At 66.4% G+C, this 55,444-nt stretch carries 61 protein-coding genes, 1 tRNA gene and 1 riboswitch (1 of these 63 cut by a window edge); of the genes, 28 read left to right on the top strand and 34 right to left on the bottom strand.

The window, feature by feature from the left end:
* A protein-coding gene (locus tag CEX88_RS19170) for a M18 family aminopeptidase (protein ID WP_094294687.1) crosses the window boundary here: on the bottom strand, window positions 1-218 show its 5' portion. 1,054 nt of this gene lie to the left of the window's left edge; 218 of the gene's 1,272 nt are visible here — the first part of the coding sequence; it begins with the start codon at window positions 216-218; its stop codon lies off the left edge, out of view.
* Between the two features lie 49 nt (window positions 219-267).
* Between CEX88_RS19170 and CEX88_RS19165 the strand changes: the two genes are divergently transcribed.
* Both CEX88_RS19165 and CEX88_RS19160 read left to right on the top strand, forming a co-directional pair.
* The gene (locus CEX88_RS19165; protein ID WP_094294686.1) at window positions 268-1,302 is read left to right on the top strand and encodes a Dyp-type peroxidase; all 1,035 of its coding nucleotides are present in this window, start codon (window positions 268-270) and stop codon (window positions 1,300-1,302) included.
* Window positions 1,302-2,099 (top strand): family 1 encapsulin nanocompartment shell protein, encoded by a 798-nt coding sequence (locus CEX88_RS19160; protein WP_094294685.1) that lies wholly within the window; start codon window positions 1,302-1,304, stop codon window positions 2,097-2,099. The genes CEX88_RS19165 and CEX88_RS19160 overlap by 1 nt, the downstream gene beginning before the upstream one ends.
* Window positions 2,100-2,116: 17 nt before the next feature.
* On the opposite strand, the gene purQ is transcribed toward CEX88_RS19160, so the two are convergent.
* From purQ to CEX88_RS19145, 3 genes are read right to left on the bottom strand one after another with little or no spacing between them, the layout of a single operon-like run.
* Window positions 2,117-2,791 (bottom strand): phosphoribosylformylglycinamidine synthase subunit PurQ, encoded by a 675-nt coding sequence (gene purQ / locus CEX88_RS19155; protein ID WP_068198534.1) that lies wholly within the window; start codon window positions 2,789-2,791, stop codon window positions 2,117-2,119.
* Entirely contained in the window at window positions 2,788-3,027 is a 240-nt protein-coding gene (gene purS / locus CEX88_RS19150; protein ID WP_064348053.1) for a phosphoribosylformylglycinamidine synthase subunit PurS, read from the bottom strand. Before purS ends, purQ begins: the two co-directional genes overlap by 4 nt.
* Before the next feature lie 35 nt (window positions 3,028-3,062).
* Window positions 3,063-3,740: an ATPase gene (locus CEX88_RS19145; RefSeq protein WP_094294684.1), complete on the bottom strand. Its 678-nt coding sequence runs from the start codon at window positions 3,738-3,740 to the stop codon at window positions 3,063-3,065.
* A 46-nt stretch (window positions 3,741-3,786) separates the two neighbouring features.
* On the opposite strand from CEX88_RS19145, the gene CEX88_RS19140 reads away from it, so the two are divergent.
* The gene (locus CEX88_RS19140) at window positions 3,787-4,440 is read left to right on the top strand and encodes an MBL fold metallo-hydrolase (protein ID WP_094294683.1); all 654 of its coding nucleotides are present in this window, start codon (window positions 3,787-3,789) and stop codon (window positions 4,438-4,440) included.
* Between the two features lie 17 nt (window positions 4,441-4,457).
* Here the strand turns inward: CEX88_RS19140 and CEX88_RS19135 are convergent, their stop codons facing one another.
* The 4 genes from CEX88_RS19135 to CEX88_RS19120 form a co-directional block, all read right to left on the bottom strand.
* The gene (locus CEX88_RS19135; protein WP_066844493.1) at window positions 4,458-6,095 is read right to left on the bottom strand and encodes an FAD-binding dehydrogenase; all 1,638 of its coding nucleotides are present in this window, start codon (window positions 6,093-6,095) and stop codon (window positions 4,458-4,460) included.
* Window positions 6,096-6,119: 24 nt separating this feature from the next.
* On the bottom strand, window positions 6,120-6,824 hold the full coding sequence (locus CEX88_RS19130; RefSeq protein WP_094294682.1) for a DUF2334 domain-containing protein: 705 nt from the start codon (window positions 6,822-6,824) through the stop codon (window positions 6,120-6,122).
* Between the two features lie 69 nt (window positions 6,825-6,893).
* The gene (locus CEX88_RS19125; protein ID WP_094294681.1) at window positions 6,894-7,391 is read right to left on the bottom strand and encodes a glutathione peroxidase; all 498 of its coding nucleotides are present in this window, start codon (window positions 7,389-7,391) and stop codon (window positions 6,894-6,896) included.
* 9 nt (window positions 7,392-7,400) lie between these two features.
* Window positions 7,401-7,958, bottom strand: a complete 558-nt coding sequence (locus tag CEX88_RS19120) for a TetR/AcrR family transcriptional regulator (RefSeq protein ID WP_094294680.1) — start codon at window positions 7,956-7,958, stop codon at window positions 7,401-7,403.
* A gap of 83 nt (window positions 7,959-8,041) precedes the next feature.
* Here CEX88_RS19120 and CEX88_RS19115 point away from each other — a divergent pair, with 83 nt between their 5' ends.
* A complete protein-coding gene (locus CEX88_RS19115; RefSeq protein WP_094294679.1) occupies window positions 8,042-8,491 on the top strand; it encodes a DoxX family protein in 450 nt (149 codons plus the stop codon).
* On the opposite strand, the gene CEX88_RS19110 is transcribed toward CEX88_RS19115, so the two are convergent.
* Together CEX88_RS19110 and CEX88_RS19105 are read right to left on the bottom strand one after the other, a co-directional pair.
* Window positions 8,450-10,555 (bottom strand): S9 family peptidase, encoded by a 2,106-nt coding sequence (locus CEX88_RS19110; RefSeq protein WP_094294725.1) that lies wholly within the window; start codon window positions 10,553-10,555, stop codon window positions 8,450-8,452. The genes CEX88_RS19115 and CEX88_RS19110 overlap by 42 nt on opposite strands.
* A 29-nt stretch (window positions 10,556-10,584) precedes the next feature.
* Window positions 10,585-11,484 (bottom strand): phosphoribosylaminoimidazolesuccinocarboxamide synthase, encoded by a 900-nt coding sequence (locus tag CEX88_RS19105; protein ID WP_094294678.1) that lies wholly within the window; start codon window positions 11,482-11,484, stop codon window positions 10,585-10,587.
* Between the two features lie 31 nt (window positions 11,485-11,515).
* Here CEX88_RS19105 and CEX88_RS19100 point away from each other — a divergent pair, with 31 nt between their 5' ends.
* Window positions 11,516-12,133 carry a hypothetical protein gene (locus tag CEX88_RS19100; protein ID WP_094294677.1) on the top strand — a complete coding sequence of 206 codons (618 nt, stop codon included), beginning with the start codon at window positions 11,516-11,518 and terminating at the stop codon, window positions 12,131-12,133.
* 110 nt (window positions 12,134-12,243) lie between these two features.
* Window positions 12,244-13,125, top strand: a complete 882-nt coding sequence (locus CEX88_RS19095) for a type IV toxin-antitoxin system AbiEi family antitoxin domain-containing protein (protein ID WP_094294676.1) — start codon at window positions 12,244-12,246, stop codon at window positions 13,123-13,125.
* On the opposite strand, the gene CEX88_RS19090 is transcribed toward CEX88_RS19095, so the two are convergent.
* From CEX88_RS19090 to purB, 4 genes are read right to left on the bottom strand one after another with little or no spacing between them, the layout of a single operon-like run.
* Complete coding sequence (locus tag CEX88_RS19090; protein ID WP_064428244.1) at window positions 13,105-13,680, bottom strand: DUF1707 SHOCT-like domain-containing protein; 576 nt, start codon at window positions 13,678-13,680, stop codon at window positions 13,105-13,107. The two genes, CEX88_RS19095 and CEX88_RS19090, sit on opposite strands and share 21 nt — an antisense overlap.
* Window positions 13,667-14,629, bottom strand: a complete 963-nt coding sequence (locus CEX88_RS19085; protein ID WP_318284621.1) for a tellurite resistance/C4-dicarboxylate transporter family protein — start codon at window positions 14,627-14,629, stop codon at window positions 13,667-13,669. Before CEX88_RS19085 ends, CEX88_RS19090 begins: the two co-directional genes overlap by 14 nt.
* Window positions 14,630-14,639: 10 nt before the next feature.
* Window positions 14,640-15,869 (bottom strand): cytochrome P450, encoded by a 1,230-nt coding sequence (locus CEX88_RS19080; RefSeq protein ID WP_202931571.1) that lies wholly within the window; start codon window positions 15,867-15,869, stop codon window positions 14,640-14,642.
* The gene (gene purB, locus CEX88_RS19075) at window positions 15,866-17,284 is read right to left on the bottom strand and encodes an adenylosuccinate lyase (RefSeq protein ID WP_094294674.1); all 1,419 of its coding nucleotides are present in this window, start codon (window positions 17,282-17,284) and stop codon (window positions 15,866-15,868) included. The genes CEX88_RS19080 and purB overlap by 4 nt, the downstream gene beginning before the upstream one ends.
* Before the next feature lie 40 nt (window positions 17,285-17,324).
* Between purB and CEX88_RS19070 the strand changes: the two genes are divergently transcribed.
* On the top strand, window positions 17,325-18,188 hold the full coding sequence (locus CEX88_RS19070) for a DUF429 domain-containing protein (RefSeq protein ID WP_094294673.1): 864 nt from the start codon (window positions 17,325-17,327) through the stop codon (window positions 18,186-18,188).
* On the opposite strand, the gene CEX88_RS19065 is transcribed toward CEX88_RS19070, so the two are convergent.
* The gene (locus CEX88_RS19065) at window positions 18,185-19,603 is read right to left on the bottom strand and encodes an APC family permease (RefSeq protein WP_094294672.1); all 1,419 of its coding nucleotides are present in this window, start codon (window positions 19,601-19,603) and stop codon (window positions 18,185-18,187) included. The genes CEX88_RS19070 and CEX88_RS19065 overlap by 4 nt on opposite strands.
* A gap of 15 nt (window positions 19,604-19,618) precedes the next feature.
* The gene (locus CEX88_RS19060) at window positions 19,619-20,248 is read right to left on the bottom strand and encodes a TetR/AcrR family transcriptional regulator (RefSeq protein ID WP_064395196.1); all 630 of its coding nucleotides are present in this window, start codon (window positions 20,246-20,248) and stop codon (window positions 19,619-19,621) included.
* A 127-nt stretch (window positions 20,249-20,375) separates the two neighbouring features.
* On the opposite strand from CEX88_RS19060, the gene CEX88_RS19055 reads away from it, so the two are divergent.
* On the top strand, window positions 20,376-21,200 hold the full coding sequence (locus tag CEX88_RS19055) for an alpha/beta hydrolase (protein WP_202931576.1): 825 nt from the start codon (window positions 20,376-20,378) through the stop codon (window positions 21,198-21,200).
* On the opposite strand, the gene purD is transcribed toward CEX88_RS19055, so the two are convergent.
* Window positions 21,197-22,465 carry a phosphoribosylamine--glycine ligase gene (gene purD / locus CEX88_RS19050; RefSeq protein ID WP_094294670.1) on the bottom strand — a complete coding sequence of 423 codons (1,269 nt, stop codon included), beginning with the start codon at window positions 22,463-22,465 and terminating at the stop codon, window positions 21,197-21,199. The two genes, CEX88_RS19055 and purD, sit on opposite strands and share 4 nt — an antisense overlap.
* Before the next feature lie 91 nt (window positions 22,466-22,556).
* On the opposite strand from purD, the gene CEX88_RS19045 reads away from it, so the two are divergent.
* From CEX88_RS19045 to CEX88_RS19035, 3 genes are read left to right on the top strand one after another with little or no spacing between them, the layout of a single operon-like run.
* The gene (locus tag CEX88_RS19045) at window positions 22,557-23,786 is read left to right on the top strand and encodes a cytochrome P450 (protein ID WP_094294723.1); all 1,230 of its coding nucleotides are present in this window, start codon (window positions 22,557-22,559) and stop codon (window positions 23,784-23,786) included.
* A 27-nt stretch (window positions 23,787-23,813) separates the two neighbouring features.
* On the top strand, window positions 23,814-24,422 hold the full coding sequence (locus tag CEX88_RS19040) for a TetR/AcrR family transcriptional regulator (protein WP_094294669.1): 609 nt from the start codon (window positions 23,814-23,816) through the stop codon (window positions 24,420-24,422).
* A gap of 52 nt (window positions 24,423-24,474) precedes the next feature.
* Window positions 24,475-24,975: an EspA/EspE family type VII secretion system effector gene (locus CEX88_RS19035; RefSeq protein ID WP_066844502.1), complete on the top strand. Its 501-nt coding sequence runs from the start codon at window positions 24,475-24,477 to the stop codon at window positions 24,973-24,975.
* A gap of 31 nt (window positions 24,976-25,006) precedes the next feature.
* Here the strand turns inward: CEX88_RS19035 and CEX88_RS19030 are convergent, their stop codons facing one another.
* From CEX88_RS19030 to CEX88_RS19010, 5 genes are all read right to left on the bottom strand, one after another.
* Window positions 25,007-26,233, bottom strand: a complete 1,227-nt coding sequence (locus CEX88_RS19030; RefSeq protein ID WP_094294668.1) for a hypothetical protein — start codon at window positions 26,231-26,233, stop codon at window positions 25,007-25,009.
* Window positions 26,223-26,654, bottom strand: coding sequence for a carboxymuconolactone decarboxylase family protein (locus CEX88_RS19025; protein ID WP_066844384.1), 432 nt, complete (start codon window positions 26,652-26,654; stop codon window positions 26,223-26,225). The genes CEX88_RS19030 and CEX88_RS19025 overlap by 11 nt, the downstream gene beginning before the upstream one ends.
* A 2-nt stretch (window positions 26,655-26,656) precedes the next feature.
* Window positions 26,657-27,508 carry an NAD(P)-dependent oxidoreductase gene (locus tag CEX88_RS19020; protein WP_094294667.1) on the bottom strand — a complete coding sequence of 284 codons (852 nt, stop codon included), beginning with the start codon at window positions 27,506-27,508 and terminating at the stop codon, window positions 26,657-26,659.
* The gene (locus tag CEX88_RS19015; RefSeq protein ID WP_094294666.1) at window positions 27,505-28,266 is read right to left on the bottom strand and encodes an SDR family oxidoreductase; all 762 of its coding nucleotides are present in this window, start codon (window positions 28,264-28,266) and stop codon (window positions 27,505-27,507) included. The genes CEX88_RS19020 and CEX88_RS19015 overlap by 4 nt, the downstream gene beginning before the upstream one ends.
* Before the next feature lie 85 nt (window positions 28,267-28,351).
* The gene (locus CEX88_RS19010; protein WP_064395188.1) at window positions 28,352-29,818 is read right to left on the bottom strand and encodes an aldehyde dehydrogenase; all 1,467 of its coding nucleotides are present in this window, start codon (window positions 29,816-29,818) and stop codon (window positions 28,352-28,354) included.
* A 139-nt stretch (window positions 29,819-29,957) separates the two neighbouring features.
* Between CEX88_RS19010 and CEX88_RS19005 the strand changes: the two genes are divergently transcribed.
* From CEX88_RS19005 to CEX88_RS18960, 10 genes are all read left to right on the top strand, one after another.
* Window positions 29,958-30,566, top strand: coding sequence for a TetR/AcrR family transcriptional regulator (locus CEX88_RS19005; protein ID WP_068198602.1), 609 nt, complete (start codon window positions 29,958-29,960; stop codon window positions 30,564-30,566).
* A complete protein-coding gene (locus tag CEX88_RS19000) occupies window positions 30,563-31,771 on the top strand; it encodes a cytochrome P450 (protein WP_066844393.1) in 1,209 nt (402 codons plus the stop codon). The genes CEX88_RS19005 and CEX88_RS19000 overlap by 4 nt, the downstream gene beginning before the upstream one ends.
* Complete coding sequence (locus CEX88_RS18995; protein WP_064395185.1) at window positions 31,771-32,598, top strand: SDR family oxidoreductase; 828 nt, start codon at window positions 31,771-31,773, stop codon at window positions 32,596-32,598. Before CEX88_RS19000 ends, CEX88_RS18995 begins: the two co-directional genes overlap by 1 nt.
* Entirely contained in the window at window positions 32,595-33,947 is a 1,353-nt protein-coding gene (locus CEX88_RS18990; protein WP_094294665.1) for a cytochrome P450, read from the top strand. Before CEX88_RS18995 ends, CEX88_RS18990 begins: the two co-directional genes overlap by 4 nt.
* Before the next feature lie 9 nt (window positions 33,948-33,956).
* A complete protein-coding gene (locus tag CEX88_RS18985) occupies window positions 33,957-34,166 on the top strand; it encodes a ferredoxin (RefSeq protein WP_068198604.1) in 210 nt (69 codons plus the stop codon).
* Window positions 34,167-34,168: 2 nt separating this feature from the next.
* On the top strand, window positions 34,169-34,714 hold the full coding sequence (locus CEX88_RS18980; RefSeq protein WP_094294664.1) for a nuclear transport factor 2-like protein: 546 nt from the start codon (window positions 34,169-34,171) through the stop codon (window positions 34,712-34,714).
* Between the two features lie 91 nt (window positions 34,715-34,805).
* Complete coding sequence (locus tag CEX88_RS18975) at window positions 34,806-35,933, top strand: NDMA-dependent alcohol dehydrogenase (protein ID WP_094294663.1); 1,128 nt, start codon at window positions 34,806-34,808, stop codon at window positions 35,931-35,933.
* Window positions 35,934-35,938: 5 nt separating this feature from the next.
* Window positions 35,939-36,385 carry a nuclear transport factor 2 family protein gene (locus tag CEX88_RS18970; RefSeq protein WP_094294662.1) on the top strand — a complete coding sequence of 149 codons (447 nt, stop codon included), beginning with the start codon at window positions 35,939-35,941 and terminating at the stop codon, window positions 36,383-36,385.
* Window positions 36,375-37,253 (top strand): SDR family NAD(P)-dependent oxidoreductase, encoded by an 879-nt coding sequence (locus tag CEX88_RS18965; RefSeq protein ID WP_094294661.1) that lies wholly within the window; start codon window positions 36,375-36,377, stop codon window positions 37,251-37,253. The genes CEX88_RS18970 and CEX88_RS18965 overlap by 11 nt, the downstream gene beginning before the upstream one ends.
* 59 nt (window positions 37,254-37,312) lie before the next feature.
* Window positions 37,313-37,717, top strand: coding sequence for an HIT family protein (locus CEX88_RS18960; RefSeq protein ID WP_202931570.1), 405 nt, complete (start codon window positions 37,313-37,315; stop codon window positions 37,715-37,717).
* Here CEX88_RS18960 and CEX88_RS18955 read toward each other — a convergent pair.
* Window positions 37,705-39,123, bottom strand: coding sequence for a sensor histidine kinase (locus CEX88_RS18955; protein ID WP_094294659.1), 1,419 nt, complete (start codon window positions 39,121-39,123; stop codon window positions 37,705-37,707). The two genes, CEX88_RS18960 and CEX88_RS18955, sit on opposite strands and share 13 nt — an antisense overlap.
* Before the next feature lie 127 nt (window positions 39,124-39,250).
* On the bottom strand, window positions 39,251-39,964 hold the full coding sequence (locus CEX88_RS18950) for a response regulator transcription factor (protein WP_202931575.1): 714 nt from the start codon (window positions 39,962-39,964) through the stop codon (window positions 39,251-39,253).
* Window positions 39,965-40,064: 100 nt separating this feature from the next.
* Between CEX88_RS18950 and CEX88_RS18945 the strand changes: the two genes are divergently transcribed.
* A complete protein-coding gene (locus CEX88_RS18945; protein ID WP_094294657.1) occupies window positions 40,065-40,886 on the top strand; it encodes a hypothetical protein in 822 nt (273 codons plus the stop codon).
* A gap of 2 nt (window positions 40,887-40,888) precedes the next feature.
* Here the strand turns inward: CEX88_RS18945 and CEX88_RS18940 are convergent, their stop codons facing one another.
* Window positions 40,889-41,215: a hypothetical protein gene (locus CEX88_RS18940; RefSeq protein ID WP_094294656.1), complete on the bottom strand. Its 327-nt coding sequence runs from the start codon at window positions 41,213-41,215 to the stop codon at window positions 40,889-40,891.
* A 50-nt stretch (window positions 41,216-41,265) separates the two neighbouring features.
* Here CEX88_RS18940 and CEX88_RS18935 point away from each other — a divergent pair.
* A tRNA-Thr gene (locus CEX88_RS18935) sits at window positions 41,266-41,340 on the top strand.
* Between the two features lie 136 nt (window positions 41,341-41,476).
* Window positions 41,477-43,432 (top strand): serine/threonine-protein kinase, encoded by a 1,956-nt coding sequence (locus CEX88_RS18930; RefSeq protein ID WP_094294655.1) that lies wholly within the window; start codon window positions 41,477-41,479, stop codon window positions 43,430-43,432.
* Window positions 43,433-43,469: 37 nt separating this feature from the next.
* Here the strand turns inward: CEX88_RS18930 and CEX88_RS18925 are convergent, their stop codons facing one another.
* Window positions 43,470-44,255, bottom strand: a complete 786-nt coding sequence (locus CEX88_RS18925) for a SigB/SigF/SigG family RNA polymerase sigma factor (protein ID WP_094294654.1) — start codon at window positions 44,253-44,255, stop codon at window positions 43,470-43,472.
* Window positions 44,256-44,404: 149 nt separating this feature from the next.
* Here CEX88_RS18925 and CEX88_RS18920 point away from each other — a divergent pair, with 149 nt between their 5' ends.
* Window positions 44,405-45,205 (top strand): alpha/beta fold hydrolase, encoded by an 801-nt coding sequence (locus CEX88_RS18920; RefSeq protein WP_094294653.1) that lies wholly within the window; start codon window positions 44,405-44,407, stop codon window positions 45,203-45,205.
* Window positions 45,202-46,362, top strand: a complete 1,161-nt coding sequence (locus CEX88_RS18915) for a SpoIIE family protein phosphatase (protein ID WP_094294652.1) — start codon at window positions 45,202-45,204, stop codon at window positions 46,360-46,362. The genes CEX88_RS18920 and CEX88_RS18915 overlap by 4 nt, the downstream gene beginning before the upstream one ends.
* Here the strand turns inward: CEX88_RS18915 and CEX88_RS26105 are convergent, their stop codons facing one another.
* Window positions 46,363-46,518 (bottom strand): hypothetical protein, encoded by a 156-nt coding sequence (locus CEX88_RS26105; protein ID WP_165595971.1) that lies wholly within the window; start codon window positions 46,516-46,518, stop codon window positions 46,363-46,365.
* 91 nt (window positions 46,519-46,609) lie between these two features.
* On the opposite strand from CEX88_RS26105, the gene CEX88_RS18910 reads away from it, so the two are divergent.
* Together CEX88_RS18910 and CEX88_RS18905 are read left to right on the top strand one after the other, a co-directional pair.
* A complete protein-coding gene (locus CEX88_RS18910) occupies window positions 46,610-47,110 on the top strand; it encodes a MarR family winged helix-turn-helix transcriptional regulator (RefSeq protein WP_068198637.1) in 501 nt (166 codons plus the stop codon).
* Window positions 47,111-47,127: 17 nt separating this feature from the next.
* Window positions 47,128-47,544 carry a DUF5313 domain-containing protein gene (locus tag CEX88_RS18905; RefSeq protein WP_064348016.1) on the top strand — a complete coding sequence of 139 codons (417 nt, stop codon included), beginning with the start codon at window positions 47,128-47,130 and terminating at the stop codon, window positions 47,542-47,544.
* Window positions 47,545-47,584: 40 nt separating this feature from the next.
* Here CEX88_RS18905 and metE read toward each other — a convergent pair whose 3' ends face one another.
* From metE to CEX88_RS18870, 7 genes are all read right to left on the bottom strand, one after another.
* Window positions 47,585-49,852, bottom strand: a complete 2,268-nt coding sequence (metE, locus tag CEX88_RS18900) for a 5-methyltetrahydropteroyltriglutamate--homocysteine S-methyltransferase (protein WP_202931569.1) — start codon at window positions 49,850-49,852, stop codon at window positions 47,585-47,587.
* Window positions 49,853-49,986: 134 nt separating this feature from the next.
* Window positions 49,987-50,172: riboswitch (cobalamin riboswitch) on the bottom strand.
* 169 nt (window positions 50,173-50,341) lie between these two features.
* Window positions 50,342-51,553, bottom strand: coding sequence for a Dyp-type peroxidase (locus CEX88_RS18895; RefSeq protein WP_094294651.1), 1,212 nt, complete (start codon window positions 51,551-51,553; stop codon window positions 50,342-50,344).
* Window positions 51,546-52,067: a copper chaperone PCu(A)C gene (locus CEX88_RS18890; protein WP_094294650.1), complete on the bottom strand. Its 522-nt coding sequence runs from the start codon at window positions 52,065-52,067 to the stop codon at window positions 51,546-51,548. Before CEX88_RS18890 ends, CEX88_RS18895 begins: the two co-directional genes overlap by 8 nt.
* Complete coding sequence (locus CEX88_RS18885; RefSeq protein ID WP_094294720.1) at window positions 52,060-53,475, bottom strand: PepSY-associated TM helix domain-containing protein; 1,416 nt, start codon at window positions 53,473-53,475, stop codon at window positions 52,060-52,062. Before CEX88_RS18885 ends, CEX88_RS18890 begins: the two co-directional genes overlap by 8 nt.
* Window positions 53,476-53,593: 118 nt before the next feature.
* Window positions 53,594-54,142, bottom strand: coding sequence for a hypothetical protein (locus CEX88_RS18880; RefSeq protein WP_066844465.1), 549 nt, complete (start codon window positions 54,140-54,142; stop codon window positions 53,594-53,596).
* A 30-nt stretch (window positions 54,143-54,172) separates the two neighbouring features.
* A complete protein-coding gene (locus CEX88_RS18875; protein WP_094294649.1) occupies window positions 54,173-55,048 on the bottom strand; it encodes an NAD(P)-dependent oxidoreductase in 876 nt (291 codons plus the stop codon).
* 8 nt (window positions 55,049-55,056) lie between these two features.
* Window positions 55,057-55,440: a carboxymuconolactone decarboxylase family protein gene (locus CEX88_RS18870; RefSeq protein ID WP_202931574.1), complete on the bottom strand. Its 384-nt coding sequence runs from the start codon at window positions 55,438-55,440 to the stop codon at window positions 55,057-55,059.
* Between the last annotated feature and the right edge of the window lie 4 nt (window positions 55,441-55,444).

Here is a 55,444-nt window from a genome sequence, read left to right as displayed (position 1 = left end):
ATCCGAAACGGGGAGTTACGGCTACCCCCGTCGGTCCGCCAGGCGATCAGCGATCCGGCCCGCACGACGAAGAAGTCGCCGTGGGTGGGCCAGGCGTCGGCTTCGGACAGTTCGCGAAAGCCGGCCTCGCGCAGGCGCGACGCAGCCGTCTCGCAGACGTGGTACGGCGACGGCGACGCGTCGATGAACTCGCAGAGGCTCTGGGGGCTAGCTGCCATTCCTTCATCTTTACCGGTGAATCAAGATCAATGACGCTAGGGTCCAGATGTGCCCGAGATCCAGCCCCAACCGGTGCTCGAACCGTTGACGCCTGCGGCCGTCTTCCTGGTGGCGACGATCGTCGACGGTGGGGAGGCAACCGTGCACGACACGTTGCCCGATATCTCGGGGCTGGTGCGGGCCATAGGTTTCCGCGACCCGGCCAAGCGGCTATCGGCGGTCACCTCGATCGGCTCGAAGGCCTGGGACCGGCTGTTCACCGGCCCTCGACCGGCCGAACTGCACCCCTTCACCGAGATCCGCGGCGACCGCCACCACGCCCCGGCCACCGAGGGCGACGTGTTGTTCCATATCCGGGCGGAGTCGATGGACGTCTGCTTCGAGCTGGCCACCAAGCTGGTCGATGCCATGGACGGTGCGATCGCGATCGTCGACGAAACGCACGGCTTCAGGTTCTTCGACAACCGCGACCTGATGGGTTTCGTCGACGGCACCGAGAACCCCGACGGTCCGCTCGCGCGCTCGGCCACCCAGATCGGCGACGAGGACCCCGATTTCGCGCGCGGCTGTTATGTGCACGTGCAGAAGTACGTGCACGACATGGCCGCGTGGAACTCGCTGTCGGTGGAGGACCAGGAGCGGGTGATCGGGCGCACCAAGCTCGACGACATCGAACTCGACGATGCGGTCAAACCGACCGATTCCCATGTCGCGCTCAACGTGATCATCGACGACGACGGCAACGAACTGAAGATCGTGCGGCACAACATGCCGTTCGGACAGGTCGGCAAGGGCGAGTTCGGCACCTACTTCATCGGGTATTCGCGGACGCCGGTCGTCACCGAGCAGATGCTCGACAACATGTTCCTCGGCGACCCGCCCGGCAACACCGATCGCATCCTGGACTTCTCGACCGCGTTGACGGGCGGCTTGTTCTTCACCCCGAGCCTCGACTTCCTCGACGATCCTCCCCCACTGCCCAATTCGGTCGGCGCCGATCAGGACGAACCGGCGCCGCCCGTGGCCACCTCCGCCGAATACGAGGGCTCGCTGGCCATCGGCAGCCTGAAAGGAACCCGCTGATGAACAACCTGTACCGCGACCTTGCGCCGGTCACCGAGGAGGCCTGGGCCGAGATCGAGCTCGAGGCGACACGAACATTCAAGCGCCACATCGCCGGTCGTCGTGTGGTGGACGTCAGCGAGCCGGGTGGGCCCGTCAAGGCAGCGATCAGCACCGGCCACCTGCGTGACGTGACGCCTCCGGGCGACGGCGTGGTCGCGCACCTGCGGGAGGCCAAACCGCTGGTGCGACTGCGCGTGCCGTTCACGGTGTCGCGCGCCGCGATCGACGATGTCGAGCGCGGTTCGCAGGACTCGGACTGGGATCCGGTCAAGGACGCGGCCATGAAACTGGCGTTCGCCGAGGACCGGGCGATCTTCGAGGGCTATGAAGCGGCGTCGATCGAAGGCATCCGGGCGTGCAGTTCCAACACCGCGCTCGCGCTGCCCGACGACGAGCGCGATATCCCCGACGTCATCTCCCAGGCGCTTTCCGAGTTGCGGCTCTCCGGTGTGGACGGGCCGTATTCGGTACTGCTGTCGGCAGAGGTGTACACGAAGGTCAGCGAAACCACGCAGCACGGCTATCCGATCCGCGAGCACCTCAACCGGCTGGTCGACGGCGATATCATCTGGGCGCCCGCCATCGATGGCGCGTTCGTGTTGTCAACGCGTGGAGGCGATTTCGACCTGCAGCTGGGCACCGACGTGTCGATCGGCTACCTGTCGCACGACGCGGGAACCGTGCAGTTGTATCTGGAGGAGACGCTGACGTTCCTGTGCTACACCGCCGAGGCCTCGGTGGCCCTGACCCCGTGACCTTCTTCGCCCGCGTCCTACGCGCTGAGGACGCCGTCGAGTGCGCTGTAGAAAAGGCCCAGCCCGTCGTCGGACGGTCCGGTCAGCGCCTCGGTGGCGTGTTCGGGATGCGGCATCAGGCCCACGACGCGTCCGTTGGCCGAGCTGATGCCTGCGATGTTGCGCTGTGAGCCGTTGGGGTTGTCGCGGTACCGGAACACCACGCGACCTTCGCCCTCGAGCTCGTCGAGCACCTTGTCGCTGGCCACGTACCGGCCCTCGCCGGACTTCAGCGGAATCAGCACGTCGGCGCCGGCCTCGTACCGCGATGTCCACGCCGAGGAGTTTGACGCCACTTCCAACCAGATGTCGCGGCAGACAAAGTGCAGCCCGACGTTGCGGGTCAACGCGCCCGGCAACAGGCCGGACTCGCACAGCACCTGAAAACCGTTGCAGATCCCCAGAACCGGCATGCCGCCATCGGCAGCCCGGATGACCTCGCCCATCACCGGTGCGAACTTCGCGATCGCTCCGGCGCGCAGATAGTCCCCGTAGGAGAACCCGCCGGGCACCACCACGGCGTCGACGCTCTTCAGATCGGCATCGGCATGCCACAGTGAAACGGGCTCGGCGCCTGCCAACCGAACGGCGCGTGCGGCGTCGACGTCGTCGAGGGTGCCCGGAAATGTGATGACGCCCACACGTGCCGTCATGATTGCTCCCTGCTGACCGACCAGTCCTCGATCACGGTGTTCGCCAGCAGCGATTCCGCGATCTCGGCCAGGGTGTCGTCGTCGATGCTGTCATCGACCTCGAGCTCAAAACGCTTGCCCTGCCGAACATCTGAGACGCCGTTGAAACCCAGACGGCCCAATGCGCCGACGATCGCCTGCCCCTGCGGGTCGAGGATCTCGGCCTTGGGCATCACGTGCACCACCACCCTTGCCACGCGTCAACTGTACCGGCGGTTCCGTCGCGCGCGACTCACCGGCACGAACCGAGATACGCGTCGCACAACGGGGCGGCCAGCGCGTCGAGCACTTGCGCGTCGGGCATCGGCGGCCATGGCACCTGCAGGGGCAGCGTCGACCACAGTGCGAGTTCGACGAGGCTGCCGCTGGTGGGATGGGCCAGCAGATACTGGTGCACCACCTTCTGTCCCGAGACGCTGATCACCGCGGCGAGGCGCTCAGGATCGGCGGTGGTAATCGACGGCGACACCAGAGGCGCCGTCAACTGGCAGGTCCGCAGCCGCAACTGCGCCGAGCTGAGCACCGAGCGGGTGAGGGGCCCGTTGTGCGCGACATCCCCGCGCCAGTGCAGCACCTGCGCCCGCAAATGCCACTGACCAGCCGGATTGGTCACTTGCGCCCTGGCAGCCACGACGTAGTCGCGCGGGTCGGCAGGCACGGGCGGGCTGGCGCAGAGTTCCTCGAACAGAAACCGCGGCGCGGGGGCGGTGACCGCCAGCCCGGCCAGCCCCGGCCACCGGTACACCGAGGCAAGCGGCAGCGCGCTGGAGGTGGGCCATGCCACATCCGGGATCGCATCGCAGATCGGCGGGCATACGCCGGGGACCGCCCGCGCGGGTGGGCCGGGCACAGGGCCGACCGTCAACGCCACGCCGAACGCGGCGAGGGCCACTGCAAGCAGCAATCGCACGACTCAACTACCCCCTGAACACGGCCGGCGCCGCCACAATATAGGCATGCAATTGACCCATTTCGGACATTCATGCTTACTGGCCAATTTCAAGAGTGATTCCGGCGACGAAGCGACGATCCTGTTCGACCCCGGCGTCTTTTCGCACGGATTCGAGGGCATCACCGGCCTGTCGGCGATCCTGGTCACCCATCAGCATCCCGACCACGCCGACACCGAGCGGCTGCCGGCCCTGCTCGACGCCAACCCACAGGCCGCCTTGTACGCCGATCCGCAGACCGCCGCGCAACTCGGCGACCCCTGGCGCGCGGTCAACGTCGGCGACGTCCTTACCATCGACCACCTGACCGTGCGGGGCGTCGGCGGCAAGCACGCGGTGATCCACCCGGAGCTGCCGGTCATCGACAACATCTCCTACCTCGTCGACGACGGCACCCATCGCGCCCGGCTCATGCATCCCGGTGACGCCCTGTACGCGCCCGGCGAACCGGTCGACGTGCTCGCCACCCCCGCGGCCGCGCCGTGGATGAAGATCTCCGAAGCGGTCGATTACCTGCGCGAGGTGGCGCCGACGCATGCGGTGCCCATCCATCAGGGAATCATCGATCCGAGCGCCCGCGGGATCTTCTACAGCCGGCTAACCGAGATGACCGACACCGATTTCCAGGTGCTCGAACCCGAGGACGGCACGCAATTCTGATTCGCGGTTCTTCGAAGTCAGGCCGTGTCGCGTGCGGCCGCGCGGCCCGCCGCACGCCCGGAGAACACACAGCCGCCGAGAAACGTGCCCTCCAGCGACCGATAACCGTGCACCCCGCCACCGCCGAAGCCAGCCGCCTCCCCGGCGGCGAACAGGCCGTCGAACACGTTGCCGTCGGGCTTGAGCACGCGCGCGTCGAGATCAGTTTCCAATCCGCCCAACGACTTTCGCGTGAGGATGTGCAACTTCACCGCGATCAGCGGCCCCGCCTTGGGATCGGTCAACCGGTGCGGTGCCACGACGCGGCTGACGCGGTCGCCGAGGTAGTTGCGTGCCACGCGGATCGAGGCGATCTGCGTGTCCTTGGTGAATTTGTTGGCCACCTCGCGGTCGCGGGCGGTGACCTCGGCCTCGACGGTCGCGTAGTCCAGCGGCAGCACATCGGGGACGTCGTTCATCGCCGACACCAGGCCGCGCAGCGAGTCGGCGCTGACGAAGTCGACGCCACGGTCGACGAACGCCTGCACGGGCGCAGGCGCCCCGGCACGGACCCGGGCCAACACATCGCGGATGCTGCGGCCGGTGAGGTCGGGGTTCTGTTCCTGACCCGACAGCGCGAACTCCTTGGCGATGATGCGGGCGTTGAGGATGAACCAGGTGTAGTCCTGGCCGGTCTGCGCGATGTGTTCGAGCGTGCCGAGCGTGTCGAAGCCGGGATACAACGGCGACGGCAGCCGGTTGCCGTTGGCGTCCAACCACAGTGACGACGGCCCGGGCAGGATGCGGATCCCGTGCAGCGGCCAGATCGGGTCGTAATTCGTGATGCCCTCGGTGTAGTGCCACATGCGGTCACGGTTAATCACCCGCGCCCCCGCCGCTTCGGTGATGCCGATCATGCGCCCGTCGACGTGTGCGGGCACGCCGGACAGCAGCTGTTCGGGCACGCGGCCCATCCGGTTGGGCCAGTTCTGCCGCACCAGGTCGTGGTTGCCCCCGATACCGCCACTGGCAACGATCACCGCCTGGGCGCGAAATTCGAACTGTCCAACCGGTTCTCGCGAGGTGGCCACGCCGCGCGCCGCGTCGGAGGGTTCGAGCACCGTTCCGCGAACGCCGACGACGGCACCGTTGGAGACGATGAGCTCGTCGACCTTGTGCCGGTGCGCGTACCGGACCCGCCCGGTCAGCCGGCGAGCGAAGATGTCGACGATCGCGGGGCCGGTGCCCCAGGTGATGTGGAATCGCGGCACCGAGTTGCCGTGTCCGCGCGCATCATATCCGCCGCGCTCGGCCCACCCGACGAGCGGGAACGTCTGCAGGCCGCGTTCGCGCAGCCAGCCGCGTTTCTCGCCGGCGGCGAAATCGACGTAGGCGTACGCCCATTGGCGCGGCCAGTGGTCCTCCGGCCGGTCGAAGCCCGCCGAGCCGAGCCAGTCTTGAAGCGCCAGCTCGTGGCTGTCGCGGATACCCAGCCGCCGCTGCTCCGGGCTGTCGACGAAGAACAGCCCGCCGAACGACCAGTACGCCTGGCCGCCGATGTTGTTGGCGTTCTCCTGGTCGACGATCAGTACGCGCCGGCCGCGCTCGACCAACTCGCAGGCCGCCACCAGACCCGCCAGCCCGGCTCCGACGACGATGACGTCAGCATCTGCCATGGCCGCCACGTTAGCGGGCGGGTGCTAAGCGGCGGCGGTCATTGCGGCGTCCGGACACCACTTGTAGACATCGGGCGCGCATCGGTGCATGAGTGCGAGGTCGACGGCGTCGAGCATCGCGTGTCTGATGCCCGGCCTGCGCAAGTGGCGGGCGGCGACGGCGACTCGTACGATTCCGCCTCGCCGGGCCGTCCGCTCGGCCGACAGCACCAGCGTGCGGCACCACCAAGGTTCGCGCAGGAAGCCTCCACCGACACCGAGCACGCGCGACCGCACAGTCGCTCCGCGAACCAAATCGGTGATGTCTGTCAGCCCCGCGAGAAGACGAAAGCCCCTGCGCGGCAGCACCAGTGCGGTGCCATCGGATACGGTCCATCCCGGTGCCGCGAACAGCCGCGTACGCAGACCCATGTGCTCCATCACGCGGTCGGCGGCCATCAGCCGCAGGCCGGCCTCGTGTGCGGGCAGCGTCGCGAACTCGCCGCGGCGCTTCTTGGTCGCGGCTTCGTCGAAGCCGTGTAACACGATGGCGCCACCGCAGTCCCGCCGGGCGGCGAGCCACTCGACGGTGGCGCCGTCTTCCTCGAGCCGGTAGCCGCCCTTGATCCTCGGCGCCACCAGCAACGAAACCGGCACACCCCGGGCGTCGAGCTGCGCGCAGAAGTCTGCGACGTCGGGCATCGTTCGATCGGTGATGCCGGAGAGGGAGACGATCAGCTGTCCTGCCACGCCGTCAGTGTGGCAACCGCAGGTGTCGCAACGGTTTACAACACGCTGATGGCTGGTGGCCATCGAACGCTATTGCGGCAGGACGCCCTCGATGGCCGCGATCACCTCGGGGGCATCGGGTTCGGTGCGCGGCCGGAACCGCTTGACGACCGCTCCGCCCGGTGCGAGCAGGAACTTCTCGAAGTTCCACTGGATGTCGCCGGCCTCACCGCTGTCGTCGGGCGTCTTGGTCAACTCGGCGTACAGCGGGTGCCGGTCGGCGCCGTTGACGTCGGTCTTGGCCAGCAAGGGGAACGTCACGCCGTACGTCGTCGAGCAGAACTCCTGAATTTCCTCGGCCGAACCGGGCTCCTGGCCCATGAACTGGTTGCACGGTACGCCGATCACGGTCAACCCGCGGTCGCTGTAGTCCTTGGCCAACTGTTCGAGCGCGGTGTACTGCGGAGTCAGACCGCATTTGGAGGCGACGTTGACCACCAGCGCGGCGCCGTCGGCCAGTTGGCCGAGCGTGGTGTCGCGGCCGTCGAGGGTGGTCACAGCGATATCGGTCAGCGGAGTCTGGGGCATGCCCGCACGTTACCCGGTCTCGAACAGCATGCCCGCGACCCGGTGCACGGTGGCCATCGGATCACCGTCGGCGTCGATCGCCTTGTTGAGCCACAACAGCGAAAAGCCGTGTACCAGTGACCAGGCCGCGAGCGCCGCCGCCTGAGGGTCCTCTGCGGCGCGCGGATCGTCGAGGGTGCCGACACCCTGCCTCAGTTGCGCACCCGCCGCATCCCGGGCCGATTTCAACTCCGCGTCGCCCGGGTCGACGAGCGAGCGGTCGAACATCACCGCGTAGTGCCCGGGATGGTCGAGTGCGAACCGCACGTACGCCAGTGCGGCATCGATGAATTCCGGCTTTGCCTCGCCGAGCGCAACGGCCAGCTTGCGCCAGCCCTGCGCGGCCAGCGCGGTGAACAGCCCGCGCCGGTCGGTGAAGTGGTGTGCGGGCGCGGCATGCGACACCCCCGCGACCCGTGCGAGCTCACGCAGCGAGATTCCGTCGGCGCCGCGCTGGGCGACCAGGCTCGCCGCCTCGGCGAGGATGACGGCCTTCAGATCGCCGTGGTGATAGGACGCCCTGCTCATGCGGCCATCATAGCCGAAATCTTGACACTGGCTAGATTCGTGCCTACCTTCGCAACTAGTCACTGTCAAGATTGGAGGCCGTCATGGCTGTACTCGTCACGCTGATACTCGGGACGCTCGGCGCCCGGCTGGTCGGCTTGTCGGGCGTGGACTACGTCGACAGCTGGCCGTCGGCGATCGCCGTCGGACTGGCCGCGATGTTCGCGCTCACCGGCGTCGCGCACTTCGTCAACCCGCTGCGCCGCGACATGATCGCAATCGTTCCGCCGCGACTGCCCGCCCCGGCGCTGCTGGTCACCGTCACCGGAGTGCTCGAACTCGTCGGCGCGGTGGGTCTGCTCTATCCGCCCACCCGCACCGCCGCAGCGGTCGGCCTTTTCGTGCTGATGATCGCGATGTTCCCGGCCAACGTCTACGCGGCACGGATGCCCGACCCGCCGAAGTCGATGACGACCCGGCTGGACCTGCGCACCGCCGAGCAGATCGTGTTTCTAGGGGCGGCGCTCGTGATCGGCCTGGGCAGCGTCCAGTAGCCAGGCGTACTGGAATGCGGTTTCTTTCCAGCGTTCGTATCGCCCGCTGATACCGCCGTGGCCGGCATTCATCTCCGTCTTCAGCAGTACGGGATGACTGTCGGTCTTGGCATGGCGAAGCGCGGCAACCCATTTCGCCGGTTCGACGTAGTACACCCGGGTGTCGTTGAGCGACGTCATGGCAAGTATGCGCGGGTAGTTCCTCGCCTCGACGTTCTCGTAGGGCGAGTAGGACTTCATGTACTCGTAGACGTCCTTGTTCTCCAACGGGTTTCCCCACTCGTCCCACTCGGTGACCGTCAGCGGCAGCGACGGGTCGAGGATCGTGGTGAGCGGGTCGACGAACGGCACCACCGCGAGAACGCCCGCGAACAGCTCCGGAGCCATGTTGGCAACGGCGCCGACGAGCAGACCGCCCGCGCTGCCCCCGTAGGCCACCAGGTTCTCCGGCCGGGTGACGTCGGTGTACACGAGATGCTGTGCGGCGGCGATGAAATCGGTGAAGCTGTTCTTCTTCTCGAGCATCTTGCCGTGCTCATACCATGGCCGGCCGAGTTCGCCGCCACCCCGGACATGCGCGACCGCGAACACCATTCCACGGTCGAGCAACGACAGTCGCGCGATGGAGAACCGCGGATCTTCGCAGGCCTCGTAGGCGCCGTAGCCGTACAGCAGCGTGGGCGCCGGATACTGCAAGCCGATCTTGTGCACGATCGAGATCGGTATCCGCACACCGTCCGGCGCGGTCGCCCAATCACGCCGCTCCACATAGTCTTCGGGCCGGTAGTCGCCGAGCACGGGCTGTTCGCGCAGCAGCGTCCGTTCGCCGGTGGCCAGGTCGACGTCGTAGATGCGCACCGGGGTGGTGTAGGAGGTGGAGCCGATGCGCAGTTTGGGTGCGCTCCAATTGGGGTTGGCGCTCAATCCCGCCGACGTCAGCTCGGATTCGAAGGTGAAGTCTTCGGGACTGCCGTATTCGCCGCCGGGGTGGAGGGGCCAGAGCTGGATCCTCGGCAGCGCCTCACTGCGGTAACTGACGACGAGGTGCTTTTCGAAAGCGTCGACCGAATCGAGGCGGACGTCGGCGCGGTGTTCGATCAGGGTACGCACCGCAGTGGGGTCGCCGACTGGCACCTCGACCAGGGTGAAGTTCTCGGCACCGTCGTTGTGCAGGATGAGAAACCGGTCCTCGCCGCCCACGACGGCGTGCTCGACGGAGTACTCGACGAAGTCGCGGCGCGGCCACACGATCGTGAATTCTGCGTCCGGGTCGGTCGCGTCGGCGTAGCGCACCTCGGAGGTGACGGCGCTGCCCGCGGCGATGATGACGTACTTGTCGCTGCGGGTGCGCCCGACACCGAGCCAGTACCGCTCGTCGGGTTCGTTGTAGACCATCTGCGCGGGCTGGCCCGAGCCGAGGCGGTGTCGCCAGATGGTGTCCGGGCGCCACGCGTCGTCGAGGGTCGAGTAGTAGAGCGTGCGGTTGTCGGCCGCCCACGTCGCGCCCGGACCGATACCGGCGATGGTGTCCTCGTACAGTTCACCGGTGCGTAAGTCCTTGAACCGCAGCGTGTACCGCTCGTCACCTTTGAGGTCGACCGAGTAGGCGAGGATGTTGCCGTCCAAGCTGACCGAGGCGGCGCCGAGCGAGAAGAACTCGTGGCCTTCGGCCTCGACGTTCTCGTCCAGCAGCACCTGTTCGCCGGGGACCTCGGTGTTCTCGTCGAGCACCGGGGGCGTCCAGTCGTCGAGATCGGCGACAGGGCAACGGCAGTGCACGCTGTACTGCTTGCCCTCGAAGCTGCGGCCGTAGTACCACCACGCGTCGCGCCTGGTCGGTACAGAGAGGTCGGTCTCCTTGGTGCGAGCCTTGATCTCGTCGAAGATGGCCTGTCGCAGGGACGCAAGGTGCTCGGTGACATGCTCGGTGTAGGCGTTCTCGGCCTCCAGATGCGCGATCACCTCGGGGCTGGTCTTGTCGCGCAGCCACTCGTAGGGATCGAGGAACACGTCGCCGTGATGCTCACGCCGGGTGTCGACGCGCTTGGCCACCGGCGGCTTCATCATCTGTTGATTCGCTCCGCAAGCGTCGCTCATGCACCGATCCAGTCGTCGAACTTCAGACCCGAAATGCGTTCGTAGGCCTCGATGTAGCGGGCGCGAGTGGATTCGACGACGTCCTGCGGCAACGGTGGCGGAGGGGTATCGCCGCCGCGGTCCCATCCCGACTCTTCAGAGGTGAGCCAGTTGCGGACGAACTGCTTGTCGAAGCTGTTCTGCACGACGCCTTCTTTCCAGTCGTCGGCTCGCCAGTACCTGCTCGAGTCGGGGGTGAACACCTCGTCGGCCAGTCGCAGTTCACCGTCCTCGTCCACGCCGAACTCGAATTTGGTGTCGGCGACAATGATTCCCGTGGTCAGAGCATGCTCGGCGCCGCGGCGGTAAGTCTCCAGTGTCCGATCGCGCAGTTGTTCGGCCCGCTGCTGACCGATCAGCTTGACCACGTCGTCGAACGAGATGTTCTCATCGTGTTGGCCCAGTTCGGCTTTGGTCGCGGGGGTGAACAGCGGCTCGTCGAACCTGCTGGCCTCGACCAGCCCGGCGGGAAGCGGGATACCGCATACCGCGCCCGTCTTCTGATAGTCGATCAGCCCCGAGCCGGTGAGGTAGCCGCGGGCCACCGCCTCCACCGGCAACATCTCGAGCTCCCGTACGACCAGCGCGCGGCCGAGCACGTCGGCGGGGATGCGCTCGTCGTCGGGTGGACCGGCGAGGTGATTGGGCGTGCCTGCGGTCCGGCTCAGCAGGTCGAAGAAGAACACGCTCATCGCCGTCAGGATGCGGCCCTTGTCGGGGATCTGCGAGTCGAGGACGTAGTCGTAGGCGGAGATGCGGTCGCTGGCCACAAAGAGCAGCGTCTCGTCGTCCACGCGATACAGCTCGCGAACCTTGCCGCTGGCCAGATGTTGGTAGTCGGACAGAGCGGGGCGCATCGGGCCAGCCTATCGGGCAGCATCTACAGCCATGACTTCGCGGTTTATCCCCTATGCCACCACACCGTCGCGGATCTTGGCCCAGCTCGTCAGCGACTTCGTCGTGATCGCCTGGACGACGGTGTGGGTGCTGGTCGGCATGGCTGTGCACTCGGCGGTCTCCACGATCGCGGCGGTGGGCCGCCAGGTCGAGGCCGGTGCCAACGGTGTCTCCGACAACCTCGATGCGGCGGGCGAGCGCACCGACGGCTTCCCGCTGATCGGCGACGCGCTCAGCAAGCCGTTGCGCGCGGCCAGCGAGGCAGCACTCGACATCGCAGGCGCCGGTCACAGCCTCGACACCACGGCGTCGTGGCTGGCGTGGGTACTGGCGCTGGCGGTGGCCGCACCGCCGATCCTGTTCGTCGCGATGCCGTGGCTGTACCTTCGGCTGCGCTTCTTCCGCCGTAAATGGACCGCGATCACGCTGGCCCGCACCCCCGCCGGTGAGCAGCTGTTGGCGTTGCGCGCGCTCGCGAACCGGCCGCTGGCCAAGCTGGTCGCCGTGCACGCCGATCCCGTCGAGGCGTGGCGTCTGCACGATGCCGACGCGATTCGCGGCCTCGCGGCGCTGGAGTTGCGCTCGTCAGGCGTCGCCCGCCACCTCTAACCGGCTCCGCCGCCGCGATTTGTGCACATCGAGGAGCGCTCACCGCTCCCGGATGTGCACAAATCGCTCCGAAGGAACCGTCCGGAGCCGCCGATGCGTCGAACTGGAACATGCTCGACGACCATCTTCGGCAGCACGACGGCGTGATCACGCTGGCGCAGGCTCTACACTGCGGCCTCAGCAGGCACGCGGTAAATCGGCGTGTGCGATCGGGCCATTGGCTTCGGTGTTCCCCCGGGGTGTTCTTCGCCAATGACCGAGCCTTCACCGACTCCGCACGCATCAGGGCTGCGGTGTGGTCTCTCGGTCCGCGAGCGACCGCCAGCGGATTGGCGGCGGCATGGTGGCACGGGATCACCCGGTTCGCCCCGGACAAAGTCGAGATCACGATTCCGCGGGTGAGCAACTACCGACCGAGACCCGGCGCCCGGCTGCGGCGGCGCGATCTGTCGCCCCGTGACGTCGTCGAGCGGGCCGGGCTGCGGATCACCGCCATGCCGCTGACCGTGATCGAAGCCGCGGTCCGACGCGGCGGCGGACCGAAACTGATGGACGCCGCCCTGCAGCGTCATCTCGAGCTCGCCCAACTATGGAGCGCGCATCTGCGCAACAAGGGCAGACACGGTTCACCGGCCGCACGGCGACTCCTTCGTGCGGCCGAAGACGGTGCGCGTTCCGAAGCCGAACGACTCTTCGTCAAGCTCCTGCGCGACGCCGGATTCACCGGCTGGAAGACGAACCATCCCGTCGGTGGCTACAAGGTGGACGTCGCATTCACCCGAGCGAAGGTGGCGATCGAGGTCGACGGTTGGGCGTTCCACACCGACAGCGAGGCATTCCAGATCGACCGCAACCGGCAGAACGTGATCGCGCTGTTGAACTGGAAAGTGTTGCGTTTCACCTGGCTTGACTTGACAGCGTATCCCGAGCGGGTGATCGCCGAGGTGGCCGCCGCGACCAGTCAACAACCCTCATCCCAACATGCGCCGTAACGTGTGACCGAACGGATAGCGCGCAGTCACCGACCCGAATCGCACCCGGCCGCGCGCTACGAGATGCAGCTTCTGCGAGGGCGGGCCGTACGGCACCTTGAGAGTGGTGCTGCCTGCGAATGTCTCGACGCCGTTGAGGTCGGCGGTGGCGCCGTCGGGCAGGATCAGCTCCGTCGAGCTGAGGTAGTCATCGATGTCCAGGACGACGGTCGGGCTCTGCAACGTCGCGGCGGTGAAGTCGAGCGTGGTGTCGCACATCCGGGTGTTGAGGTCGATGCGCGCAGGTACCGTCCACGGTCCGCGTCGCGAGATCGACGACATCCGACCGCGCAGCTGTTCGCCTCCGACCGCAACGGGCTGCATCGCATCCGTCGAGGGCAGGTCGGCGATCACCTCGCGCAGCTCTCCGCGGGTCCGCGCGGCAAGCACGGCGTCGATCCGCTCGCTGAACTCATCGAGCGTGAGCATGCCTTGGCCGACTGCCCGTTCGAGCAGTTGCCTCACATGATCGCGGTCGGCGTCGGAAATCCGCACGTTCGCGTCATCGATGTCCATGCCCCGAGGGTAGGTGGCGGAACCGCGCGCTCACTCGCAGCACTCCGGCGATCGAGACAGCGATCCACGCAGCAAACGCTATCCAGAAGAAGACCAGCGAAATCGTCGGTAGGCCATGCCATCCGGTCTCTACCGCCATGGCATCGCTGGCCGCCGAGTACATGCCCAGCGGGAAGACCATCGTCCACCACACGCCGGCGAACCGCCGGGCATCCGGCCGTCCGAGGTGCCGCACAGCGAAGTACACGAGCGGCGGAATCCATGCCGACGCCAGACACCACGTCGCGACGGTCACCCCAAGAACGGCGTCGATGCCTGCGCGATGGATATGGTCGCCGGCCAACGTCGCGATCGCGAGCCCACCCATCAATATCCACGCGTCGGGCTCGAACCCACCGGGATCCAGACGCGCAGCGAACGCACGCGCCAGGATCAGCGCGGTCATGACCCCGTAAATCGCGAGGGCAACGATCCATATCGCGACGGCGATCAGCAGTAAGGCATGCCACCCCGTGTCGTGCGCAAGGGCGACCGCGACGATCGCCAAACCGGACGAGCCGACGCTGCACAGTTCCCACGCCCCGCGTGCCCGCCCCTGCAGTTCCGTCCAGGACCGACTCGCGAAGTTGCGCGCTGTCAGGACGATCAACACCGACCACACCAGCGCGGCAGGTACGGCCAGAGCCCACATGATCGCCGAGTTCGCCATCAACCGGCTGTCGAGCACCGCACACGCCGCCACGAACGTGAACAAGCCGATTGTCACATCGAGGTCAGACAAATCGGGCGGCCGCCGAAGCCACGAAACCACAGCTGCAGCAACGAGAACCAGCAACGCAAGGACAGCCAGCACGGCCAGAGCGCCACTGACGTACGTCAAACCGTGGTCGACCGCGGCGATGGAGACGATACCGGTCGCCATCACGAACGCGAACGCGTCGGGCCTCACCGCCAGCCGCTCACCGCAGCTCGACTATCAGATGGCGGATACCGGTGTGCCGATTGCTCCGCGTCCATTCGACGGGTTTGACCAGACGGGCTTCGGAGAAGCGGGTCAGCAACTCTTCGAACAACACACGTAGCTCGAGCCGCGCCAGGTTCGCGCCCAGACAGTAGTGCACACCCTGGCCGAAGCCCAGGTGCGGATTGGGCTGACGCGCGATGTCGAACACGTCGGGTTCGGTGAACACCGCATCGTCGCGATTGGCCGAACCCTCCCAGATCTGCACCTTCTGCCCGGCCTCGATCCCGCATCCGCCCAACGTCACGTCGCGAGTTGCGGTGCGCCGCTTGGACGGTGAGGGCGACGACCAGCGCACCATCTCCTCGACCGCCGAACCCAGCAACGCGAAGTCGCCGCGCAGCGCGGTCAGCGAGTCGGGGTTCTCGATCAACGCCAGCAGGCCGCCCGCCACCGCGTTGCGTGTCGTCTCGGCGCCCGCACTGAACAACAGGCTGAAGAACAGGTAAAGCTCCAGGTCGGATAGCGCACCGTCGTCCTCGCCGCCGCCCAGGCACGCGTTCGCGACCACTGACAACATGTCGTCGGTCGGCGAGGCGCGCTTGGCGGCTATCAACTCCTGTCCGTAGGTGTACATCCGCGAACCCGCTTCTTCGGCGGTCAACTGGCCGACAGACGCTTTTCGTGATCCTCCGAAGTCGAACTGCGGCTCGATCGCCTGAAACAGCCAATGTCGTTCAGACTCCGGAACTCCCAGCAGGATGCAGATCATCTGCATCGGCAGCTCGGCCGCCACGTCGACCAGGAAGTCAAACGGCTCGCCAGGCGAGACGCAATCCAGCAGGCGTCGCGCCCGCGAGCGAAGATCGTCTTCGACCCTGCGGATCATCCGCGGCGTCAGGCCGGAGCTGACCAGCCGCCGGATCTGCGAATGCCGCGGGTCGTCCATCATGTTGAGCACCTGACCGGCGATCGCCAGATCCTGCAGCAGCGTGCCGCCGTAGGGCCGGGAGCCGCCGGTCACCGACGAGAAGGTCTGCGGATCACGAAACACCGCAAGCGTTTCGGCGTAGGTGGCCACGGACCAGAATCCCTCGCCGTCGGGCGTGTGCTCGGTCGGCTCGTGCCAGTACACCGGGGCCTCGCGCCGATGCAACGCGAACAGTTCGTGTGGAAAACCGTTCGCGAAGTTGTCCAGATCGGTGAAATCGATCCCGCCCAGGGTCACAAGATGGCACCCGAAGTGTATTTGGCCGCTTCGGGATAGCGGCTCACCAACTCGTCGACCGCCGCAACCACGCGGTCGACCTGATCGCCTGCCGCACCGGTGAACGCCTGCTTGTCGGCCAGCGCCGCATCGAGCGCCGGCCGGTCCAGCGGCAGTCGCGAATCGGCCGCCAACCGATCCAGCAGATCGGGTTCCTGACCCTTCTCCCGCATGGCCAACGCCACCGCGACGGCGTGCTCCTTGATGACCTCGTGCGCGGTTTCGCGGCCCACCCCGGCACGGACCGCGGCGATGAGGATCCGCGTCGTCGCCAGGAACGGCAGGTAGCGATCCAGCTCGCGCTGAATCACCGCGGGATAGGCGCCGAACTCGTCGAGCACCGTCAGGAACGTCTCGATCTGTCCATCGACGGCGAAGAACGCATCCGGCAGCGCCACGCGGCGCACCACCGAGCAGAACACGTCGCCCTCATTCCATTGCGCGCCAGCCAGTTCGGCGGCCATGGAGCCGTAGCCGCGCAGCACCACCTGCAACCCGTTCACCCGTTCACACGAGCGCGTGTTCATCTTGTGCGGCATCGCCGACGACCCCACCTGTCCGGGTGCGAAGCCCTCGGTGACCAGTTCGTGGCCAGCCATCAGCCGAATGGTCTGCGCCAACGACGACGGTCCTGCGCCCACCTGCACCAGCGCGGAGACGACGTCGTGGTCCAGTGAGCGCGGGTACACCTGCCCGACACTGGTGAAAATCTCGGTGAACCCCAGGAATTCGGCGACGCGCCGCTCGAGCTCGGCCAGCCGCGAGGCGTCGCCACCGAACAGGTCGAGCATGTCCTGGGCGGTGCCCATCGGACCCTTCACCCCGCGCAACGGGTAGCGGTCGATTAACGAGCGCAGGCGCTGCAGCGCGATCAGCAACTCCTCGGCCGCCGAGGCGAACCGCTTGCCCAGTGTGGTGGCCTGTGCCGCGACGTTGTGGCTGCGGCCGGCCATCACCAGGTCGCGATACAGCACGGCGCGCTCGGCCAGCCGGGCCACCACCGCCACTGCGTGGGAGTGCACCAGTTCCAGCGAGCGCCGGATCTGGAGCTGCTCGACGTTCTCAGTCAAGTCGCGACTCGTCATGCCCTTGTGCACGTGCTCGTGGCCGGCCAGCGCGTTGAACTCCTCGATGCGCGCCTTGACGTCGTGGCGCAGCACGCGCTCGCGGGCGGAGATCGATCCGAGGTCGACCTGTTCGAGCACCCGCTCGTAGTCGTCGACCACGCCGGAGGGCACATCGACGCCCAGTTCGGCCTGGGCGCGAAGCACCGCCAGCCACAGCCGGCGCTCCGCGACGACTTTGGCTTGCGGTGACCAGATCGCCACCATGTCCTCGCTGGCGTACCGATTGGCCAGCACGTTGGGGATCGTCACAAACACTCAGCTTACGACCCGGGTAGTGCAGGCTGGTCCCATGTACTTCGTTGGGCTCGATCTCGCGTGGGCGGAGGGAAACCAATCCGGGGTGGCAGTCCTCGACGACGACGGACGGCTCGTGCAGGTGGGCGCGGCGGTCAGCGACGACGACATCGAGGCGGCCCTCGCGCCGTTTGTCGATGGCCCATGCGTCGTGGGGATCGACGCGCCGCTCGTCGTCAGAAACCCCAGCGGGTATCGGCTCGGGGAGACGCTCTACAACCGGGACTTCGCACCGTTCGAGGCGACCGCCCAGCCCGCGAACACGGGCAACCGTCTCTTCGATCCACCCCGCGCCGAGGTGCTCTGCCGACGGTTGGGCCTGGATCCCGACCCGCTGTCGCGCGGCGACCGGCGCGCGATCGAGGTCTATCCGCACGCGGCGACGATCTCGCTGTTCAAACTCGGCAAGACGCTCAAGTACAAGCGGCGCGCCAAGGATGTCGCCAAGCGCCAGGACGAGCTGCTGAGAATGGTGGGGCTGATCGAGGGGTTGAACGACGCGACGCCGCGGCTTCGCGTGCGCAGCAGCCCCGCCTGGCTCGAGCTTCGCAAGCGGATCGAGGCCAGCGATCGAGCCTTCCAGCTGAACGCTTGTGAGGATCCCGTCGACGCGGTGCTCTGCGCGTACGTCGCGCTGTATTTCGAGCGGCGGCGCGAGGACGTCACGATCTACGGCGACCGCGAAGGCGGCTACATCGTCACGCCCGCACTACCGCCGGGGCTGACGCCAGCTCCCCGGGCCCGTGCGGCGGCCAACCCCGAGGGCGGCGACGTGTTACCGCGCCTGGAGCAGGTTCAACAACTGATCGAGCGAGCTCAACGCGAACTGACCGAGATCCGCAGGCAGTTGGGCGGTTAGTCCGGCGACTGCGCGAGCTGAGTCGGATCGTTGATACCCGCGTCCTTGATGCCGAGTCGCCTGTTGATCACCATCGTGATGAGGAAGAGCACGATTCCGATCACCACCAGGATCCCGCCCAGCAGATACTGCGTGCCCGGGCGGCCCGACAAGGGCGTCACCAAATACACCGACGTGATGAAACCGATGATGGGCAATACCGTGGGTGTTCGGAAGTGCCTGTCATCCTCGGCGACATCGCGACGCAGGACCAACACCGCGACGTTGACCGTCGCGAACACCGCCAACAGCAGCAGCGATGTGGTGCCGCCGAGCACCGAGAGCGCCTTGCTGCTCGCGAACGCCGAGACGTAGAAGATCAGCCCGAACGCGATGATGGTGGTGAAAATGATTGCCACCCAGGGGGTGTGGCGGGTCCGGTGCACCGAGCCCAGAAGCGGCGGCAGTACATGCTGGCGTGCCATGCCGTAGATCAACCGGCTGGCCATCAGCATGTTGATCAGCGCGGTGTTCGAAACCGCGAACATCGTGATGAACGGGAACAACTCGTCGATCGGAAGGCCCGGTGCGGCGGCCTCGACCACGCTCACCAGTGGGGTGCTGCTCTCCCTCAATTCGCCGATCGGCACCATCGCCACCGCGATGATCGACACCAGGATGTACACGACACCCGCGATGCTCAGGCCGGTCAACAAGACCTTGGGGAAGATCCGGACGGGGTCTTTGGTCTCCTCGGCCATGTTGACCGAGTCCTCGAACCCGACCATGGCGAAGAAGGCAAGCGAGGTTGCCGCGGTGATCGCGACGAATGTGCTTCGTTCCTCGCTGCTTTCGAACATCACGATGCGTGAGAAGTCGTGGTCGCCGGCCTGGGTGAAGGCCCACAGACCGACGAAGATCACCAGCAGCAGACCGCTGATCTCGATGATGGTCAGGCCGACGTTGAGTTTGACACTCTCACTGACGCCGCGCAGGTTGATCGCGGCGAGGACGGCCATGAAGCTCAGGGCGATGAGCGTGACGCCCGCCTTACCCCAATCCAGGCCGAACCCCTTGATCAGGTTGGCCGCGAACGCCTGCGATGCCGTGGAGGCCGACGTGATACCGGAACACATCACCACGAACGCGACCAGGAATGTGAAGAACTGGATCCCGAATGCCTTGTGCGCGTACAACGCTGCGCCCGCGGCTTGCGGGTACTTGGTGACAAGCTCCAGATAGGAGAACGCCGTGACGGTGGCGATGGCGAACGCGAGCAGGAACGGCAGCCACGCCGCCCCACCCACTTCTCCGGCGACTTGACCGGTCAGCGCGTAGACACCGGTACCGAGGATGTCACCGACGATGAACAGCAGCAACAACCCCGGACCCATGACCCGCCGAAGTTCCGGTTGCGTGTCGGTCGGCGTACTCATCGGCCTCCTACTACGTCACACCTGCGCCACTCGCTCGTCGATTGGTGCCAACACGTCTATCACGTCGATCAGCGTTGCGCGTGCTGTTGCGCGAGGCCCGTCACCCTCGGCGACGAGCGCCGCCACCACCGCACCGTCGACCGCGTTGACCAAAGCGGTGAGGTACTCGGCGCGCACCGAGCGACCCGACCGCTCGATGACCTCGATGACGGCATCGGTGCGCTGGCGCATGATTCGCCGTTGGATGTCGCGCAGCATCGGGTGGCGCGCGCACGCGATGTAGCGCTCGTAGCGTGAGATCAGCTGCTCGCTGACCCGTTGCCCCGCCACGTCGTCGACCAACAGATCCACCAGGATGTCGGCGGTCGACTCCGCGCCTCGCCGGCGCCGCGACAGCATCGCCACCCGGGCGCGCAACTGCTCGGCCTCACGCTCGCCGACGTATTCGACGGCCCTGGCGATCAGATCGTCCAGCGACGAGAAGTAGTAGGTCGTCGACGCCAGCGGCAGGCCGGCGCGACGGGCCACAGCGCGATGTCGCACCGCGTCGAAGCCGCCCTCGCACAGCAGATCGGCAGCGGCGCTGACCAGCGCAAAGCGTCGACGTTCTCCCTTGGGAGTGACCGCTGCCGTCACCTTTAGCATGCTGCCAGTCGGGCGGCCCTACCATCGCGCTTTCGCCTAATCGTCAGGTTTTCGAACCGAAGTCGGGGCTGGTGTTTCTGGTGCGACGGGCCAGCCGCCGCTCGTCGGGCAGACAACCCGCGATGGCATCATGGCCGCCATGCCCGAACTGAGCCGCCGTTCGCTTCTGCGCCTCGGGGTCGGCGCGGCCGCCGGAGTGGCGGCGCTGCGGATGGCGCCCGCGGCCCCGGCCGCACCCGCCGCACCCACCTACGTCGACGGGTCCTTCGTCTCGGCGGCCCGCGGCGGGCAGAAGACCAACTGGGCGATCGCCCGTCCGCCCGGTCAAACCGCACCGCTGCGTCCGGTCATCGCGCTGCACGGTAAGGGGCAGGACGCAGCGGGTGTGATGGCCGGCGGTGTGGAGCAGGGCTTGGCCGAGGCGGTCGCCGCGGGCCTGCCGCCCTTCGCGGTCGTCGCCGTCGACGGCGGTGGAAGCTACTGGCACAAGCGGGCCTCCGGTGAGGACTCCGGGGCGATGGTGCTCGACGAGCTGATCCCGATGCTGGGCTCACAAGGTTTGGACACCTCACGAGTCGGCTTCCTGGGCTGGTCGATGGGCGGCTACGGGGCCCTGCTGCTCGGGGCGCGGCTCGGCCCCGCCCGCACCGTCGCGATCTGCGCCGTCAGCCCCGCGCTGTGGACGTCCCCCGGAGCCGCCGCGCCCGGTGCGTTCGACAGCGCGGAAGACTATGCCGCCAACAGTGTTTGGGGCCTGCCGGCGCTGGCGTCGATTCCGATCCGGATCGACTGCGGGACCGGCGATCCGTTCTACTCGGCGACCAAGGAGTTCATCGCGCAGCTGCCGAATCCGCCCGCGGGCGGCTTCTCGCCGGGTGGGCACGATGCCGGGTTCTGGAGCGCGCAGCTGCCCGCCGAGTTGTCCTGGATGGCCCCGCTGCTGACGTCTTAGACGCTGATGCGCCCCTCGGCCGCGGCAAGGGCGATGTCTCTGCGAAAGTGGCTGCCCGGCAGGCGAATCGATTCGATCACCTCGTAGGCGGCCTCACGCGCTGCCGACAGATCCGCGCCGGTACCCACGATGGAGAGCACGCGGCCTCCCGAGGACACGACGGCACCGTCCTCGCGGCGACTCGTGCCCGCGTGCAGCACACCCTCGACCTCGGCACCGACGATCACGTCACCGACACGCGGGCGAGACGGGTAGTTCTCCGCGGCCAACACCACGGTCACGGCGGCGCCGTCGCGCCACTGCAGCGGCGGCTCGTCGGCGAGGCTGCCCGTTGCGGCCGCGTACAGCAGCTGACCCAGCGGCGTCTCCAGCAGGGCCAGCACCGGCTGGGTCTCGGGATCGCCGAAGCGACAATTGAATTCGATCACCGCCGGGCCTCGTGAGGTGATCGACAGACCGGCGTAGAGCAACCCCGAGAACGAACTACCGCGCTTGACCAGTTCGGTGGCAACGGGTTTCACGATATCGTCGACGATGTGGGTGACCATGTCCTCGGGCAACCACGGCAGCGGCGCGTAGGCCCCCATACCGCCGGTGTTGGGGCCGGTGTCGTTGTCGCCGACCCGTTTGAAGTCCTGCGCGGGCAGCATAGGCACCACGGTCTCGCCGTCGACGACGCAGAACAGCGACACCTCGGGCCCGTCGAGGTACGACTCGAGCAGCACCGGATGTCCCGCGTCGAGCAGGCCCGCGGCATGAGCCCTGGCGGCCGCGCGATCGGCGGTGACCACCACACCCTTGCCCGCGGCCAGACCGTCGTCCTTGACCACCCATGCGGCCTCGCCGCTGTCGGGGCCGAAGCGGTCGAGCGCCGCGTCGAGGTGAGCGGGGTTGTCGACGACCTCGCTCCTGGCGGTGCGCACACCGGCGGCCGTCATCAGCTCCTTGCCGAACGCCTTCGAACCCTCGATGCGGGCCGCGTCCTTGCTCGGCCCGAAGCAGGCGATCCCGGCGCTGCGCACCGCATCGGCGACGCCGAGCACCAGCGGTACTTCCGGCCCGATGACGACGAGGTCGACCTCCAGCCGCTGCGCCAGGCTGGCGACGGCCTCACCTGAAGTGATGTCGACGTCGTACTGGTCGGCGATCGCGGCGGTACCCGCATTGCCCGGCGCGATCGATAGGTCTTCGACCTGCGGGTCACGCCGCAGCGCCAGCAGCAACGCATGTTCACGGGCACCGGATCCGATTACCAGGACTCGCACAACTGCTCACCCTAACCGCAGTCTCGATCTCGGTTCGGTCGACGACGCAAGTTAGGCCATACACTTGACTAACCAGTGTATGGTCGAGTGTATGACGCAGGCCACATGCCCGTTCGGACCCGGATATGACTTCACCGACCCCGAGGTGCTGCTGCGCGGTATCCCCGTCACAGAATTCGCTCAGCTGCGCAAGACCGCGCCGGTGTGGTGGAACGAGCAGCCCGAGTCGATCTTTGATGACGGCGGCTACTGGGTGATCAGCCGCCACGAGGACATCAAGGCCATCTCGCGCAACGGCGAGCTGTGGTCGACCAACCGCAAGGGGGCGGTGATGCGCCTTCCCGAGGGCGTCACCTCGGATCAGCTCGAGCTCACCAAGGCGCTGCTGATCAACCACGACGCGCCCGAACACACGAGGCTGCGCAAACTCGTGTCGCGCTTGTTCACCCCGCGCGCAATCACCACGCTCGAGGAACGGTTGGCGACCGCCGCACGCGAAATCGTCGCCGAGGCAAAGCAAAAGGGCAGTGGCAATTTCGTCGACGACATCGCGATGCGCCTGCCGCTGCTGGCCATCGCCGACCTGATCGGTGTGCCCGAGTCCGATCGCGAGAAGTTGTTTGGATGGACCAACGCGATCATGAACACCGACGACCCCGACTTCGACTCCGATCCGACCGCCGCTAATGCGGAGCTGATGGGGTACGCCTATGCGATGGCCGAGGAGCGCCGTCGGTGCCCGGCCGACGACATCGTGACCCGGCTGATCGAGGCCGACCTCGATGGGGAGTCGCTCGACGATGTGGAGTTCGCGTTCTTCGTGATCCTGCTGGCGGTCGCCGGAAACGAGACGACCCGAAACGCGATGACACACGGTATGAACGCGTTCTTCGAGAATCCCGAGCAGTGGGAGCTGTTCAAGCGCGACAGGCCCGCGACCGCGGCCGACGAGATCGTGCGGTGGGCCACCCCGGTGCACTGCTTCCAGCGGACCGCGCTGGCCGACACCGAACTCGCCGGTGTCACGATCCGCGAGGGCCAGCGGGTGGGCCTCTTCTACAGCTCGGCCAACTTCGACGAAGAGGTCTTCGACCTGCCGTTCCGGTTCGACATCTCGCGCGACCCCAATCCGCACCTCGGTTTCGGCGGCAACGGCGCCCACTACTGCATCGGCGCGAACCTGGCCCGCATGGAGATCAAGCTGATCTTCAACGAGATCGCCGACCAGATCCCCGGAATTGCCAAAGCCGGTGAGCCTCAGCGCCTTCGGTCGGGCTGGATCAACGGCGTCAAGGACCTGCAGGTCTCTTACACCGGCTGACCGGGCGGGCTGAGTAGGATTTTCGCCGTGCGCACACACGGTTGGTCCGGCTCGGCGCCGTCGACGGATGAGGAGGCGGTGGCCCGAATCCTCGACGCCGCGGGCAAGGCGATCGACGCGCGCGGTGCCGAGTTCTCGATCAGCGACGTCGCGCGCACACTCGGGGTGACGCGGCAGACGGTCTACCGGTACTTTCCCAGCACCGACGCGCTGCTTCAGGCCTCAGCACAGCGTGCGGCCACCGGCTTTCTAGACCGGCTCGCCGAGCACCTGCAGGGGTTGACCGACCCGCAGGAGGCGGTCGCCGAGGGCATCGCCACCGCGCTGGAGTGGCTGCCACAGGACAAACACATGGGACTGTTGCTGATGCCCGCGCGGGCCAGCGAGTTCAGCCAGACGGTCACCTCCGATGTGGCGTTGGAGTTCGCCAATTCGATGCTGCGCCGCTTCGACGTTGACTGGGCCGCGCAGGGGTTCGACGACCACGACCTCGACGAACTGGCCGAACACCTGCTGCGGATCATCCAGTCGTTCGTCATCGACCCGGGGCGTCCCCCGCGCCGCGGCCCCGAGCTGCGGAGCTACCTGCGACGCTGGGTCGGCGCGTCCGTGGCCGCTCCGACCGCGGCCCGCTAGGCGCCGCAATTGGTGCTCGGCCGGCCGTCTGGCGGGCCGTAAACTCACGATCGTGAGTGTCGTCGATGCCTTCCTCTCGACGTGGGCGCGGGCGCGCGCGACGTTCGGTGAGGGCATCCCGCAGGACGGCGGCGGGCTGGACCACAGTGCCCGCCTGGAGTCCCTGCGGGACGAGGTGGAGTCGGCGACACCGGGTTCGGATTGGACGGGCGCGGGCGCCGAGGGCTATCGAGACCGGAACGCCAGGCAGGCAAGGGCTCTGGGGGCATTGGCCGACCTGGATCGCCGCCTCGCGGCTGAGGTGGACAGGTCGGCCGCGGTGGTCGCGGCCGGCAGGCGTGAGCTCGATGCGGTCCGTCAGTGGGTGCTGGACGCGGCGGCGACGACGCCCGAAACCCCGGCCGGCCAACAGATGCTGTGGCCGGTGGTCAGCAAGGGCGCAGGCGAGGTCGCCGAGATCATCCAGCGCTCACACAGCGACCTCGCTGCCATTGCGGCCAGGATGCGCACACTCGGTGCGGAGTACGAGGAACTCGGTAGATCCGCGCGCTGAACAGACGGGTGCGCCCCGCTGACCACGAGGCTCAGAGCACGGTCAACGGCAATGACTTGCGGTCTTCGAACTCCCATGTCGAACCGCCGCTGACCCTGACAACCGCCACCTCGGAGAATTCCTTGGCTTCGCTGTCCGTGTCGACGACCCGCGCGGTCCACTCCTGGGCGGTGCCGGTGACCTCGACATCGAGATGCTTGTCGATCGCCGTGACGGCGGCCTGCAACGGACGCACCTCGTCGGGGGTCACCAGCGACACCCACGCGCCGTCCTCGTGCGCCGCCGAACGCCGCACGTGCACCACATCCGGACCGAACTCGGCGTCCACATAGGCCGCCGGGTTGAGCATCGGATGCAACTGCAGTGTGCGCACGGCGCCTTCGATGCCGCCGGGCAGTCTCAGCGCGCGGTGGATGCGTTCGGCGGCGATGCCGGCGATGCCGATCAGCTGTTTGGTGCAGATCTCGGTCGCCAGTTCGGTGTTGGTGCCCGCGCGCTTGCCGACCGCGATCACGAACGACAAGTTCAGCAAGTGCATCTGCAGGGTCACCTCGTCGGCAATGCGCACCAGCGCCGAGTGTGAGAACGCCCCGAAGTCGAAGTCCGACACCAGCGGTCCCGAGTAGTCCGACTGGCCCTCGTCATCGCGGTTGATTGGATCGAATTCGGTTCTGGCGGCGCGGGTTCGGCGCATCACGTCCAACACCGGGTGATCGTCCACCTCGGGATAGGACTCGTCGATCACGACCGTCCACGCACAGTGCGGATGCCGGTCGGCCGGTGTGCGTGGAGGCCGGTGGATCGGACGGATCTGCGCGCGACGGTTTGTGGCGGCCGCGGTCGCGTCGAACGTCGGGTCCTCGATGTCGTGACACATGCCGCGCACGTAGTCCTCGCCCATCGGCTCCACGTCGAGCAGCGCACCGCAGTGGTCGAGGTGGAACTCGCCGTGCCACCGGTCGTGCACGGTGTAGCGGAAGTCCATGAACTGCGGTGGGGCGCCGATGTCGAGCTGCATGCCTTTGAAGATCGTGACGACGTCGTCACCCTCGAAGTCCAGTGCCCGCTGCATGCGTTTGGCGTAGATCGGGCTGGCGCCCATCCACTCCTCGATCGCGACCTGCAACATCTCCTCGCGGCCGAAATTTGCGATGATCCAGGCCATTCCGGACCGGTCGATCAATTGACCGATCAGCAGCAGCTCGGGCAGCAGGACCGCGAGTTCTTCCCGCGACAGGGACGCATACCTACTCGTCATGGACCGTCCCACCGGAATGCATCTTCACCGCGGCGTTCACATTGGCCTTCTTGTCATCCGCCGGACGCTTCTTGCGGTTCTTGATCACCTTGCTGACCGCGCCGTCGAGCTTGGAGCCCAGCGGGAACCCGAGGTAGTGGGTCAGGAAGACGGCCATCTCCTTGAGCTCGTCCTCGGTCATCTCCCCGTTGGCCAGCGCCGCGTTGGCCTGGATTTCGGCGAGGTCGGAGTTCCCGACGGCGGTCACGGCGGTCAGCGTCATGATCCGCTTGTCGCGCATCGACAGCCCGGGGCGCGACCAGATGGTGCCGAAGAGGTGGTCGACGGTGAGGTCGAAATACGGATCACCCTCGATGTTGGGCATCTCCCAGCCGTAGACCTCGTTCATCTTCTCGAGGCCCTTGCGGCGCAACTCGTCCATCGTCACTCCTTCGTGTGCGGCACGCCGAGCCCGGCGGCCAGGTTCTGCAGCGCGATCTCGGCCAGTGGAAGTTCGACGTCGGTGGCCTTGCCCAGCGCGAGCGCCAACCGCAGATCCTTCTCGCCGAGACCACGAGTGTGAACGAACATGTCGTGCAGGAAGTGGTCCGGGGTGAGCGGCTTGGTGTCGTCGCGGTACATGATGGCTCCGGGTCCACCACTCTGCGCGTCACTGTGCCGCACCACGCGCCCCAGCTTCTGCAGATCGATCCCCGCCGCCTCAGCCAGTTTCTGCGCTTCACAGGCCGCGGCGAACCCGATGAACGTCAGCATGTTCCGAGCCAACTTCATCCGAGTACCGGCGCCGGGCTCGCCCGCGCGCACCACCAGCGATGCCCATTGTTTGAAGACGGGTTTGACCGCAGCGTAGGCCTCGTCGTCGGCGCCGACCATCACGGCCAGTTCACCCTTGTCGGCGGCTCCGGCGCCACCGCTGACCGGCGCATCGACGATGTGAATACCCCTTGGGCGCAATTGGTCTGCCAGATCCGGTGCCGTACTGGGCTCGATGGTGGAATGGATCGCGATGACGGTACCTGGTTTGGCGTGTTCGGCGAGCTGACCGACGACGTCGCGCACCTGCTCGTCGTTGAGCACCGTGACGCTGATGACGTCGGCCTCAGAGACTCCAGCGACATCCTCCGCCGGGCTTGCCCCGAGCTCGACCAACGGGGTCATCGCCTCGGTACGCACGTCGAACACGACCAGCCCGCCGGGCCAGTCGACCAGACGCTTGGCCATCGGCGCCCCCTGGTTGCCCAGGCCGATGTATCCCAGCTTGACGTCGTCGCTCACCTGATGATCTGCCCGCCGTCGACGTTGAAGATCTGACCGGTGATCCACTTGGCCTGATCCGACAGCAGGAACAGGCACATGCCGACCAGGTCCTCCGGTTGTCCCATGCGCGACAACGGGATTCCCTTGACGATGTCCGCGACCATCTCCTGAGGCGTGGTGGTGCGGTTGGCCTCGGTATCGATGGGGCCCGGCGCGATCGCGTTGACCCGGATGTTCTGCCCGCCCAGCTCGGTCGCCAGCTGCTGGGTCAGCCCGTTGACCCCGACCTTGGCCAGACCGTAGAAATTCGAGTACAGCCACGCCGCCGTCGAGGATTGGTTGACGATCGCCCCGCCGCCGCGTTTGGCCATCTTCTTGTACACCGCCCGGGTGCAGATCAACGCGCCGTCCATGTTCACGCTCATGAACTTCTTGTAGTAGTCCCAGTCCACGGTGATCAGGAAGTCCAGTTTCATGCCGCCGAAGATCGCGGCGTTGTTCACCAGGTAGTCGATGCCGCCGAACTCCGAAAGCGTCTGCGCGGCCATCTCCTTCGCCGATTCCGGGTCGGAGACGTCGACACGCACGGCGAGCGCGCTGCCGCCCTCGCCCTTGATGCCGTCGGCCACCTTCTGGGCGCCCTCGGTGTTGATGTCGGCAACCACCACTGCGGCGCCCTCGCGCGCCAGCGCCTCGGCATACGCTTGGCCGATACCGCCGCCGGCGCCGGTGACGATCGCCACCTTGTCCTTGAACTGGTCCTCGTAGAACCCCATCGTGTTCCTTCCTCGTTGCCGAATGTGGGGTTGTGTCACGCCTCGCGACGTTTTGCGTGCGGGTAACCCACGTTCGGCGTGATCGTCACACCGCCGTAGCGATCGCCTTGATTTCCAGGTATTCCTCGAAGCCCGCCAGTCCCATCTCGCGACCCAGCCCGGACTGCTTGTATCCGCCGAACGGCATATCCGCCGAATACCAGACGCCGCCGTTGATGTTGACCGTGCCGACCCGCATCCGTGCCGCGACCCGGTTCGCGCGTTCTTCGTCGGCCGAGAACACCGTGCCTGAAAGGCCGTAGGCCGAATCGTTGGCGATGCGGACGGCGTCGTCGTCGCCGTCGTGGGCGATGACCGTCAGCACCGGTCCGAAGATCTCCTCCCGCGAGACCTTGGCGTTGTTGTCCAGCCCGGCGATGACGGTGGGCTCGATGAAGAAGCCGGTATCGCGATCGGCGGGGCGGCCACCGCCGACGGCGAACTTGCCGCCCTCGTCGATCGCCGAGTCGAGGTAACCCTGAACCCGGTCGCGCTGACGCGCGGAAATGAGTGGGCCGCAGATGGTTCCGGCGTCCTGAGGGTCGCCCGGCTTGAGTCCGCCCATCGTCGCCGCCGCGGCCTCCACCGCCTCGTCGTAGCGAGCCCGCGGCACCACCAGTCGGGTGGTAATGGCGCATCCCTGTCCGGCGTGCATCGACGCGGTGAACGCCGACATCGAGCAGGCGGCGGCCAGGTCGGCGTCGTCGAGCACGAGGAACGCCGACTTGCCGCCCAGTTCCAGGAACACCTTCTTGATCGTCGCGGCGCCATCGGCCATCACGCTGCGACCGGTCGCCGTCGACCCGGTGAACGAAACCATGTCCACCCGTGGGTCCTTGGACAGCAGCGCACCGACCCCGTGATCGCTGGAGGTGACGATGTTGACGACGCCCGGCGGGATGTCGGTGTGCTCGGCGATCAACTCTCCGACCGCGGCCGCACACCACGGGGTGTCCGGGGCCGGCTTGAGCACGATGGTGTTGCCGGCGGCCAACGCCGGGCCGATCTTGGCCAGGTTGATCTGGTGCGGGAAGTTCCACGGGGTGATGGCGCCGACGACGCCGACGGCCTCGCGGGCGAGGCGGCGGCGGGTCTTGATGCCCATCGGCGACGCGACCCCGAGATCGGTGTTCCACTCGTAGGACTCGGCGGTGTCGGCGCAGAAGCTCAGATCGTCGACCGGTCCCTCGAGCTGAGCCGCCGACGTCAACATCCGGGGCGCGCCCACCTCGCCGATCGTGATCTCGCGCAGTTCCTCGATGTGCTCCTTCAGGACGGCCTGCAGCTGGCGAAGGCAACGCACCCGCAAGTCGGTGTCGGTCGACCAGTCGGTCTCGTCGAAGGCGCGCCTGGCCGCCTCGATCGCACGACCCATGTCGTCGGCGGTGGCGTCGGCCGCGACACCCAGCACTTCCTCGGTGGCGGGGTTGACGGTTTCAAACGACCCGCCGCTTCCCGCGACGAGCTTGCCGTCGATGAGCAGCTGACTTTCCCGATTCGCCAGCACAGCCATGCCGTCTCCGTTCACCATTGCTGGACAAGTGTCCGAATTGTTGAACCGAACGATAGTCCCCTCGCAGTGCGGCTGGCAAGCATAGCGTTTACTAGCTGCATACTTGCGGAGCCGAGCCCGTGTCCGATAACTTGGACAGGTGTCCAGCGAGCCCGTGGTTGCGGTCCCAGGCCCGGCGCCTGTCAGCACCGCCGAGACACCGCGGAACCGTCGCCAGGAGGAGACGTTCCGCAAGGTGCTCACCGCCGGTGTCGAGATGCTGCGCGAATCCTCCTACGCCGACCTGACGGTGCGCGCCGTCGCCGCTAGGGCCAAGGTCGCCCCGGCCACCGCCTACACCTACTTCTCGTCGAAGAACCACCTGATCGCCGAGGTGTACCTGGACCTGATGCGTCAGGTGCCGTACTTCACCGACGTCAACGACAGCCGGGTCGCCCGCGTCGAGAAGACTCTGCGCGCGATGGCGCTGATGGTCGCCGACGAACCCGAGGTCGCGGCGGCGTGCACGACCGCGCTACTCAGCGGTAGCGACTCCGCAGTGCGCGCGGTACGCGACCGCATCGGTGCCGAGATCCACCGCCGCATCCGCTCGGCCATGGGCCCAGAGGCCGACCCGCGCGCATTGGCGGCCCTGGAGATGACGTTCTTCGGCGCGCTGGTCAACGCGGGTAGCGGCGTCTTCACCTACCACCAGATCGCCGACCGGCTCAGCTACGTCGTCGGCCTCATCTTGGGAGACGAGCAGTGACCATCAGCGAAATCGTTCTTGACCCATACGACTACGACTTCCACGAGGATCCGTATCCGTACTACAAGCGGCTGCGGGACGAGGCACCGCTGTATCGCAACGACGAACTCGGCTTCTGGGCCCTGTCGCGGCACCAGGATGTCCTGCAGGGTTTCCGCAACAGCACCACGTTGTCGAACAAGTTCGGCGTATCGCTGGATCCCGCGTCCCGCGGACCGCACGCCTCCAAGACCATGTCCTTCCTGGCGATGGACGACCCCGACCACTTGCGACTGCGCACACTGGTGTCGAAAGGTTTCACGCCTCGGCGCATCCGCGAGTTGGAGCCGCGCGTCACCGAGATCGCCGTGCAGCACCTCGATGTCATGTTGGACAAGGCACGCTCGAACGAGACCGTCGACTACGTCGGCGAATTCGCGGGCAAGCTGCCGATGGACGTCATCTCGGAGCTCATGGGTGTGCCGGAGCCCGATCGCGACCAGGTGCGGGCGTGGGCCGACGGTGTCATGCACCGCGACGAGGGTGTCACCGACGTACCGCCCTCGGCCGTGGAGGCATCGATCAACCTGATCGTCTACTACCAGGGCATGGTGGCCGAACGCCGCAAGGAGCCGAGCGACGACCTGACCACCGCGCTGCTGGAGGCCGAGATCGACGGCGACCGGCTCACCGACGACGAGATCATCGGCTTCATGTTCCTGATGGTGATCGCCGGTAATGAGACCACCACGAAACTGCTTGCCAATGCGGCCTTCTGGGGCCACAGGAACCCCGACCAGTTGACTCCGGTCTACGCCGACCTGCAGCGGATTCCGCTCTGGGTCGAGGAAACGCTGCGATACGACACCTCGAGCCAGATCCTCGCGCGCACGGTCTCGGGCGAGCTGACGTTGTACGACACCACCATCCCCGACGGTGACGTGTTGCTGTTGCTGCCCGGGTCGGCTCACCGCGACGAGCGGGTGTTCGAGGACCCCGACCGTTTCCTCATCGGCCGCGAAATAGGTTCAAAGCTCATGAGTTTCGGCAGCGGTGCCCACTTCTGCCTCGGTGCGCACCTGGCGCGGATGGAGGCCAAGGTCGCGTTGACCGAGTTGTTCAAGCGAATCCGCGGATACGAGGTGGACGAGGCCAACGCCGTCCGCGTCCACTCGAGCAATGTCCGCGGATTCGCTCACCTTCCCATCACTGTGGAGACTGTCTGATGCCCCGGTTCGACCCCCTGCCCGAACGACGACCCGTCATCGTCGCCGGCGCCTCATCCGGAATCGGAGAGGCGACGGCGATCGAGATGGCCGCGCGCGGCTTCCCAGTCGCGCTGGGCGCCCGTCGCGTCGAGAAACTCGAAGACATCGTCGGCAAGATCAACGCCGACGGCGGCGAGGCCGTCGGGTTCCATCTCGACGTCACCGACCCCAACTCGGTGAAAACGTTTGTCGCCCAATCGGTGGAGGCGCTCGGCGAGATCGAGGTATTGGTGGCCGGTGCCGGTGACACCTACTTCGGCAAGCTGGCCGAGATCAGCACCGACGAGTTCGAGTCGCAGCTGCAGATCCACCTCGTCGGGGCCAACCGGCTGGCGTCGGCGGTGCTCCCGGGCATGCTCGCGCGCCAGCGCGGCGACCTGATCTTCGTGGGATCCGATGTGGCGCTGCGCCAGCGGCCGCACATGGGCGCCTACGGGGCGGCGAAGGCGGCGCTTCTGGCCATGGTCAACAACTTCCAGATGGAACTGGAGGGCACCGGCGTGCGCGCCTCGATCGTGCACCCCGGTCCGACGAAGACCAGCATGGGCTGGAGTCTGCCCGCCGAGAAGATCGGCCCGGCACTCGAAGATTGGGCGAAGTGGGGCCAGGCCCGGCACGATTACTTCCTGCGGGCGGCCGACCTGGCCAGGGCCATCACCTTCGTGGCGGAGACACCTCGCGGTGGGTTCATCGCCAACATGGAACTTCAGCCCGAGGCGCCGCTGGCCACCGCGCCGGCGGAACGCCAGCAACTCAAGTTGAACGAGGAGAACCTGAAGTCATGACGACCGCGATCGTGCCCCGGGTTTCCGGTGGTGAAGAAGAGCACGGACACCTCGAGGAGTTCCGCACCGACCCGATCGGCTTGATGCAACGGGTTCGCGACGAGTGCGGTGACGTCGGCTGGTTCCAGTTGGTGGACAAGCACGTCATCCTGCTGTCCGGCGCCGAGGCCAACGAGTTCTTCTTCCGTTCGGCCGACGAGGATCTCGACCAGGCCGAGGCCTATCCGTTTATGACGCCGATCTTCGGCAAGGGTGTGGTGTTCGACGCAAGCCCCGAGCGTCGCAAGGAGATGCTGCACAATTCGGCGCTGCGCGGTGAGCACATGAAGGGCCACGCGACCACCATCGAGGGCGAAGTCAAGAAGATGATCGCCGACTGGGGCGACGAGGGCGAGATCGAGCTGCTCGACTTCTTCGCCGAGTTGACGATCTACACCTCGACGGCCTGCCTGATCGGGCTGAAGTTCCGCAACCAGCTCGACCACCGGTTCGCCGAGTACTACCACGATCTCGAGCGCGGCACCGACCCGCTGTGCTACGTCGACCCCTACCTGCCGATCGAAAGCTTCCAGCGCCGCGACGAGGCGCGCGTGAAACTCGTTGCGCTGGTGCAGGAGATCATGAACCAGCGGGTGGCCAATCCGCCGGAGGACAAGTCCGACCGCGACATGCTCGATGTGCTGGTGTCGATCAAGGACGAGGACGGCAATCCGCGGTTCTCGGCCGACGAGGTCACCGGCATGTTCATCTCGCTGATGTTCGCCGGGCACCACACCAGTTCGGGAACCTCGGCGTGGACCCTGATCGAGCTGATCCGCCACCCCGAGATCTACGCCAAGGTCCAGGCCGAGCTCGACGAGCTCTACGCCGACGGTCAGGAAGTCAGCTTCCATGCGCTGCGCCAGATTCCGTTGCTGGATAACGTCGTCAAGGAGACACTGCGGCTGCACCCGCCACTGATCATCTTGATGCGGGTGGCCCAGGGCGAATTCGAGGTAGCGGGCTTCCCCATTCACGAGGGCGACTTCGTGGCTGCCTCGCCGGCGATCAGCAACCGGATTCCCGAGGACTTCCCGGATCCCGACGGTTTCAATCCGGACCGCTACAACAAGCCTGAACAGGCCGACATCGTGAACCGCTGGACGTGGATCCCGTTCGGCGCGGGCAGGCACCGTTGCGTCGGCGCGGCGTTCGCCCAGATGCAGATCAAGGCGATCTTCTCGGTCCTGTTGCGCGAGTACGAGTTCGAGATGGCGCAACCGGCTGACAGCTATCGCAACGACCACTCGAAGATGGTGGTGCAGCTGCAGCGGCCCGCGAAGGCGCGGTATCGACGGCGGAGCAAGTAGGCACCGCAGATGGGTTCCTACAGAGTCGAAGTGGATCTTGACCTGTGTCAGGGCCACGCGATGTGTGAGCTCGAGGCGCCCGACTACTTTCGGGTGCCCAAACGCGGCAAGGTCGAGATCCTCGATGCCGAACCGCCCGACGACGCCCGCGACGAGATACAGAACGCGGTCGACATGTGCCCGACCCAAGCACTGATGATCAAAGAAACAGGAGAATGACAATGCCGTCACTACCCCGCCAAGCGCTCGACAACTGGGTCGAGCAGTGGCTGGAGGCCAACCGGGACGCCGAACGCAACGGCGACTGGAAACCGTTGGCCGAGTTCTACACCGATGACGCGACCTACGGCTGGAACATCGGCCCCAAGGAAGACGTGATGTGTGTCGGCAAGGACGAAATCCGGGACGTCGCGCTGGGTTTGGAGATGGAGGGCCTGGAGAACTGGGTTTACGAGTACCAGAAGGTGCTCGTGGACGACAAGCAGGGCGAGATCGTCGGCTTCTGGAAGCAGGTCGCGAACAAGTCCGACGGCACCACCGACGAGATCTACGGTATCGGGGGCAGCTGGTTTCGGCTGAACGCCGACCTGAAGATCGAATGGCAGCGCGACTTCTTCGATTTCGGCCACGTCGCCAAGGGGTACGCGAAACTGATCGAGTCCGGCGACCTGTCGCCCGGAATGCAGAAGCGCATCGAGCGGTCCCTGGCCGGCGAGAAGTTGCCCGGTTATTACCCCCTCGGCCAGGCCCCGGTACCGATCTGGTGACCCGGCCAAGCAGTTGATTGGGGGTGGGTGTGACCTACCTAACTACTGCCTCTAGTCTGAGGTCACCGGTACTAGCGGAAGGCACGTTCCAATGAAGACAAAAGGTGCTCTCATCTGGGAGTTCAACCAGCCGTGGTCGATCGAGGAGATCGAAATCGGGGACCCCGTCAAGGACGAGGTCAAGGTGCAGATGGAGGCGTCGGGGATGTGCCACTCCGACCACCACCTGGTGACCGGCGGCATCCCGATGGCCGGTTTCCCGGTGCTCGGTGGCCACGAGGGTGCGGGCATCGTCACCGAGGTCGGTCCGGGCGTCGAAGACCTCAAGCCCGGCGATCACGTCGTGATGTCGTTCATCCCGTCCTGCGGCAACTGTCCGTCCTGTCAGGCCGGTATGCGCAACCTCTGCGACCTCGGCGCCGGTCTGCTCGGGGGCACCGCGGTCTCCGATGGCACCCACCGCATCCACGCCAAGGGACAACCCGTCTTCCCGATGACCCTGCTGGGCACGTTCTCGCCCTACATGGTCGTACACAAGAGTTCGGTCGTGAAGATCGACGAGTCGATTCCGTTCGAGGTTGCGTGCCTGGTCGGTTGCGGCATCACCACCGGCTACGGCTCGGCCGTCCGCAGCGGTGACATCCGGCCCGGTGAGGACGTCGCGATCGTCGGCGTCGGCGGCGTCGGCATGGGCGCTCTGCAGGGCGCAGTCACCGCGGGCGCACGTCGCATCTTCGCTATCGACCCAATGGAGTGGAAGCGTGACCAGGCGCTGAAATTCGGTGCCACACATGCTTATCCGGATTGGGAGTCCGCGATGGCCGGTATCGGCGAGGTCACCTGGGGACTGATGGCCCACAAGGTGATCATCACCGTGGGCGAGCTGCACGGCAAGGACGTCGAGAACTACCTCAGTTTGACCGCCAAGGGTGGCACCTGCGTGGTCACCGCCATCGGCAGCCTGCTCGATACCGAGGTGAACCTCAACCTGGCGATGCTGACCCTGTTGCAGAAGAACTTGCAGGGCACCATCTTCGGTGGCGGCAACCCGCACTACGACATCCCGCAGCTGCTGTCGATGTACAAGGCAGGCAAGTTGAACCTCGACGACATGGTCACCCGGCAGTACAAGCTGGAGCAGATCAACGACGGTTACTCCGACATGCTCGAGGGCAGGAACATTCGCGGCGTCATTCGCTACACCGACGACGACCGGTAGAGCTCATGCCTCAGGAAACCGTCGAGAAGACACCGGCTTTGGCGGCCTCCCACAATTCGTGGAGATGCGTGCACTCTCACGACAAAGAGGGCTGGTTGGCCCTGATGGCCGACGATGTCGTCATCGAGGATCCGATCGGGCAGTCCTTCACCAACCCCGATGGCACGGGAATTCGCGGGAAGGAGGCGGTATCGGGCTTCTACGATGCCAACATGGCCTCCAACGACCTGCGGATCACCTGCGAAGAGACATTTCCGTCCAGTTCCCCGCACGAGGTGGCTCATATCCTGGTGCTGCGCAGCAAGTTCGACAACGGGATGACCAGCACGGTGCGCGGAGTGTTCACCTACAAGGTCAACGACGCCGGTCTGCTCACCAACCTTCGTGGCTATTGGAACATGGACATGATGCAGTTCGGTCAGGCGGCCAGCCAGTCAACGGATGCCAAGTAGCCCGTCACTGTCCGGGCGTGGCGCGGTCATCGCCGGCGGATCGCGCGGCGTGGGGTTGGCGGTGGCTGAACTGCTCGCTGCCGATGGTGCCGGGGTGGTCGTCAACGGCCGTGATCGGGACGCCGTAGCGCAAGCGACGCAACGGATTCCGGGCGCGCACGGAGTCCCCGGCTCGCCGGCCGATCCGGAGATCGCCGAACACCTGATCGACACGTGCGTTCAGGAGTTCGGTCGCATCGACATCCTGATCAACTGTGCGGGCACAGCTGAGCCCGTCGGATCGTCGATCCTCACGATCACGTCGGGCCAATTCCGCGAGTTGATCGACGCACATCTCAATACGGCCTTCGAGACTTGCCGAGCCGCCGCGCCCAGGATGGTCGCCCAGGGCGGAGGCGCGATCGTGAACACGAGTTCGTTTGCGTTCCTCGGCGACTACGGCGGTACGGGGTATCCGGCGGGCAAGGGCGGCGTCAACGGGCTGACCCTGGCGATCGCCGCCGAACTCAACGAGCACGGCGTGCGCGCGAACGTCGTCTGTCCCGGCGCCAGGACGCGGCTCTCCACTGGTGCGGATTACGAGGCGCACATCGCCGACCTGAACCGTCGCGGCCTGTTGGACGACGTGAGCATGCAAGGTGCCCTCGACGCCGCGCCCCCGGCGTACGTCGCCCCGACTTACGCCTATCTGGCGAGTGACCTGGCCAGGGACGTGACCGGACAGATCTTCATCGCCGCCGGCGGGTTCGTCGGGCGCTTCGACAGGCCGACGCCGACGATTCTGGCCTACCGCGACCACCACGACACCCCGCCCTGGTCCGTCGCCGAGCTCCACGACCACATCGGGCCGAATGGCGGACAAAGCTGACGGCCGCGGATAGCCGACGCGCCCTCGACCGCGGCGCGTCGCTCACTATGCTCGACGCCATGGCGAGCGTGTTCACGAAGATCATCAACGGGGAGCTACCAGGCCGGTTCGTCTACGAGGACGACGACATCGTCGCCTTCCTGACGATCGCCCCGATCACCCAGGGCCACACGCTCGTTGTGCCGCGAGCCGAGATCGACAACTGGCAGGACGTCAAGTCCGCGGTCTTCGGCCGCGTCATGGAGGTGTCACAGCTGATCGGCAAGGCCGTGGTCAAGGCGTTCCCCGCCGAACGGGCCGGTGTCATCATCGCCGGGATGGAAGTGCCTCATCTGCACGTGCACGTCTTCCCAACCAACGACCTCGCCGATTTCGGATTCGCCAACGCCGACCAGAACCCGTCGCAGGAATCGCTCGACGAGGCCCAGACCAAGATCAAGGCGGCACTGGCTCAGCTGACCTGAGCCGCCACATCGACGATGCGCGGCAGGCTGACCCGAAACGTGCACCCCTGCCCCGGCGCGGTGGTGACGTCGACCGTTCCGCCGTGGGCCAGAACTAACGAGTCGACGATCGACAGTCCCAGCCCGGTGCCGCCGCTCGCCCGGGTGCGTGACGAGTCTGCGCGATAGAACCGTTCGAACACCCGTCGCGCGTCGTCTTCCGTCATACCCGGCCCCTCGTCGCACACCTCCAGCACCGCGCGGTCACCCGCGGTGCCCACCCGCACCGTCACCCCGGCGGTTTCTGGAGTGTGCTGAAGCGCGTTGCCCATCAGGTTGCCCAGCACCTGGCGCAGTCGGGCTTCGTCGCCAAGCACTTCCGGGGTGCCGGGCCCATCGAGCACCTCCAACCTGGTCGCTCGCTTGGGGGCGATGGAGCGCGCGTCGTGGACCGCGTCGGTGGCAAGGGTCAGCAGATCGACGCGCCGGTGCTCGAGCGGGCGCTGCGCGTCGAGGCGGGCGAGAAGCAGAAGGTCGTCCACGAGCAAGCCCATCCGGCCGGACTCGCTCTCGATGCGGCTCATCAGCATCTCGACGTCGCGTACCGCGCCCTGCCGGTACAACTCGGCGAATCCACGGATGGTGGTCAGCGGCGTGCGGAGCTCGTGGCTGGCGTCGGTGATGAACCGTCGCATCCGCTCCTCGGAACTGCGGGCCTGCTCGGCGGAGGCCTCAGAGGCCGCCATGGCGGTCTGGATCTGGGCGAGCATGCCGTTGAGCGCCGCCGACAGCCGGCCCACCTCGGTGCGCGGATCACGCTGGGGGACACGGCGATCGAATTCGCCGGCCGCGATCGCCGCCGCGGTCTGCTCGACTTCGACCAGCGGACGCAGGCTGCGGTGCACCACCGCATAGCCGACCACCCCGAGCACCACCAGCACCGCCAGCCCGATCCCGACCTGTGCGTAGATCAACTCGCGCACTGTGGTCTGCACAGCGGAGAAGTCGACGGCGACGGTGACCACCCCGTCGGGGCTGCGGACCGTCATCGCGCGCCACTGCACATCGGAGCCGTGCAGCGAGCCGATGGTGACCGGTTCCGAACCCACGTCGTTGTCGGCGGGCAGCGCCGGTTCCGCATCTCGGTCGTTGACGGCGATCCAGATGTGTCCGTCGGCTCCGACGCCGCGGACATAGAAGTTCGTCGGTGGCCGTGCCGGGTTGGGGCTCTCCAGCGCATCGTCGGACCCCTGGCGCGGCGCCTGGGCCCACCCTCGCGAAGCGTCGAGCAATTCTTGGTCGACGCGGTTGCTCAGCGTGTGGCGGAGGATCGTGGTGACCGCCACGCCGGATGCGAGCAGACCGCACGCCACCAGCAGCAGGGTGGCCGCCACCAGCGCCACCCTCAGCGGCACGCGTGCGGTCATCTACTCATTGTCGGCGCACGTTCGGTTCTGCGTCGCGCGCTGCCGTTCTTCGCGCAAGCGCTCATCACGGTTGTCTGTTCTTCGCGCAAGCGCTCACACAATTGTCTGTTCTTCGCGCATGCGCTCATCACCGTGGCTCGCGGAGCACGTACCCCACGCCGCGCAACGTGTGCAACAGGCGCTTTTCGCCCGTGTCGATTTTTCGCCGCAGATAGGACACGTAGGACTCGACGACGTTGACGTCGCCGCCGAAGTCGTAGCGCCAGACGTGGTCGAGGATCTTGGGCTTGGACAGCACCGTCCCCGCGTTGATGATGAAGTACCGCAGCAGCGTGAACTCCGTCGGCGACAACGACACCGGCTCCCCCGCCTTCCACACCTCATGGGTGTCCTCATCGAGTTCGATGTCGGAGAAGGACAACCGCGAGTTGCGAGGCTCCTCGACACCACGGCCGGAGCGGCGCAGGATCACCCGTAACCGGGCCACCACCTCTTCGAGGCTGAACGGTTTGGTCACGTAGTCGTCACCGCCGAGGGTGAGGCCGGCGATCTTGTCCTGGAGCGAGTCGCGCGCAGTGAGGAACAACGCTGGGGCGTCGATACCGTCTGCGCGCAGCCGTCGCAGCAGCCCGAAACCGTCCATCCCGGGCATCATCACGTCGAGGATGACGGCGTCCGGGCGTACCTCACGCGCCTTGTCCAGCGCGGCGGGTCCGTTGGAGGCGGTGTAGACCTCGAACCCCTGGAACTTCAGGCTGACGGACAAGAGTTCGACGATGTTGGCCTCGTCGTCGACGACGAGGACCTTGGCCTCCGGTGTGTTCTCGGGTAGTGCAGGCATGGCCACCTATTCACTGTCCGTCTCTCGCCGGTGATGTTCCTGCCAGCAGGCTGTGTACTTCCTGTGGGTTTTCATCTTGCGCCGTCCATAGACTGAGGTGATGAACTTCGGCAAAGCGCTGACCGATATCGCGACCGCACCGGCGCGAGCCGCCCTGACCGTCGCCGACGCGGGCCTGGCCATGGCGACCGGGGCGGTGAGCATGGCGCAGCGCACGCTCGGCGACGCCGTCGAGGGTGGGCCCGGATCGGCGTCGTTCGCCACCATGCTCGGCCTGAACGACGCGGTCGAGCGGGCGAACCGACTGGCACGTCTGATGGACGACGACGCCCCGCTGGGCCGGGCGTTGGCACCCAACGGCCCGCTGGACCGGCTGCTGCGACCGGGCGGACTGGTCGATCAGCTGACCACCGAGGGTGGCCTGCTGGATCGCGTGACCGCGGAGAACGGTGCGGTCGCCCGGGCGGTGGCCCCCGGCGGGCTGGTGGACCAGCTGATGGCCGAAGGCGGCCTGGTGGACCGCATGACCACCGACGACGGCGCACTGTCGCGAGTGATCGCCCCGGGCGGGCTGGCCGATCAGCTACTGGCCAACGATGGCCTCGTGGAGCGGGTGCTACGCGAGGACGGCGTGGCCGACCGCTTACTGGCCGAGGACGGCCTGTTGGACACGCTCACCGATCCCGACGGTCCGTTGCTCAAGCTGGCCGACGTCGCGGACACGCTGAACCGGTTGGCGCCCGGTCTAGAGGCGCTGGCGCCGACGATCGACGCCCTCCACGATGCCGTCGTGACGTTGAGCCAAGTCGTGAACCCGTTGAGCAATATCGCCGACCGGATCCCGTTGCCCGGTCGCCGGCCGCGCGCCCGTTCGACGTCGAGGACGGTGACCTCTCAACGCATTATCGACGTCGAGGAGTGAGCTCAGGCGTCGGCTTCGATCGCCTCGATCGCCGCTGACACGCTCTCCGGAGTCGGGGGCTGGTCTTCGGGCTGCCAACGCTGCAGCAATAGCACGGTGGCGCCCCGCAGCATCCGCACGTAGTCGTCTACATCGGACTGCTTGTATGACTCGATCCGCGCGGCAACCTCGGGTACCAACGGCTTGATGGCGGTGGCGATGCTGAGGCCGAGACCGCCTCCGGTGCTCGCGCTCTTGTCGAGCAGCGTGAGGAGCCGTTCGACCTCGGGCCGCTCGAGTCTGGGATACACGTGCGGGAAGTCGCTGAGCAGATCGTCCTTGACAGTCACGGGGAGCGGAGTTCCCCGAACCGGCGACCCGATAAACTCAAGGCCCGCAGGCCTCCTTAGCTCAGTGGTAGAGCACTCGCCTTGTAAGCGAGCGGTCGTCAGTTCAATCCTGACAGGGGGCTCCACCTTATTCGCCAGGGTCGTGGATTCGAAGACTATCGACCCTGCTGCAGAATCGGCGCACTTGGGCCGGGGTTACGCCAAGAACACCTAGACCACCGACTCCGTCGATACGATAAGGCGACCTGGAACGAGGTTGTCATGACTGATTCGACCGCCGACTATCCCTTCGAATTGACGCAAACTCAAGCGCCTGTGGGCGTCGACGGCGAAAGCGGAACTCGTACCGGAACATACGAGCCATCATTCGCCGGGCTCAGTCCATCGACCCGCCTCACAACAATCGAGGTCGGTCAGCAGCTCGACGACTTCGATCTGCTGCTCGAATTGGGCACCGGCGCATTCGCGAAAGTCTTTCTAGCCCGCCAACGGTCCATGCAACGGCTGGTGGCGGTCAAGATTTCCGCGAATGAAGGACACGAACCGCAAACTCTGGCCCAGCTGGATCACGACTACATCGTCCGGGTTTTCGACCAGCGGATCCTGCACGAACAAAACTGGCGGCTGTTGTACATGCAGTATCTCCCCGGCGGAACACTGCTGGACGTTGTCGAGGCGATTCATCGCGCGGAAAAGCCACCAGAAACCGGCCAGACGCTGCTCGACGCGGTGGACCACGCACTGGAGGGGCGAGGGGGAATCCGTCCTACGGAATCATCGACGCGAGCCGAGCTCGCCACGCTCCCCTGGCCAGACACTGTCGCGTGGCTGGGGAAGCGGCTCGCTCAGGCGTTGGACTATGCCAATTCACACGGCGTGTTGCATCGCGACATCAAACTGGCGAATGTCCTCCTCGCCGCCGACGGGACCCCCAAACTCGCGGACTTCAACATCAGCTTCGCCCGCAACGTAACGGGTGCGAGTCCCTTCGAATACTTCGGCGGCTCACTCTCGTACATGTCCCCCGAGCAACTGACGGCTTGCCAGCCTGGGCACACCCTCGACATGGCGAATCTCGATGCCCGTAGCGATATCTACTCCCTTGCCGTCGTGCTGTGGGAGCTCTTGACCGGCAACAAGCCGTTCGATGACTCCGCGGCGCAAGCCGCGCGAGCGAGAGGGGCCGGAGCGATCGGCGACACCACAGCGCTTGAGTTGATGTTGACCACCCGCGCAAAGGGGATTCCGCCGACAGCACTGGCGGCGCTACCGGAGACCTGTCCGCCGGCGCTGCGCAGAGTTCTGCTCATAGCACTGAGCGCAGCACGTGAACAGCGCTGGGCTTCAGGCGCTGAACTCGCCGAGCAACTCCAGCTGTGTCTCGATCCGAGCGCTCGTGATCTAGTTGATCCGCCTGTTCGAAGCTGGCGGCTGCGGCTACGGCCGTTCTTTGTGCCAATCGCCTTCCTCGCCATCATGATTCCCAACCTCTTGGCCAGCGCGTACAACATTCAGCACAATCAGCTGCTTATTGTCAGCCAGCTTTCGGAGTATGCGCAGGGCCGGTTCATGCTGGTCACCACAGTCGTCAACGTGGTGTTCTTCCCGCTCGGAGCGGCGGTGCTGCTCTATTGGTATCGCTACATCATCCTGGTCCCACGCCGCCTGCGACGAGGACCGGCGCCGCCCGAAGAGAACTTGGCCCGTGCGCGCCGCGACTGTCTTGTCGCAGGCGATCGGGCGGTATTCATTGTGTTCGGCTTGTGGTTGCTGTCAGGGCTGACATTTCCGCTTACTATGCAATTCGCCGCCGGTGGAATCCCCGGTAGATCTGCGATCCATTTCTTCGGGTCAATCACGATCTGTGGCGCAATCGCGATCGCATACCCGTTCTTTCTCTTGACCTTCTACGTCGTGCGCAGCGTTTACCCGGAGCTGGTGGCATACGGACAGACGAGCCCTCGGGAAGCCGAAGAGCTGCGAGCACTCAGCCGTCGACTACCACGCTATCTGGCGGTTGCGGCCTCCGTGCCGTTGCTTGGCGTCGTCGCCGTGACCTTCTTGACTCCGGTCGAGATCGCGCAAGTCATCGTCCCCATCCGCGCACTGTGCATCGGGGGAATCGCCGGATTCGTGCTCGCGTATTGGCTATCGCGACAGATCGAATCCGACGTTCGCGCACTTGAGCGCGTGATTGGCAACAGAGTGCCCCACTAGCTTCCGCTGCCGCCGTTCCGCGATCGGCATTAGAGACTCAGCTCGCAGCGGCGAGGAAAGATTCTTTGACCTGACTTCTCAACGTCTCCAACGCCTTTGCCAGCAGGCGCGACACATGCATTTGCGAACAACCGACCTGCGCCGCGATCTGACTCTGCGTCATGTCCTCGAAGAAGCGCAGCGTCAGCACGTCGCGTTCGCGGGTCGGTAGGGCGGCGATCAACGGCCGCACGGTCTCGACGTCGAGTACCTTGTCGAAGCCGGCGTCGTCACCGCCGAAACTGTCCCCTATGGAGGCCGAATCGTCATCGCGCATCGCCGGTATGTCGGTCGACAGCGTCGAATAGTTCGACCCGGCGATCACCGCTTGCACCACCTGTTCGCGATCGACGCCGAGATCCTCGGCGATTTCGCTCGCGGTCGGTGCGCGCCCCAGGCCCTGCGCCAGCTTCGCGGTGGCCTTGTTCACCCGCATCTGGAGGTCTTTGACCGTGCGCGGGACCTTCACCGCCCACGCGTGGTCCCGGAAGTGCCGACGAACCTCGCCCATCATCGTCGGTACGGCGAACGACAGGAATTCTGCTCCGTTGTCGACGTCGAATCGATTGAGCGCATTGACCAGCCCGACACGCGCTGCCTGCACAAGATCTTCGTGCGACTCACCGCGATTGCGATAACGACGTGCGATGTGATCGGCCAGCGGCAGGCAACGCTCACAGATCAAATCGCGTTGCCGGTGGTAGGCACCCGACCCCTCATCCAGTGTATTGAGGTGACGGAACATATCCGTCACATCGGAATAATCGGAATTTGGTCCAGCCACGGGTACGTCCGTCCCTCGAAGAATTTCAATGCGGGCTCGCGGATCTGAACCTGATCGAGCACGTATACCCCCGTAATGACCAGCCGAAACGCCCTGACAGCCCGGGCGGGAGGCACAGTCAATGGGCGGTGGCTTTTAAGCTGCTGGTCATGGACGTTTGGACCCGGAACAACATCAAGATCGTTGGAAACCAGAGCGGTCCGACGCTGTTCCTAGCCCACGGTTTCGGGTGTGACCAGAACCTGTGGCGGCTCATCGTCGACCGGCTGCAGTCTGAATTTCGCATTGTGTTGATGGACCACGTCGGCTCCGGGGCCTCGGACCCCAAGGCGTGGGACGACACCAAGTACTCGTCGCTGGACGGCTACGCCGACGACGTCGTCGAGATTCTGCGCGACCTTGATCTGCGCGACGTGGTGTTCGTCGGCCACTCGGTGGCGGCGATCATCGGTGTCCTCGCGGTCATCACCGAGCCCGACCGGATCGCCAAGCTCGTCATGGTCACGCCGTCGCCTCGCTACATCGACGACGACGGCTACCGCGGCGGATTCTCCAGGGCTGACATCGACGAACTTCTGGAGTCCCTGGAACTGAATTACCTTGGCTGGTCGCATGCCATGGCCCCGGTGATCATGGGTAATTCCGACCGGCCGGAGCTCGCCGAGGAACTCGAGGCGTCGTTCTGCCGAACCAATCCCGACTGCGCGCGGGTGTTCGCCCGCGCGACGTTCTTGTCCGACAACCGCGCCGACCTGCCGCGGGTGTCGGTACCCACGCTGATCCTGGAGTGTTCCGAGGACGCGATCGCACCGGCATCCGTGGGAGCCTATGTACACCAACACATTTCCGGTAGCCGGCTGGTCACACTCGGTGCGACCGGCCATTGCCCCCACGTCAGCGATCCGGACGCCACGGCTCAAGCGATCGCCGAGTTCGCCCAACCGACATGACCGGGCTGGATCTCGACGACCACTGGGAGAACGCGCCCACCGGAAACGCGATCGCCCATCCCGACGGCCGCATCATCCGAGCCAACGCCACCCTGGCCAACTGGCTCGGCTATGAGCGAAAACACCTGCACGGCAAGCTGATCACAGACCTGTTGACCGTCGGCGGACGCTTGCACTACGACACCCATTTCCGGGCGATCCTGCGGATGAGCGGAAAGCTCGATGGCGTGACGCTGGATTTCCTGACCGCCGACGGCACGCGGCTACCGATATTCCTCACCGCCAACATGGCCTACGACGCCGAAGGACATCCAGAACTGTTGCGCGTCAGCGCGGTCGACGCCAAGGATCGGCGATCGTACGAGCAGGAGCTGCTGGCGCAGCGCGAGCGCGCCGAGACCGAGCGCAGCCGGGTGCAGGCGTTCGCCGAAACCTTGCGCCGCTCACTGCTTCCGCCGCTTCTCGCACCGCCGCCGGGACTGGACGCCGCCGCGTACTACCACACCGCGTCGGACGACGACGTCGGCGGCGACTTCTATGATCTGTTCCCGCTGTCACGCTCCACGTGGGGTTTCTTCCTCGGCGATGTAGCCGGAAAGGGCGTCGACGCCGCGGTGGTCGCCGGTCTGGCACGGTACGTGCTTCGCTCGGCCGCGGTCGCCGACCACGATCCGGTGAAGGCGCTTCACGTACTCAATTCGGTGCTGATGCAGGACGTCGAGATCGGCGGCAATCGACTGTGCACGGTGATCGACGGCAGCCTCACCATGCGCGGCGACGGTTTCGACGTATCCCTAGCCAGCGGCGGTCATCCCCCGCCGCTGCTTCTCAGCGCCGACGGATCGGCCTATTACGCCGACACCGTCGGTGGCCATGCCGCCGGGATCACCGATGACGCGCGGTTCGTCGCTCACAGATTTCACTTGGTGCCCGGGGACACCTTGGTGCTCTACACCGACGGTCTGACCGAGGCGAGCACCGGAATCGGCCATCAGCGCTACGACGACGAGGGTGCCCTGCTCGCCTTCGTCGACGCCCGCGCACCCGCCACCGCCGACACCATCGTCAACGCGTTGAAGGAACTGCTCACCAGCTTCGGGCCCGGAGTCAAGGACGACGCCGCGGTACTCGCGCTGGGGGTGCCGGCGAACGCCTAGTCAGGTCTCGTCGGCGACGTCGTGGCGGTCCTGATGCCCACCGGGGGCCTCCGGATCGTCGTCGCGGTGGTCCAGGTCATCCTGCAGTGCACGTTGTTCCTCGGTCGCCTTGGTGGCGTCCATCGGAGTAGCGGGCGGGTCATTCGGCGTTGACATCCGACAAGGATCGACCGCCCGCCCCCGGACAAAACCCCGTGTGACCAGAAGTACATTGCTAGGACCCTAACTATTTGGCCACGATGGAGTTGTGTCCACGTCAACTCCGGCCCGGGTCGACCCGCTCGCACTCGAGCAGCAAGTCTGCTTCGCGCTGGCGGTCACGAACCGGGCCGTGCTGGCGATATACCGCCCCCTGCTCGAGCCGCTCGGCCTCACCCACCCTCAGTACCTCGTCATGCTGGCGCTGTGGGACCACTACAAGACCTCAGAGGCCGCAGAGCCGCCCACAAAACCGCTGTCGGTCAAGGACATCGCGAGCGCTTTGCAACTCGACTCGGCGACACTGTCCCCGATGCTGAAACGCCTCGAGTCGCTCGGCTTCATCACCAGGGCACGCAGCGCCGTCGACGAGCGGGCCACGGACGTGCGGCTCACCGAGGAAGGTGTGCGGTTACGGCGCCGCGCGCTGGAGATACCGCCTGCCGTCGTCGAGCGCCTGGGTGTGGACCTGGACGAACTCGAAACGCTTCGCAACGTGTTGAACCGTGTGAACACCGCCGCCCTCGCCGCGGGCGCACTCGACAACTGACTACTCAAGGAGGATTCGTGGCTGCCGCCCGCCCCAACATCGTTCAATACATCACCTATTCGTATGGACGCCGGCTTCCGGACTCGATGCGCGAGTGGGTGGCGCGCGACCTGGCCGGTCCTGGCGCGCTGCGCCGCCACATGATTCGGATGGCGATTCCGCCTCTGTTCGTGCTCGCCCCGTTCTGGCTGCTCCCGGCGTCGCTGTACGTACACCTGGAAATGACTGCGCCGATCTACATCTGGGCGATCCTCATGGCACTCGCGCTGAACAAGATCTGGCGTCGGCACCGTCTGACTCAACACGGCCTGGACCAGAACCTGGTCGACGAGATCAAGCGCAAGAAGGACGCGCGGATGCACGAGGACTACATTCGCCGCTTCGGCCCGCGCCCCGAAGAGGCGCGCTGGCAGCAGAACAGCAGCCCCTTCTAACCACACGGAGTCGTCGGCTGCGCGTGCAGTCGCCCGGTGATCAGTGAGGACGAACCTCGTTCGCCGCGGCGACCAGGTTGCGCAACGAGGCGGTCACCTCGTCGGTCCTGCGCGTCTTCAGACCGCAGTCCGGGTTCACCCAAAGACGCTCGGCGGGAACGGAGTTCAACGCTTCTCGCAGCGCGGAAGCCATCTCGCCGACCGCGGGTACCCGCGGCGAGTGGATGTCGTACACGCCGGGGCCGACGCTGTTGGCGAACCCGGCCGCGTTGAGGTCGCCGAGCACCTCCATGTGCGAACGCGCCGCCTCGATGGACGTCACATCGGCATCGAGATCGGCGATTGCGCCGATCACCTCGCCGAACTCCGAGTAGCACAGGTGCGTGTGGATCTGTGTCGAGTCATCGACACCCGATGTCGACAACCGGAATGCGTCGACCGCCCAGCGCAGATAGGCATCCTTGTCCTTGGAGCGCAGGGGCAGCAGCTCGCGAAGCGCGGGCTCGTCGACCTGGATGATCGCGATACCCGCCGACTGCAGATCGATGGTCTCCTCGCGAATCGCCAGCGCCACTTGGGCCGCCGTCTGCGCCAACGGCTGGTCGTCGCGCACGAACGACCACGCCAGGATCGTCACGGGTCCGGTCAGCATGCCCTTGACCGGCTTGTCGGTCAGTGACTGCGCATATGTGATCCATTCGACCGTCATCGGGTCGGGTCGGCTGACGTCGCCGTACAGGATCGGCGGGCGAACGCACCGGCTGCCGTAGGACTGCACCCAGCCGTTCTGTGTGGCGAAGAATCCGTCGAGCTGCTCGGCGAAGTACTGCACCATGTCGTTGCGCTCGGGCTCGCCGTGCACCAGCACGTCCAGACCGATCTCCTCCTGCAGCCCGATGACGCCGGCGATTTCGGCCTGCATCCGGCGCCTGTACTCGGCGGCGTCGATCCTGCCCGCGCGCAGGTCCGCTCGGGCCACCCGGATCGCCGATGTCTGCGGGTACGACCCGATGGTCGTCGTCGGCAGGACGGGCAGGTTCAGCCGCGCCTGCTGCGCCGCGCGGCGCCGGCCGGCGGGACCGCGTTCGGCGCCGGACGCGGTGATGGCCGAGATCCGCGCTCGCACATCGTCGTTGTTCAACCGGGGATCGGCGCGCCGCGACGCGATGGCCGCGTTGGACGCCGCGATCTCACCGTCGATCGCCTCGCGTCCGTCCATCAAGCCGCGGGCGAGCGCCACGACCTCGGTCACCTTCTCGAAGCCGAACGCCAACCAGCTCCGCAAGGCGCCGTCGATAGAGGGCTCCGCATCGAGCGTGTACGGAACGTGCAGCGTCGAGCACGACGTCGAAACCGCGACGTGCTGCGCCGACCCCCGCAGTGTTGTCAGGGTGCCGAGAGCCGATTCCAGGTCGGTACGCCAAATGTTGCGGCCGTCGACGACACCGGCCACGAGGAGTTTGTCGGTCAGTTCGGGCACAGCGGCGACCGCGGGCACGCCGCCCGCGACGAGGTCGACACCGATCGCTTCGACCGGCGTTCGCGCGAGCGCGGGCAAGGCATCGGTGAGCTTTCCGAAGTAGGTGGCCACCAAGATCGCCGGCCGCTCGGTCAGCCGCCCGAGCTGCGCGTAGGTGCGCTCGGCGAGTTCGGCTGCGGTGTCGACGAAGTCGGTGACCAGAACGGGTTCGTCGATCTGCACCCACTCGACGCCCTGCCCGGCGAGAAGTGCCAGCAGCTCCCCGTACACCACGGTCAATTCGGCGAGCCGGTCGATCGGCGCGTCGGCTCCGTCCACCGCCTTGCTCAGGGCGAGGAACGTGATCGGTCCGATGACCACGGGACGAGCCGGAATACTTTGGGCGCGAGCATCTTCGAGTTCACCGAGGATCTTGGTCGGGTTCAGCGCGAAATGCGTATCCGGACCGAGTTCGGGCACGATGTAGTGGTAGTTGGTGTCGAACCACTTCGTCATCTCCAGCGGGGCGATCTCGTCGTTGCCGCGCGCGGCGGCGAAATAGCGGTCCATTTCATCGGACACGTCCGCGACCCGCGGGGGCAACGCGCCCACCATGGCTGCGGTGTCGAGCATCTGATCGTAGTAGGAGAACGTGTTCACCGGAACGGAATCCAGCCCCTCGGCCACGAGCGCCTCCCAGGTGTCGCGGCGCAGTTCGGCGGCCACGGACTCGAGTTCGTCGCGTCCGACGGTCCCCGCCCAGTACTTCTCGACGGCTCGTTTGAGTTCACGGTTCGGGCCGATGCGCGGGGAACCGAGGATGGTGGCGTAGAACGGTGTTGCGGTCATGACGACGTCCTCATCGGTACGGCGGATGTTCATCGCCGGAGGTGTCGTGCCGAGCGCGGACACGTCATACGCAACCCGCTTCGGCCACAGCCCATTCCACGGGGCGATGAACCACCGGACGCGGCGCGCCCGGTACATCTGGCAGGTCTTCGGACTCGCAGGCTCGCACATGGTCGTGCACCTAATGGCCGTCGCTTCCCAGCCCGTGGGGCCAGTGCCGTTGACGGCGGTCGTTCCTGCATACCGCTGCGGGACAGTCCCGGATTCTCACCGGAGTTCCCTCTCGCACCGCACCCGAATCGGCGTGCGGCACTCGATGCCGACGGCCCTCCCTCGATTCCGAGATCGGTTCGCCCGCAAACCAGCTGCGCGACCAGCCTACCCCTACCACCGGGCCAGCCACTCGGTCAGGGACCTGCCTGCCTCCAGCACATGGCAATCGGCGCTGTCCTGTGCGGCGTTGCTCGCGTCGAAATCCTGATCCGACGCCTAGGACAACAGCGTCTGGCCCAGGTAACCGCCCGACTCGACTCCCGGCAGGATCGCGAACGTCGCCGACCCGATGGTGGTGATCCACTTGTTCAGCGCATCGGCCGCAGCGAGCCGCCGCTGCACCGGGGTGAACTGTTCGTCCGGGTCACGTTGGTACGCAGCGAAAATGAGCCCACTGTCGGTGAGACGCCCGGCGGCCGGCGCGTCGTCGTAGTTGTAGGGTCTGCGAAGAAATCGTTCGTTGTCGCTGTGCGGTCGGGCCAGTGCGATGTGCGCGTTCGGCGGTATCACCGGTATACCCTCTTCGTCCGCGTCGAAGTCCGGAACGTCGTCCTCCCGGCTCCCGGTCAACGGCGCGCCGCTGTCGAGGCGACGACCGACGCTGAGTTCCTTGCTGGTTCGGTCGAGCTCGTCCCAAGTATCCATCTCTGCGCGGATGCGGCGTAACACCAGCGTCGTACCCCCGGCGAACCACGGCTGGTCGTCACCGTCGTCCCACACGTGCCGATCGAAACCTGCCTGGTCGACGATGTTGGCGGTGCCGTCGATCTGACCCATCAGATTTCGCATGCTGTGCGCACCCGAGCCCGCTGCTTGCCGGAATCCCGTCTGCCGCCATCGCTGCCGGGTCATGGCGCGCACGTTCTTCAGCAGCACCCGGCTGGTGTGCGCGACGGTGATCGGGTCGTCGGCACAGATCTGCAGCAGGAGATCACCGCCGCACCACCTCGGTTCGAGGCGGTCGGTGGCTAAGGCCGGTGGATCGGCGACCGCTCGCGGGCGCCGATTCCCGAGCCCGATCCGGTCGAACAGTCCCGGTCCGACACCGACGGTGACGGTGAGCCTGGCCGGCCGTTGCGCCAGTTCGGGTTCGGTGTCGGCCAGCGCGGGAGTGCCTTGAGTCAATCGTTCGGCGTCCGACGTCCACAGTCTCAGCACGGCTGCCAACGTCTCCCGCGGGCCGCGATGAGGATGCGGTTCGAGGTCGAGTGCGACGAACAACGCATGCGCCTGCGGGGACGTCGCGACACCGGCCTGATGCCGCCCGTGAAACGGTTCGACGGCCCGGTCGACGGCGTCGGCAGGGACAGCGAATTGTGCAATGCCGCTGTGGCTCAGCGTCGCCCCCGCCGCCACCGCGACGGCGCTGCCCGCGAGAAGACGACGCCGATTGAGGTGGAATCGACCCTCGGCCACGCCGTCACCCATGGTCATGGTGTGGTGCGGACCCGTCCGTGACCGGCTGGTAATCCTCGTTGGCACCGGCGAAGTCACGCACCTGGGCGGTGACCGGCAGCGTCGACCCGTCCTCGAACTCGACGGTCAGCGTCACCTCAGAGCCGGGCAGCAGCGGCTGTTTGAGGTCCATCAGCATCAGGTGGTCACCGCCCGGCACCAGGGCGTGTGAGCCTTTGGCCGGGATCACCAGGCCCCCGTCTTTGGGGCGCATCGTCCTGGCGCCCCCATCGGCCGCCACTTCGTGCACCTCGACCCGCCCGGCCGCATCCGAGCGCCCCGAGACGATCCGCGCGTCGTGGTGTCCGGCGTTGGCGAGTATGCCGAACACCGCGGCCATACCGGTCTCGGCCGCGCTGGCCCACTGGTCGGCGAGCGTTACCTCCGAAGACATCGGCCCTTCGTCGTGTTGGCCGTGTGACGTGCAAGCCGCCACGGCGGTCGCAGTGATGAGAAGTACCAGTGCGTGATAGGTCCTGTTAGACATCGACGTTCGCCTCCTGCTCGGTGCCCCGCTTCTTGACCGTTGCGACGATGAGGTCGACGACCACGAATGCGGCGAGGCTGAGACCGAACAACGGCAACGCCCAACCCACCGCTAGTGCAACAGCGACGACCAACGCGATCGCCCCCGGGTGCAGACCACGCAGGACGCCTCGCAGCGGCGGACGACCGGCCGCCCACGCCGAACCCTTTGTCGGCCTGCGTTGCCACCACATGAGGTAACCGCGAACGACGATCGTGATCAGCCCAACTGCGGTGAGCGCCAACACGATCTGGTTCACGACCCCGAACAACACACCCATGTGCGCGTCGATCGCCCAGTTGGTGAGCTTGGCCAGAAGCGGCCACTCGGCCTGATTGACCCGGTCGATGATCGCTCCGGTATCGGGGTCCACCGAGACCGCGTCGTACCGAGTGGGCCAGTCGCGCTTGTTCTCCGCGACTTCCCAACCCTGGCCGTCGGCGCTCGGAGGGTACATCCACATCGGGCCGGACAGTCCCGCGGCGCGGGCCGCACTCAACGCGGTGTCCGCACCGTGTAGCGCGGCGTCACCGCCGCCGACGACGGCCCCCCCGTGGTGCTGCCCATGACCCGCGTCGGTGTCGGCCGACTGCATGAGCGCGGTGTCCACCGATGGCGCTGTGGTGTTCAGCCTTTCCTGCAGCAGATTGACCGTCTCACCGCCGTAGCGCGACCAGGTGATGCCGGTGACCGACAGCCCGAGCAGCGCAACGATGAGCCAAACTCCCACCGCGCCATGCCAGGACAGAGTGCGGCGACGGTCCGTCTTGTCACGGTCGGGAAGCGCGATGCGACGCAGCTTCTTGGTGTCGCGGCGATGCAGGTACCACAGCGCCAGACCCGCCAGCGCGATCACCCACAGCCAGCTCGCCGCAAGCTCGCTGTAGTTGCGGCCCACGGCACCGAGATGCAGGTTGCGGTGCAACTCGTCGAACCACGCGCGCACCGGCAGCCACTGGCCGTAAGTGGTCAGCGCGCCACGGATCTCACCGCTGTACGGGTCGACGAATACCGTTCTCGCATAGTCGGGCGGAACGTCGTCGACCGCGAGTACGACCCGCGTGATGTCATCGGCCGCGACGGGCGGGCCGATCTGCTCCACCATCCCCTCGGGGTATGCGGCACGCACGGCGCGCAGCTGTTCGGCCAGCGGGAGTCGGTGCTCCCCGACGCTGTCGACGGTGACCTTCTCGCGGTAGACCGCGTCGTCGATCTGGGGAATCACCGCGTACAACAAGCCGGTGACAGCGGCGATCAGAATGAACGGACCGACGAAAACGCCGGCATAGAAATGCAATCGCAGTAACAGAGGACGCACGCCGCGCTGACGCTGACGCGCGGGCGTGCCGAGAGTGGGGGTCGTTGTCATGAATGGCGGACCTTCAGCCGGCGGCCCGGCGAGCACTCGTCGAGCCGGAAATTGAGGTGGGTGAGTTGCGTCGAAAGCCGCGACGCCTGTCGCGGTTCGATCTCGGTGCGCGGCGGGGCTAAGCCGCCGTTGCCAACCTCAGTGGCGGAGCGCGCATGCCGAGCCCGCAACTCAACAGGACGGATTCGGCGACAACGGTTTTGACGACACGGTGTACCCGCCGCGCGCGCGGGCGCAGTCCGGCCGTGGCGAAGATTCGCAGCCACTGCAGCACCGATACGCAGACGACGTAGAGGTATTCGACAGCCGCGATCGCTGTTCCCAGGATGACGGCGGCCCCGATATGGGCCGCGGTCATCGCGGGCGTCAGGCCCAGGGCGGCGGCCGAGTGCACGTGCCCACCGGCGATGACGAAGGACAGGTGGCCGAGGAGTTGTGCGAGGCTCAGGGCGCCGACGGCGCCGAGCAATCGCCCGTGACGACCGTCGAGCGCGGGTCGGGCGACCACGGCGCCCACGGTGGCGCAGACGAGCATCGCGACGATCAGCGCCGATCCCGCGGGGAGCTGACCGCCGGAGAACGTATGCGCGGTCGCGGTCAAGACGGCAGAACACGATCCGACCAGACTCCCGCGCACCCAACGTGCGCGCGACTTCGGCGTGTTCACCTGCAGAACTCTACCGTCGGCGCCACCGGGTCACCCCTCGACCACGACCCCCGCGGCGGCTTCGATGGGTTTCACCACCGCCGTGAAGTCCGATTCGGCTCCCTCGCTGGCCATCGTCGCCTCCCAGACCTGGCCCACGGCGTCGGCGAGTTCGGTCGGCAGGCCCAGCGCCCTGGCCTCGTCGAGGTAGAGCCGGACGTCCTTGACCATCAACCCCGTCGCGAAGCCGTAGTCGAACGTGCGGGGCAGCACCGCCTGCGGGAACTTGTCCCGACTGGCGTGAGTGCCACCGGAACCGGCGTTGAGGACGTCGATCATCACCTGGGCGTCGAGTCCTGCCTTCACACCGGCCACCATCGCCTCGGCGGTGACAGCCAGTGTCGTCGCGGCGATGACGTTGTTGATGAGCTTCATCGTCTGCGCAGCGCCGGGCTTCTCACCGACGAACGTCGCCCGCCCGAGTGTTTCGAACAGCGGTGCGCACGTCTGGTAGTGAGCCCGCGGCCCCGACACCATGATGGCCAGGGTGCCCGCCTCGGCCCCGTGCACACCGCCGCTCACGGGACTGTCGAGCGCCGCGATCCCGCGCTCGGCCAACAGCGCGTTGTTGCGCTGCGCGGCTTGGCGTCCCACCGTCGACAGGTCGACGAAACGCTCGACGACGGTCCCGCAGGCGACCTCGGCGGCGACGGACTCCGACGCCTGCGGGGTCGGCAGGCTCGTCAGTATCGTCGGCGCGCGGTCGGCGACCTCGCGCGCCGAGGCCGCCCGCTCGGCACCGGCTTCAACCGCCCTGTCGACCACCTCGGGGCGGGCGTCGCAGACGACCACCCGATGCCCGGCCGCCCGCAGGCGGTCTGCCATCGGGAAGCCCATGTTGCCGAGTCCGACGAATCCGATGTCCATGCCGCGCCCTACCGCTGTTCGGCGTCGTCTAAGGCGGCGCGCGCGGTGCGGAAGGCCTCCACCGCGGCGGGCACACCTGCGTACACCGCGACCTGCATGAAGATCTCGCGGATCTCTTCGGGTGTCACGCCGTTGGTCAGGGCGCCTCGGACGTGGGTGCGAAGCTCGTTGGGGCGGTTCAACGCCGCGAGCATCGCAAGGTTGAGCATGCTGCGCGTCTTGTGGGACAGGCCGTCGCGTCCCCACACCGCTCCCCAGCAGTACTCGGTCACCAAATCCTGGAACGGCCCGGTGAAATCGTCGGCACTGTCTGCCGCCTTCTGCACATAGGCCTCACCGAGCACCGCCGTGCGGATCTCGCGGCCCTTGTCGTACACCCGACTCTTATACACATCT

This window comes from Mycobacterium neumannii, from assembly GCF_002245615.1.
In the GTDB taxonomy this organism is placed as follows: Bacteria; Actinomycetota; Actinomycetes; order Mycobacteriales; family Mycobacteriaceae; genus Mycobacterium; species Mycobacterium neumannii_A.
Note: the sequence above shows the minus strand (reverse complement) of the source record. Positions and strands in the feature narration are given on the sequence as shown.

Coding starts and splice junctions, on each gene's coding strand:
- CEX88_RS19160 (WP_094294685.1), top strand. CDS start 1,302: ATGAACAACCTGTACCGCGACCTTGCGCCGGTCACCGAGGAGGCCTGG.
- purQ (WP_068198534.1), bottom strand. CDS start 2,791: ATGACGGCACGTGTGGGCGTCATCACATTTCCGGGCACCCTCGACGAC.
- CEX88_RS19140 (WP_094294683.1), top strand. CDS start 3,787: ATGCAATTGACCCATTTCGGACATTCATGCTTACTGGCCAATTTCAAG.
- CEX88_RS19135 (WP_066844493.1), bottom strand. CDS start 6,095: ATGGCAGATGCTGACGTCATCGTCGTCGGAGCCGGGCTGGCGGGTCTG.
- CEX88_RS19125 (WP_094294681.1), bottom strand. CDS start 7,391: ATGCCCCAGACTCCGCTGACCGATATCGCTGTGACCACCCTCGACGGC.
- CEX88_RS19120 (WP_094294680.1), bottom strand. CDS start 7,958: ATGAGCAGGGCGTCCTATCACCACGGCGATCTGAAGGCCGTCATCCTC.
- CEX88_RS19115 (WP_094294679.1), top strand. CDS start 8,042: ATGGCTGTACTCGTCACGCTGATACTCGGGACGCTCGGCGCCCGGCTG.
- CEX88_RS19110 (WP_094294725.1), bottom strand. CDS start 10,555: ATGAAGCCGCCGGTGGCCAAGCGCGTCGACACCCGGCGTGAGCATCAC.
- CEX88_RS19105 (WP_094294678.1), bottom strand. CDS start 11,484: ATGCGCCCCGCTCTGTCCGACTACCAACATCTGGCCAGCGGCAAGGTT.
- CEX88_RS19100 (WP_094294677.1), top strand. CDS start 11,516: ATGACTTCGCGGTTTATCCCCTATGCCACCACACCGTCGCGGATCTTG.
- CEX88_RS19095 (WP_094294676.1), top strand. CDS start 12,244: ATGCTCGACGACCATCTTCGGCAGCACGACGGCGTGATCACGCTGGCG.
- CEX88_RS19090 (WP_064428244.1), bottom strand. CDS start 13,680: ATGGACATCGATGACGCGAACGTGCGGATTTCCGACGCCGACCGCGAT.
- CEX88_RS19070 (WP_094294673.1), top strand. CDS start 17,325: ATGTACTTCGTTGGGCTCGATCTCGCGTGGGCGGAGGGAAACCAATCC.
- CEX88_RS19065 (WP_094294672.1), bottom strand. CDS start 19,603: ATGAGTACGCCGACCGACACGCAACCGGAACTTCGGCGGGTCATGGGT.
- CEX88_RS19060 (WP_064395196.1), bottom strand. CDS start 20,248: ATGCTAAAGGTGACGGCAGCGGTCACTCCCAAGGGAGAACGTCGACGC.
- CEX88_RS19045 (WP_094294723.1), top strand. CDS start 22,557: ATGACGCAGGCCACATGCCCGTTCGGACCCGGATATGACTTCACCGAC.
- CEX88_RS19030 (WP_094294668.1), bottom strand. CDS start 26,233: ATGACGAGTAGGTATGCGTCCCTGTCGCGGGAAGAACTCGCGGTCCTG.
- CEX88_RS19025 (WP_066844384.1), bottom strand. CDS start 26,654: ATGGACGAGTTGCGCCGCAAGGGCCTCGAGAAGATGAACGAGGTCTAC.
- CEX88_RS19015 (WP_094294666.1), bottom strand. CDS start 28,266: ATGGGGTTCTACGAGGACCAGTTCAAGGACAAGGTGGCGATCGTCACC.
- CEX88_RS19010 (WP_064395188.1), bottom strand. CDS start 29,818: ATGGCTGTGCTGGCGAATCGGGAAAGTCAGCTGCTCATCGACGGCAAG.
- CEX88_RS18995 (WP_064395185.1), top strand. CDS start 31,771: ATGCCCCGGTTCGACCCCCTGCCCGAACGACGACCCGTCATCGTCGCC.
- CEX88_RS18990 (WP_094294665.1), top strand. CDS start 32,595: ATGACGACCGCGATCGTGCCCCGGGTTTCCGGTGGTGAAGAAGAGCAC.
- CEX88_RS18985 (WP_068198604.1), top strand. CDS start 33,957: ATGGGTTCCTACAGAGTCGAAGTGGATCTTGACCTGTGTCAGGGCCAC.
- CEX88_RS18980 (WP_094294664.1), top strand. CDS start 34,169: ATGCCGTCACTACCCCGCCAAGCGCTCGACAACTGGGTCGAGCAGTGG.
- CEX88_RS18975 (WP_094294663.1), top strand. CDS start 34,806: ATGAAGACAAAAGGTGCTCTCATCTGGGAGTTCAACCAGCCGTGGTCG.
- CEX88_RS18970 (WP_094294662.1), top strand. CDS start 35,939: ATGCCTCAGGAAACCGTCGAGAAGACACCGGCTTTGGCGGCCTCCCAC.
- CEX88_RS18965 (WP_094294661.1), top strand. CDS start 36,375: ATGCCAAGTAGCCCGTCACTGTCCGGGCGTGGCGCGGTCATCGCCGGC.
- CEX88_RS18960 (WP_202931570.1), top strand. CDS start 37,313: ATGGCGAGCGTGTTCACGAAGATCATCAACGGGGAGCTACCAGGCCGG.
- CEX88_RS18955 (WP_094294659.1), bottom strand. CDS start 39,123: ATGACCGCACGCGTGCCGCTGAGGGTGGCGCTGGTGGCGGCCACCCTG.
- CEX88_RS18950 (WP_202931575.1), bottom strand. CDS start 39,964: ATGCCTGCACTACCCGAGAACACACCGGAGGCCAAGGTCCTCGTCGTC.
- CEX88_RS18945 (WP_094294657.1), top strand. CDS start 40,065: ATGAACTTCGGCAAAGCGCTGACCGATATCGCGACCGCACCGGCGCGA.
- CEX88_RS18930 (WP_094294655.1), top strand. CDS start 41,477: ATGACTGATTCGACCGCCGACTATCCCTTCGAATTGACGCAAACTCAA.
- CEX88_RS18920 (WP_094294653.1), top strand. CDS start 44,405: ATGGACGTTTGGACCCGGAACAACATCAAGATCGTTGGAAACCAGAGC.
- CEX88_RS18915 (WP_094294652.1), top strand. CDS start 45,202: ATGACCGGGCTGGATCTCGACGACCACTGGGAGAACGCGCCCACCGGA.
- CEX88_RS26105 (WP_165595971.1), bottom strand. CDS start 46,518: ATGTCAACGCCGAATGACCCGCCCGCTACTCCGATGGACGCCACCAAG.
- metE (WP_202931569.1), bottom strand. CDS start 49,852: ATGACCGCAACACCGTTCTACGCCACCATCCTCGGTTCCCCGCGCATC.
- CEX88_RS18895 (WP_094294651.1), bottom strand. CDS start 51,553: ATGGGTGACGGCGTGGCCGAGGGTCGATTCCACCTCAATCGGCGTCGT.
- CEX88_RS18890 (WP_094294650.1), bottom strand. CDS start 52,067: ATGTCTAACAGGACCTATCACGCACTGGTACTTCTCATCACTGCGACC.
- CEX88_RS18885 (WP_094294720.1), bottom strand. CDS start 53,475: ATGACAACGACCCCCACTCTCGGCACGCCCGCGCGTCAGCGTCAGCGC.
- CEX88_RS18875 (WP_094294649.1), bottom strand. CDS start 55,048: ATGGACATCGGATTCGTCGGACTCGGCAACATGGGCTTCCCGATGGCA.